Genomic DNA, 55708 nt, shown 5'->3' with positions numbered 1-55708 from the left:
GTCGGCGTGATCCGACACCGCCGGCGGCTCGGGGATGCGCGTCAGCAACCGCAGACGACGGCGCGCGCCGCGGTGTTCCGTGCGGGCGAGGTTGCCCGCGACCGTGTACAGCCACGGCAACGCGCTGTCCCTGATCAGCTTCAGCTCGGCCCGCTTGCGCCAGGCGATCAGGAACGTGTTCGACGTCAGGTCCTCGGCCACCGCCCACGACCCGGTCAACCGGTAGGCGTGGTTCCACACCGCCTGCGCGTGGCGTTCGAACAGCTCGCCGAACGCCCTCTCGTCCCCGCCTGCCGCGCGCCCGAAGAGCTCGGCGTCCACGGTCACCCCTTGGATGGTCACACCGGGAAGTGGCCGGGAACCTCGGAAGTGTTGTGGGTGTCTTTCTGGTGGTTCAGGCCGCTTGGTTCAGTACGGCTTGGTTCAGTACGGCTTGGTTCAGACCGCGCCGTACTGGCGGTCTCCCGCGTCGCCGAGCCCGGGGACGATGAAGCCGGAGTCGTTGAGCCGCTCGTCGATGCTCGCGGTGACCACGCGCACCGGCAGCCCGGTCTTCTCCAGGTGCTCCAGACCTTCGGGCGCGGCCAGCGCGCAGATGGCCGTGACGTCCGTGGCGCCCCGGTCCGTGAGCAGCCGGATGGTGTACTCCATCGAGCCCCCGGTGGCGAGCATCGGGTCGAGCACCATCACGGGCCGGTCGGCCAGCGATTCCGGCAGCGACTCCAGGTACGGGGTCGGCTTGAGGGTTTCCTCGTCGCGCGCGAGCCCGACGAACCCCATCTGCGCGTCGGGGATCATCTTGTGCGCCTCGTCGGCCATGCCCAGGCCGGCGCGCAGCACGGGGACCAGCAGCGGCGGGCTGGCCAGCCGGTAGGCCTCCGTGCGCGCGACGGGCGTGTGGATCCGCTCGGTGCGCACGGGCACGTCACGGGTGGCTTCGTACACGAGCATCACGGTCAACTCGTGCAGCGCGGCCCGGAACGCCGCGCTGTCCGTCCGCGCGTCACGCATCGTGGACAGACGGGCCTTGGCCAACGGGTGATCGACGACGTGCACATCCATGCCGCCTAACTTAGCTGCCGGGTGTCGTCCGCGTCTCGGCTCATCTCGTAGTAGTTCACCGCCTCGAAGAAATGCCCGACGACCGGAGCCAGCTTGTCGAACGGCCACGCCGGCACATCCGCGACGTTCGCATCATCCGGCGGCTCGATGCAGACAATCATCCTCCAGTTGGCGTACGATCCACTGATCTTCCAAGACTGGCGCATGGGTTTCCTCCTCCGCGAGAACACGAGCCAAACGTTCTCCCGATGCCAGAACCGCACGCAACCTTCCTTCAGGTGAGCGATCTTTCGTGCCACCGTGGCAAGAGGACAAAGTGTGCCCATGACGAAGAACAAAGGGGTCTCCGTTCGGCAGCGGAGAGTTTCCGGAGAACTGCGCCGCCTGCGGTTGCTGCGGAAGATGACCTGCAAACAGGTGGCCGAAGGCGTGGACTTCTCGGAGAGCAAGATCTCCCGCATGGAAACGGGCGACCGCGGCCTGTATCCCGACGACGTCGCCGCGATCCTGGGTTTCCTGCAGGCCCCGTCGGATCTGCGGCAAGAGCTCATGGCCCTCGTGAGGGGCGGCGAGGAGCGCAACTGGCATGAAGTGAACGGGAAATTGCCACCGACGTGGAAGGACCTGATCCGGTTCGAGGAGCAGGCTTCGGCCATCAAGAACTATGAGACTCTGCTGATCCCCGGCATCGCGCAGATCCCCGAGTACACCCGAGCGCTGCTTCACGGTGGCGATCACAACCTGACCGACCCTGAACTCGAAGGGCTAGTCGCCGCCCGGATCAAGCGCCAGCTGATTCTGAGCCGAAGAGACGCTCCTGCCTTCCATGTCATGGTCGATGAGATGGCTCTGCACCGACCGATCGGCGATCAGGAAACCATGCGCGCCCAGCTTCGCCACCTCCTGACCCTTGGGCGCAGATCGAACGTCACGTTCCAGATCGTGCCCTTTTCAACTCGTGCACATGCCGGGCTTCGCGGTCCATTCGTTCTCCTCGAGTTCTTCAACGAACCCACGCTGGCACACGTCGAGAGCCGAGGGACAAGCAGCTTCCTCGAAGGGGATGACTTTGTCGACAACGTCAAGGCCGCTTGGCGTGATATTCGCTCCATCGCGCTGTCAACTGGCGACTCGGCCCGGATGATTGCCGATATCATCGGCGAGCCGACACCAGCTGAGGAGTACGAACCATGATCGCCCCAGACTTCGCCCAGGCCGCGTGGCGCAAGAGTTCCTACACCACGAACGACTCCAACTGCGTCGAGTTCGCGGCCTGGCACAAGAGCTCGCACAGCACAGACCAGTCGAACTGCGTCGAGGTCGCCACCTCGCCGGTCGAGATCGGGATCCGCGACACGAAGGACCGCGCGGGCGGCCACCTCACCGTGTCGCCGGCCGCGTGGACTGCGTTCCTCAGCTCCGCGCGCTAGCGAACCAGCGAACCCACCGCCGCTGCCAGGCCGTTTCGACGGCCCGGTGGTGGTGGTTCTCGCGTACCCACTCGATGGCGTCGTCCGGGGACAAGCCGGCAATGCTGGCAAGGCAGGCGAGGACCGTGCCGGTGCGGCCGACGCCTCCGTAGCAGGCCACCTCCACCGATTCCCCCGCCAGCGCGCGGGCGTGCAGCGCGAGGATCTTGCGCCGCGCGTCGGCCCAGTTCAGCGGTAGCAGGAAGTCCGGCCAGCGGATCCAGTCGTGGTCCCAGGTGAGACCGTCGTCGTGTTTGCGGCGCAGGCGGTTCGACCCCAGGTAGAGGCCGTAAGCGGGAGCCGGGCCTTCCGGCGCGGGCCGGCCGAGGCCGCGGCCGCGCAGGACGGCGCCGTCGGGCAGTGCGAGGGTCCCCACCAGTGCAGATGCCATCGCCCCATCTTGGCCCTTATCCGTCGTTCGATGGACCCCGGACCACCCCCGATCGGGCTAGGCTGCCCCGGGTGAGTGACGACGCAGCCCTTCCGAGCCCCGACCAGATGCGGGCCTCCGACGCCGACCGCGAGCAGGTCGCGCAGGTTCTGCACCAAGCGCTGTCCGAGGGCCGCATCACGATGACGGAGCTCGAGGAACGGCTCTCCACCGTCTACGCGGCGAAGACCATCGGCGAGCTGAAGCCCGTGACCCGCGACCTGCCGATCGGCGCCACGCCGTCGACGCCCTCTTCGGCTCTGCAGCCGGCCACCAGCCGCGCCCTCGGCCTCCCCGACAGCCGCATCGGCGGCCACCCGGGCTCGAACGTCTCGATCGGCGTCCTCTCCGGCGCCGTCCGCAAGGGCAGCTGGGTCCTCCCGCCGCAACACACGAGCGTCGCCTTCTGGGGCGGCGCCGAGATCGACCTCCGCAACGCCCGCTTCGCCGACAAACAGTCCACCATCACCGCCGTCGCCATCATGGGCGGCATCGAGATCACGGTCCCCGACGACATCAACGTCGACGTCACCGGCCTCGGCCTCATGGGCGGCTTCATCCTCGAAGACAAGTCCGGCGCCCCACCCGCACCCCCCACGGCCCCCACCCTGACCGTCAACGGCCTCGCCTTCTGGGGCGGCGTGGTCGTCTACCGCAAACCCGCGAAGAAGGACAACCGGCAGCTGGAGTCCTGACCGCGAGAGACCTACAGCGGCGCTACGCGCGACCTGACGAAAGCCGGCACAGGAGCGGGCCGATGTTCGAGCGGTTCAGCACGGCCGCAGCGCAGGCTGTGTCGATTGCGCAGCGAGAAGCGGCTGGTCGCCGTGCGACAAACGTCGACACCGGGTGATGTTTCGCCTCCTCCGTTTTCCGCGACGACAAAGCAGATCCTTCGCGCGGCATGGGAAAACACCCGAACCCGCACCAGCACCTCGGTCGCGGTCCGAAGCACCGACCTCCTGCTGGCGCTGCTGCAGCACAGCGATGCACCCAGCCTGATTTCGTCTCTTCCGACACAGCTCGCAAACCTCCTCGCTTCAGCGGGCGAAGCGAATCCCACACCAGAGGACTCGATCTCGTGGAGTCGTCTCACGTTTCGACCACCCGACGATTCGCCAACAAGGTCCAGCGAAGGTTGCGGTACCGATGACCCGCCTTACCCTTCGCCGCTGCAAGCCCTCGATCGAAATCTGTGGACAACTCACCCAATGAATTACCCGGCACAGCGCAGGGTTCTGGCGAGGAACAAGTGGTCGAGCCAGAGATCTGGTACGACCAGGAACCTGACAACGATTTCGCCGAGGGTGGCCCGGCAATCGTCGTGGCCACTCCTACGGCGCTCGACCAGCTGCTCGACCCCGTGCTCGAAGTCGGCCTCGGCGCAAACCTCGGCTTCATCGCCACCACGACACCCGAGGCGGCAGCATCCGAGGCGACGGCGATCCCGGGGAGCTCGTCGAGTACGTGTACCAGGGCAACGTGCCCGAAGTCCTCGCAGGCGTCGAAGTGCCGGTGGCCACAGTTCGCCGCGGGCTGCACGAGTTCCTCGCGAGCGGGACCAGCCCGGAGTTGTGCACACCACCGACGAGTAATCCACAGATTTCCGTGAGTGACCCGGCACAGGACGTGGCCCACCTACACTCACAGGCATGACCACAACCACCAGCCCGAACGCGGTGCCGGACACCCCGGCGCCGTTGGCGGACGTGACTCGCGACGAGGCGAGCCTGCGCCGGTTCCTGCATGGGCTGCCCGGCGTCGACCAGGTCGGGGTCGAGCAGCGAGCGGCGGCCTTGGGCACACGCAGCATCAAGAAAGACGCCAAGCGCTGGGCGATCGACACCGCCATCTCGATGGTCGACCTGACCACGCTCGAGGGCGCCGACACGCGGGGCAAGGTCCGCGGGCTCGCGGCGAAGGCCCTGCGCCCCGACCCGGAGCGGCAGGACTGCCCGCGCGTGGCCGCCGTGTGCGTGTATCCCGACATGGTCGAGGCCGCGGTCGACGCGCTCAAGGGCAGTGCCGTGCACGTGGCGAGCGTCGCGACCGGGTTCCCGTCCGGGCGCACCAGCCGTGAGGTGAAGCTGGCCGACACGCGCCTGGCCGTGGAGTACGGCGCCGACGAGGTCGACATGGTGATCGACCGCGGCGCGTTCCTCGAGGGCCGCTACATGGACGTCTTCGACGAGATCCGCGCGATCAAGGCGGCGTGCGGCGGAGCGCACCTGAAGGTGATCCTGGAAACCGGCGAGCTGGCGACGTACGACAACGTCCGCCGCGCGTCGTGGCTGGCGCTCCTCGCCGGTGGTGACTTCATCAAGACGTCCACCGGCAAGGTCTCCCCCGCGGCGACGCTGCCGGTCACGCACGTGATGCTGCAGGCGGTGCACGACTGGCACGAGCAGACCGGCGAGCTGCGCGGCGTCAAGCCCGCGGGCGGCATCCGCACGACCAAGGACGCGATCAAGTACCTCGTCGCCGTGCACGAGGTGGCCGGCGAGCAGTGGCTGACCCCGGACCTGTTCCGCTTCGGCGCGTCCAGCCTGCTCAACGACCTGCTGCTGCAGCGGCGCACCCAGGTGGACGGCCACTACAGCGGCCCCGACTACGTGACGGTGGACTGACCATGGGCATCTTCGAATACGCCCCCGCGCCCGAGTCGCGCGACATCGCGAACCTTAAGGACCACTACCGGCCGTTCATCGGCGGTGAGTTCGTCGACGGTTCGGGCGAGTCGCTGAAGACGGTGAACCCGGCCACCGAGGAGATCCTCGCCGAGGTCGGCACGGCGTCGGTGTCCGATGTGGACGCTGCCGTCCGCGCGGCGCGCGCCGCCTATGAAACGGTCTGGTCGCGGATGCCGGGCAGCGAGCGGGCGAAGTACCTGTTCCGCATCGCGCGCCTGATCCAGGAACGCTCGCGCGAGCTGGCGGTGCTGGAGTCGCTCGACAACGGCAAGCCCATCAAGGAATCGCGCGACTCCGACATCCCCACGGCCGCCGCGCACTTCTTCTACCACGCCGGCTGGGCCGACAAGCTGGAGTACGCGGGCTACGGCCCGAACCCGAAGCCGCTGGGCGTCGCCGGTCAGGTGATCCCGTGGAACTTCCCGCTGCTGATGCTGGCGTGGAAGATCGCGCCCGCGCTGGCCACCGGCAACACCGTGGTGCTCAAGCCGGCGGAGACCACGCCGCTCACGGCGCTGGTGTTCGCCGAGATCTGCCAGCAGGCGGAACTCCCGCCGGGTGTCGTGAACATCCTCCCGGGCGCCGGCGACATCGGTGCGGCCGTGGTGGAACACGGTGACGTCGACAAGATCGCGTTCACCGGCTCCACCGAGGTCGGCAAGCTGATCCAGCGCACGGTGGCGGGCACGCGCAAGAAGCTCACGCTGGAGCTGGGCGGCAAGGCGGCCAACGTCGTGTTCGACGACGCGCCGCTCGACCAGGCCGTGGAGGGGATCGTCAACGGGATCTTCTTCAACCAGGGCCACGTCTGCTGCGCGGGTTCGCGGCTGCTGGTGCAGGAATCCGTGGCCGAGGAGGTCATGGAGAAGCTGCGCTACCGCGTCTCGACGCTGCGGATGGGCGACCCGCTCGACAAGAACACCGACATCGGCGCCATCAACTCCGCCGAGCAGCTGGCGAAGATCCGCGGGCTCGTGGAATCCGGCGACGCCGAGGGCGCGCAGCGCTGGACCAGCCCGTGCCCGGTGCCCGACCGCGGGTTCTTCTTCGCTCCCACGGTGTTCTCCGACGTGCACCAGTCGATGCGGATCGCGCGCGAGGAGATCTTCGGGCCGGTGCTGTCGGTGCTCACGTTCCGCACGCCGGACGAGGCCGTGGCGAAGGCCAACAACACGCCGTACGGGCTGTCGGCCGGCATCTGGACCGAGAAGGGCTCTCGCATCCTCTGGATGGCGAACAAGCTCCGGGCCGGCGTCGTCTGGGCCAACACGTTCAACCGCTTCGACCCCGCCGCGCCGTTCGGCGGCTACCAGGAGTCCGGGTTCGGCCGCGAGGGCGGACGCACCGGTCTGGAGGCTTACCTCGATGTCTGAGTCCAGGATTTCCGTGGCCAAGACGTACAAGCTCTACATCGGCGGGGCCTTCCCCCGCTCGGAGTCCGGCCGGGTCTACCCCGTCACCGACCCGCAGGGGAAGTTCCTGGCCAACGCGGCGCACGCGTCGCGCAAAGACGTACGGGACGCCGTGGTGGCGGCGCGCAAAGCCTTCCCCGGCTGGTCGGGCGCCACGGCCTACAACCGCGGCCAGGTGCTCTACCGCGTCGCCGAGATGCTGGAGGGCCGGCGCGAGCAGTTCGTGAGCGAGGTCGCCGCCTCGGAAGGTCTCGCGCCGAGCCAGGCGGAGTCCCTTGTGGACGCCGCCATCGACCGCTGGGTGTGGTACGCGGGCTGGACGGACAAGATCGCGTCGGTGCTCGGCGCGGCGAATCCCGTTGCGGGGCCGTACTTCTCGTTCACCGTGCCCGAGCCGACGGGTGTGGTCGGCGTGCTCGCGCCGCAGGAGTCGTCGCTGCTCGGCCTGGTCAGCGTGCTGGCGCCGGTGCTGGCCGGTGGCTCCACGGCCGTCGTCGTCTCGAGCGCCGAGCGGCCGCTGCCCGCGATCACGCTGTCGGAGGTCCTCGCGACGTCCGACCTGCCGGGCGGTGTCGCCAACGTGCTGACCGGCCGCGCGGCCGAGCTCGGCCCGTGGCTGGCCTCGCACGGTGACGTCAACGCCCTCGACCCGACGGGCGCCACGCCGGAGGACCGCATCACGCTGGCGCGTGAGGCGGCGGGCACGGTCAAGCGCGTGCTCACGGTCCCCGACGCCGAACCCGACTGGACGCCGACGCCGGACCTCTCGCGGCTGCGCCGGTACCTGGAGGCGAAGACCGTCTGGCACCCGCTGGGCGTCTGAGCCAACCCGGGCCAACAGCCGGCCCAGACCAGCAGCCGGCCTGGACCAACAGAAAGGGGCGGGCGGCACCCCCTGGTGTGCCGCCTGCCCCTGGAACAACAACGGTCACGCGGTCGGCGCGAGCCCCTGCGTCACCGCGCCGACGTCGATGGTGTGGCTGACCGAGTCGGCGTCGACCACGCCGAGGGTCCAGTCGACGGTGATGTTCGGGTTGATGTAGTCACCGTGCTGGTTGGAGTCGGACGGCGCCACGACGTTCACCGCGTTGGGCGTCTGCTGCTGGGCGTAGGGCTCGATGCCGGTCCAGTGCAGCGGCACGTAGGCCGAAGAACCGTCGACGAGCGCCACGGCGGGCGCGTCGGCCGGCGCCGTGTTGTTGATCAGCACGTTGTGCGCGCCGACGAGGTCCACCTCGAGGTTGCCGGGCAGGTAGCAGCGCTCGCCCGGGTTGGCGGTGAACTGCAGGGCGCCGTAGCGGTTGCCCGCACCCGCGCCGCCGTAGACGAGCTTCGAGGTGAACTGGTTCGACGTGCACGGCTGCACAGACGACGCAGACGAGCCGGCCGAAGCAGCCGAAGCAGGCGCGGCGCTCGCGGTCCCGGCAGCCAGAGCCGTTGCCCCGGCGGCGATCCCGGCCACGGCGACGGCGGCGACAACGCGGCTGATGGTCTTGCGTGTGGTCATGTCGGACTCTCCCCTTGTTCGAACCCCGGGCAGCCTCTCCGCCCGGCAGAACGACCGGTTTGGTGATTCATTCCCCTCGGTCGCTCTCACCGGGAAAGACGTCCACACCACACGTGGGATGTTCGGCTGTGGGATCAGCCGCAGAAACGCAACCCCAACCGCCCCGAAGCGTCACAAAGAGTGAACACGCGCGCGAGCGCGGTTCAGTTGATGTCGTGCCGTCCCAACGGCCGACCCGGCAGCGGCGTCCCCGGCCGGGCCTGCAGCCCGTCGATCATGATCGCGATACTCCGCGCCGTGGACATCCGGGCGATTTCCGGCGAACGAGACTCCAGCTGACGCAGCAACAGCGCGAACAGCATGGCCACGTCGCCCTCGGCGACGTCCGGGCGCAACGTCCCCTCGTTCTGCGCGCCCTGCACCATCGCTTCGAGCTCCACCAGCAGCTCTTCGCGCAACCTCGCGATCGCCGGGTCTTCCTTCAGGATCTCGTGCGCCTTCTTCGACAACATCGCCAGCTGCACGGAAAGGTGCAGCTCAACGGACTGGTGCAGCAGCCGCACCAGCGCGCGCCAAGCCGTGGGCTCCTGCTCGGCCGCCTCGCGTGCGTCGTCCAGCACCCGCGAGAAGTTGTCGACGGCCACCGCCCGGATCAGCGCGTCGCGGTCGGGGAAGCGCCGGTACAGCGTGCCGACGCCGACGCCGGCCGCGCGGGCGATCTCCTCCATCGGCACCTCGGGCCCGAACTCCGCGAAGATCGCGCGCGCCGCGGCGATGATCTGGTCGCGGTTGCGCCGCGCGTCCGCACGCAAGGGGACCTGGGGATCCGCACTCATGGCCCACCTTCCGCTCGCCGGGAACTCGTTACGCGCGCAAATTCTCGCATGGACACCGCTCCACGCACTGCGACCACAACCCGTCACCCCTTTGCTAGTGGACGGAGATCCTCCGCTTCGGTACCGTGGGCAATGAACCGGAATGTAATCCTCCATATACATTGCGTAAAGGTTCAAAACCACCAAAAGGGGATCCCACCATGACAGAAGTTGCCGAACCCGAGCTCGCCAGCTTCCCGATGGCGCGCACGTGCCCGTTCGCGCCGCCGCCGGAGTACGAGCGTTTCGAGGACGCGCGGGCGAAGCTCGTCGAGCTCGACTCCGGGCAGCGCGCCTGGGTGCTGTCGAAGCACGAGGACGTGCGCGCGATGCTGAACGACCCCAGGTTCAGCTCCAACCGCTTCAACCCCGGCTTCCCGGTCCTGTTCCGCGACGGCGCGCCGCGCCGCGAACGCAAGCTCAACCCGTCGCTGATCAACATGGACGCGCCGGAGCACGGCCCCGCGCGCCGCGAGGTCGTCGGCGAGTTCACCGTGAAGCGGATGAAGGCGCTTCAGCCCCGCATCCAGGAGATCGTCGACGAGCACATCGACGCGATGCTGGCCGGCGACAAGCCCGCCGACCTGGTCTCGGCGCTGTCGCTGCCCGTCCCGTCGCTCGTGATCTGCGAGCAGCTCGGCGTGCCTTACAGCGACCACGACTTCTTCCAGAAGCACAGCTCGCGCATCCTCAGCCGCGACATCACCTCCGACGAGCGGCTCGAGTCCGTGCTCGCCCTGGAGGAGTACCTCGACAAGCTGGTCGCCGCCAAGGAGGAGACGCCCACCGACGACCTCCTCGGCCGTCAGATCGCGAAGAAGCGCGAAGAGGGCGAGTACGACCGCAACGACCTCACGTCACTCGCGTTCCTGCTGCTCATCGCCGGCCACGAGACCACGGCGAACATGATCTCGCTCGGCACCGTCGCCCTCCTGGAGAACCCGGACCAGCTCGAGGCGATCAAGGCCGACCCCGGCAAGACGCTCGACGCCGTCGAAGAACTGCTGCGCTACTTCACCATCGCCGAGTTCGCCACCACGCGCGTCGCGACCGAGGACGTGGAGCTCGCGGGCGTCACGATCCCCGCCGGCGACGGCGTGATCGGCCTCAGCTACGCCGCCAACTTCGACGGCGACGCCTTCCCCGAGCCCGAAAAGCTCGACATCACCCGCGGTGGGCGCAAGCACGTGGCGTTCGGCTTCGGCGCGCACCAGTGCCTCGGCCAGAACCTCGCGCGCATGGAGCTGCAGATCGTGTTCGACACGCTCTTCCGCCGCATCCCGACCCTGAAGCTGGCCGCCCCGGTCGACCAGCTGCCGTTCAAGCACGACTCCGCGATCTTCGGTCTGCACTGTCTGCCCGTCACCTGGTGAGGGAGGAAGCATGAGCACGATGGAGGAACTCCCGGTCGCCCGGAAGTGCCCGTTCGCGCCGCCGGAGGAGTACACGGCCACGCGCGAAGAGGCGCCCGTGCACCGGGTGAAGATCCCGGACGGCAAGGAAGCCTGGACGGTCTCGCGGCACGAGGACGTGCGAGCCGTGCTCAACGACCCGCGGTTCTCCGCCGACCGCCTCCACCCCGACTTCCCGACGCTCGTCCCGGGCGGCAATGTCATCCGCCGCACCGAGGCCGAGCGCACGATGCTGGCCATGGACGCGCCGCAGCACGGCCCGGAACGCAAGGCGGTGCTCGGGGAGTTCACCGTCAAGCGCGTCGCCGAGCTGAAGCCGCGGATCCAGGAGATCGTCGACGGCCTGATCGACGACATCCTCAAGGCCGACGGACCCGTCGACCTCGTGGAGAAGCTCGCGCTGCCGGTCCCCTCGCTCGTGATCTGCGAAATGCTCGGTGTTCCCTACGAAGACCACGACTTCTTCCAGGAGAACACCAAACAGCTGATCAACCGCGCGACCACCGCGCAAGACCGGCGGGCCGCGTTCGAGCGTGTACAGGCCTATATGGGCGAGCTCATCGCGAAGAAGGAAGCCGACCCTGGTGACGACCTCATCAGCCGGCAGATCGCGAAGCGGCGCGAAGAAGGTACCTACGATCGGGCGAAGCTCGTCAGCCTCGCGTTCCTGCTGCTCGCGGCCGGGCACGAGACCACGGCGAACATGATCTCGCTCGGCACCGTCGCGTTCCTGCGGAACCCGGAGCAGCTGGCGCTGATCAAGGCCGACCCGGCCAAGACGCTCACCGCCGTCGAGGAGCTGCTGCGCTACTTCTCCATCGTGGACAACACCACGCGCATGGCGAAGGAGGACGTCGAGATCGGCGGCGTCACCATCCCCGCCGGCGACGGCGTGGTGGTGATGACGTACGCGGCGAACTGGGACCCGGAGGTGTTCGAGGACTCGTCGGCGTTCGACATCGAGCGCGGGGCGCGCCACCACGTGGCGTTCGGGTTCGGGCCGCACCAGTGCCTGGGCCAGAACCTCGCGCGGACGGAGCTGCAGATCGTGTTCGACACGCTGTTCCGCCGCATCCCGACGCTGAAGCTCGCCCAGGACGTCGACGACCTGCCGTTCAAGGACGACGCGCTCATCTACGGCCTCTACGAACTGCCCGTGACCCGGTGAAGGAGGAGCGATGACCACGGCCGAAGAACTCGAACTGCCGGTGGCGCGGAAGTGCCCGTTCGCACCGCCCGAGGAGTACACGCAGATCCGCGAGGAACAGCCGATCACCCGCGTGAAGATCCCCGACGGCAAGGAAGCCTGGGTGGTTTCGCGGCACGAGGACGTGCGGACGGTGCTCAACGACCGCCGTTTCTCCTCCGACCGCTTCAACCCGAACTTCCCCATCCTGGTCAAGGGCGGCAACGTCTTCCGCCAGACCAACGCCGAGCGCACGATGATCACGATGGACGCGCCGGAGCACGGCCCGGCGCGCAAGTCGGTGCTGGGCGAGTTCACGGTGAAACGCGTGAACGCAATGCGGCCGCGGATCCAGGAGATCGTCGACGGGTTGATCGACGACATCCTCAAGTCCGACGAGCCCGTGGACCTGGTCGAGAAACTGTCGCTGCCGGTCCCGTCGCTCGTGATCTGCGAGCTGCTGGGCGTGCCGTACTCCGAGCACGACTTCTTCCGGGAGAACACGGCGAAGATCCTGAAGCGCACAGTGAGCTTCGAGGAGCGGCGCGCGGCGTTCGAGCGCGTCCGGGGTTACCTCGACCAGCTGATCACCAAGAAGGAAGCCGACCCGGGCGACGATCTGCTCGGCCGTCAGATCGTGAAGCTGCGCGAGGAAGGCAACTACGAGCACGGCGCGGTGCTGGGCTTGTCGTTCCTGTTGCTTGTGGCCGGCCACGAAACCACGGCGAACATGATCTCGCTGGGCACCGTCGGCCTGCTGCAGAACCCGTCGCAGCTGGAGACGATCAAGGCTGACCCGGGCAAGACGCTCGACGCGGTGGAGGAGCTGCTGCGCTACTTCACCATCGTCGACACGGCCACCGCGCGCGTCGCGGTGGAGGACGTGGAGCTCGACGGCGTCACCATCAAGGCGGGTGAAGGCGTGCTCGCGCTGGGGTACACCGCCAACTGGGACCCGGCGGTGTTCGACGAGCCCGCGAAGCTGGACATCACTCGCGGCGCCCGGCATCACGTCGCGTTCGGGTTCGGGCCGCACCAGTGCCTGGGCCAGAACCTCGCGCGCGCCGAGCTGCAGATCGTGTTCGACACGCTGTTCCGGCGCATTCCTTCACTGCGGCTGGCGGTCGACGTGGCCGACCTGCCGTTCAAGGAGGACGCGTCGATCTACGGGCTCTACCGGCTGCCGGTGACCTGGTAGATGACCATTCCGGAGCTGCCGGTGGCGCGGACGTGCCCGTTCGCGCCACCGGAGCTGCACCCGCGCTTGCGTGAGCACGAACCGGTCGCCCGGGTCCGCACCCCGAGCGGCCGGTCCGCGTGGTTCGTGACCCGTTACGACGACGTGCGCACGGTGCTGAGCGATCCGCGGTTCTCCTCGGACCGCTCGAAACCGGGCTTCCCGAGCCTGTCGGCCGGTGGCGGCGGCGAGTCCATGCGCACGATGCTCGGCATGGACGCGGAGGAGCACCGGGCCGCCCGCGGCGCCGTGCTCGGCGAGTTCACCCTGCGACGGGTCGCCGCGCTGCGGCCGCGGATCCAGGAGATCGTCGACGGCCTGGTCGACGACATGCTGGCGGCCGGCGGGCCCGTGGACCTGGTGGAAATGCTGGCGCTGCCGGTGCCGTCGCTGATGATCTGCGAGCTGCTCGGCGTGCCGTACGCGGACCACAGCTTCTTCCAGGAGAGCACCGCGACGCTGTTCGCGCGCGAGATGCCGCCCGAGGTCGCGGCGGCCGCGTTCGAACGGCTCTACGGCTACCTCGGCGAGCTGGTCAAGGCCAAGGAAACCGAGCCCGGCGACGACCTGCTCAGCCGCCAGATCGCCGCGGGCGCCCACGACCACCCCTACCTGGTGGGGCTCGCGTTCCTGCTGCTCGCGGCGGGCCACGAGACCACGGCGAACATGATCTCGCTGGGCGTTCTCGGGCTGTTGGAGCACCTGCCGGCCTCCCTGACTGCCGCCGCGGTGCCCGACGCCGTCGAGGAGCTGCTGCGGTACTTCTCGATCACGGACACGGTGCCGTTGCGCATCGCAGTGGAGGACGTCGAGGTCGCGGGGGTGATCGTGAAGGCGGGTGACGGGGTGCTCCCGTCGCTTTACGCCGCGAACTGGGACCCGGCGGCGTTTTCTTCGCCTTCGGAGCTGGACTTCACTCGCGGCGCCCGGCACCACGTGGCCTTCGGGTTCGGGCCACACCAGTGCCTGGGCCAGAACCTCGCGCGCGCCGAGCTGCAGATCGTGTTCGAAACACTGTTCCGCCGCATCCCGACGCTGAAGTTGGCCGCTGCGGTGGACGACCTGCCCGGCAAGGAGAAGGCCTCGGTCTACGGGCTGCGCCGGCTGCCCGTGAGCTGGTAAACATCACAACGCTCCCACCACGAGCAAGGAAGAGGGAACCATGAAGATCATCGCGGACACCGGCAAGTGCGTCGGCGCCGGCCAGTGCGTGCTCACCGAGCCCGCCCTGTTCGACCAGAGCGAGGACGACGGCACGGTGATCGTGCTGAACGAGACGCCCGAGGGCGAGCTCGTGGACAAGGCCCGCGAGGCCGTGAACGTCTGCCCGAGCCAGGCGCTTTCGCTGCAGGAGTGAGCTAAGCCGTGTCTGACAATGCCTTGATCCAGGCGATCACGGCGTGCGAGAGCGTAGCGGAGCGGTAGACGACGGCGAGCTTGTCGTAGCGGGTGGCCAAGCTGCGCCATTGCGTGAGCAGGTTGAAGCCGTGTTCGACGACGTTGCGCCCACGGTAATCGCGGGCGTCGAACGGATCGCCCGCGACGGATAGGCCTTGTCGCCCCGAACCACGTCGGGCCGGGTGCGTGCGCGCCCGGCCCGACCTGGTTCGGTCGACGCGCAGATGTCGCATCAGGTGCGGGAACATCGGCGCGTCTCCGGCTTGGCCGGGACCGACCAGACTTTCCAGCGGCCGGCCGTTGCCGTCGACGAGATGGTGGACCTTGGTGCTCCAGCCGCCGCGGGAGCGGGCGATCGCAGGATCAAGCGGCTCGGCGAGCAGATCCGTGTAGTTCGACCCAGCCCCGTGACACGCCTGACGTTGGTGGCGTGCTGCTGCACCCGCGCGATCGTCGAATCCACCGACGCCGACCACTCCACCATCCGGCCGCGTCCGCAGCGGTGAACAGCCGCCGCAACACGATGTGCCACGTGCCGTCCCAGGCCATCCGGCAACACCACGCAGCATTTGTCGTACACGCCCTTGGGCTGGAGGTGTCAGGCTCGCCGGCATCACCGAACCGGGAGAGCGCCCAGTAGTGGCCCTGTACCTGGCCGTGGTGGAACGGGACCCGAGATCGGCCCCGGCGGGCTTGAGTAGATCTACGCGTCCGTGACCTGCGGCGTTGAACCCGGCGTGATCACTGTCGTACGGTGACCATGCGGTGACACGACGCCACTGGCGACAGGGCTTGGTGGCAGGGGAGGCGGGGCGATGGCGTCGGGAGGCTTCACGGCGGTGCCCGACGCGCTCAGTGCGGCGGGCCGGGCAGCCGGGGAGAAGGTGGACGGCCTGCGTGGTGCTGACTGCGCTGAGCCGGCCGGACGAGTGGCTGCGGCGGTGCCCGGGGGCAAGGCTGCGGCCGCGGCGGGGCGGTGCCGGGAGGCGTTGGCGGCCACGTTCACGGAGTGGTGCGACGAAGCGCAGCGGCTGGCCGAGCACCTGGGCACGGCGGCTGACCGCTACCGTCAGGGCGATCATGCACTGGCTGGGGTGTTCCCGCGGGCGGCGCCGGGGATGAGAGGGCCGCGCTGATGGTGTCGCTCGCCGATGTCCGGGCCTGGAGCCCCGCCGCGTTGGAGGACATTTTCTCGCTGCTGCAGGCTCGTACCCAGATCCTGATCAATGACGGGGACGACTTCGCCAAGACCCTCCCCGTCGTGGGATGGAGCGGCGATGCCGCTGACAACGCCGCCGCCCAGCACCGCGCCCTGACACGCGGGCTGGATACCGTCGCCGCGGGAGCCGCAGCCCTCGGCAAAACGATCGCGCAAGCCGCCGACGCCATCACGGGTGTCCAGAGCGCCCTCACCAATGCGGAGGAGTTGGCCCACAAGTACGGCTACCAGATCACCGACGCCGGTGCTGTCGCCGACACCTTCGCCGGACAGCAAGTGCCCCCGGACCTGAGCCCCGAGGACCGGGCACGCGCCCACACCCAGCTGGTGGACGACGTCGCGCAGATCCTGCGCACCGCCGATGACATCGACACGGACCTGGCCTCGGTGCTGGACCGGGCAGCGGCAGGCCAGTTCGGTACCGGCGACGAATCCACGGTCGCCGCCGCTGCCGCAAACGGAGCCAAAGATCCCGGGCTCACCCTGCCCGAATCCCCACCCCATGCGACCCCGGCCGAGAACGCGGCCTGGTGGGCCACCCTCTCGACCGCGAGGCGGGCGATCCTGCTTCGTGATCACCCTGACTGGCTCGGCAACCGCGACGGGTTGCCCGCCGCCGTACGCTCCCAGGCCAACATGGCCCGATTGCCGGCCGAACGCGCTGCCCTGGAGCAACAACGCACCGCCGCGCAGGCCATGATCGAACAAGCGAAAGCGGTCTATGACCCGTCGGGTGGAATCATGAAGGCAGCCCTGGGCCAACTGCAGCAAGCCAACGACAAACTCGCGTCACTGGATGCGATCGCGACAACAACGGGCCAGGGGGGTCGCCAACTTCTCCTGCTGGACACCAGCCATCCCCGCGTCGAAGCCGCGATCGCGGTCGGCGACGTAGACAAGGCCAGCAACGTCGCGGTCTTCACCCCGGGCTTCACCACGACAGTCGACGGCTCCCTGGGCAAGTACGACCAGAACATGAACGACCTCAAGGGAATGGCCAACGACATCACCGACCGCCACGGAGGCGGCCCCACCGCGACAGTCACCTGGATCGGATATCAAGCTCCGCAGTGGGACGGTGTCGCGGATCCCAGCCAGTCGGTGGCCAGCCCCGAACTCGCCAAGGCCGGGGGAGACAGCCTCGCGAAGTTCTACAACGGAATCGGCGCCGGTCACGACGCATCGAATACGCCACTGCACCTCACCGCTCTCGGACACAGCTACGGCTCGACCACCACCGGGTTCGCTCTCGGACACGACACCCCTGTCGACGACGCCGTGCTGTTCGGCTCCCCCGGACAGGGTTCCGACCATCTCAACGTTCCGCAGGGCCACTTGTTCAACGAACACGACGCAGGTGACGACCTGGTGCCGAACATTTACGGGACACTCGGACCGAGCCCCTATTACAGCCCGGACGCGATGTCGCAGTACCACCAGATGTCCACCGACGCCAGCGCTACAGAGCTCGGCCGGCTCAACGCCACGAGCGGCCTCAGTGGATACCTCGACGGCAAATCCACCAGTCTCTACAACATGGCTGCTATCACCACCGGACACCCCGACCTTGCGCAATACAAGGGCACTGTCATCGCTGGAGCTCCCCGATGAGGCGTCACAGCGGCGCGCGGTGGACGACGAACTTGCTGGTCGTCCTTGCCGTAGGCAGCGCTGCCGCATGCGGCGCGACCGACGACTCTTCAGGAGGAAACGTGAACGCGGATACCGCGAAGACGTTCGCGGCGCTGATGCAACGACCGAACATCGAAGATGCGACGCAGCAATACCTCGCCATCGATACCGAGCTTCGCCAATCGCTGTCGCGCGAGATCGCATCCTTGAAAACCTGGACCAACGGCAGCGAAGGTTCACGGGCCTCCTGCGCCGCTGACTACCCCGGAATCGACGCCGACGGCGTCACCGCCAGTCTGGCAAGTCACATCGTCGCGGGAAACCTGCCCGACAGCGACTACGAGAAGGCGTTGACCGTGATTGGAACCGTGGCGCAGAAGTACGGGTTCACACCGCAACCTCAGCGCTTGCACGACAGTCCCGGATCTCACGACGCCATCTTCCACAACACACACGACGACGGCGAGATCTCGTTCGGCACCGCACAGAACACCAGCCTCCGCATCAACCTCGGCTGCCACCTCACCGCTGCGGCCAAGAAGCGCGGAACCGCTGCGCCAGCGCCAACCGACTAACAGCCGCGGGCGCCTGCCGGGGGAACGTGTCCGGGCTTGTTGCGGGCTCGGAGCGGAAGACCGGCTGGAAGCAAGCCGGTGAAGTGTCGCCGCACGGGATGCGGCGCCAGGCCTCGGGAACGGCGGCCTGGATCGAGTGCTGCCAGATCGGCACATTTTTGGCCTATGCGTCGTCTCGCAGGCATGCACTGACCGACCAGGCGTCGTACGTGCCCGAGCCGTGGATCGCCGATCGGGACCGCTGCCGGCGGGGGTCCCAGAACGAGGTCGGGTTTGAAACGAAGCCGCAGCAGGCGATGTCGATGCAGGCTCGGGCGTTCGCAGTGGGTGTGCCGTTCTGTCAAGTGTCTGCGATTGTGGCTGGAAGCCCATGATGCCGCCTATGTGCTTCCCGCCAAGGTCAACGACACGCTGGTCACCACCGACGGTCGCGAAGTCCCCGCCGATGAGCTCATTTCAGCGTTGCCTGGCCGGCCGTGGCAGCGTTTGTCGATCGGCGCGGGCGCGCACGGGCCGCGTGAGTACGAGTGGGCGCGGACGCCGATCCGGATCGACTGGCAGCCCGGGGCGGGCACTGGCTACTCACCCGCCGCAAGGTCACCGATCCGAGCGAGATCGCCTACTACGTCTGCCATGGACCCCGCCGGTCCACGCTGCTGGACCTGGCTTGGATCGCAAGGGTCCGCCAGCGGATCGAGGAATGCTCCCAGCAGGCCAAAACCGAGGCCGGTCTGGGTCACTACCAGGTCCGATCCTGGCGGGCGTGGTACGCCCACATCGCCTCGGCCGCGCTCGCTCACGCGTGGCTCGCCATGGCCAGATCTCTTGCCACAAAAGGGGAATCTGCGCCGCCGAGCCGCACATGATCGGCTTCACGCTACCGGAGATCCGACGCCTGCTCGCCAAGCTGATCCTGCGTGTCGCCGACGCCATCGAGCACGCTTGGTCCTGATCTCGCTGGGCCCGACGACGACAACACCAAGCACGCCTCAGCCACTACGAACAACGCGGCTGTCCACTCACCTGACTGCCGTTGCAGTACTAGCGGGTCGCGGTGAAGAGCACCGTGGTGTAGTCGCAGGCGAACTGACCGCCGCGAGCGTCGATGGCGGCACCCACGGCAGTCAGCACTACCTCCTGCTGTGCCTGCGGGACGCGAGTGAGGCCGCCCTGGGTGGGCAGCAGGTCGAGGTACTCGGCGCGGGTGTAGTTCTGTTGCCAGGTGTAGAGGTGCCTCTTCGGGTTGTGGAAGCCGATTTTGTCCAGGGCTTCTTCGGTTTTGTCGATGATGGGTTTGTATGGTTCCCTGTTCGGTGTTCTGCCGACCTTGATGGGGAAGTTCGAGGCCACCTTGTGGAACGCTTCCCCGAAGACTTCCGCGATGTCGTCCGGTGGCAGGAAGAGATGCCAGAAGACCGCGAAGGTGCCTCCCGGCTTGAGCACTCGGGCAGCTTTCTCGGCGCCGCTCTGCGGATCCACCCAGTGCCAGGCTTGGCCGGCGGCGAGGATGTCGAACGTGCGGTTCTTCGAGTCCCACTCTTCGAACGTGGCCACTTCGACGTCGATCCCGGTGGTTCGGGCGAAGTCGGCCATGCGCCCGTCGGGTTCCACTCCGAGTACTCGGCAACCTCGGCCTTCGAACTGCCGCGCAGCAATGCCCGTGCCGGTGCCGACGTCAAGAATGCTCGCGCCGGAGGCGTTTCCGATGATCTCGGTGATCAGCCCTTCGGGATACGCCGGACGCGCACGGTCGTAGCGCGCGGCGTCGACCCCGAACGACTCAGCCGTCTGCCTCAACTCGTGCGGCTCAGGCCGCGACTCGCCTTGCTGTTCCGGTAAGGTGGGCATGCGCCCACTCTAATGGGCACTCGCCCACTTAGCTACCGGAGTTTGCTTTGCCGACAGGTGTCCACCTCCGCGACGTGCGTGCCCAGCTCTTCGACGCCGCCGAACGCGTCTTGCTTCGAGGCGGCCCCAGCGCCCTGACGAGCCGCGCTGTCACCGACGAGGCCGGCTGCGCGAAAGGCGTGCTGCACAAACACTTCACCGACTTCGACGGCTTCCTCACCGAGCTGGTCCTCGACCGCATCGCCCAGGTCCACGCCCTCTCCGACACCCTGGCCGCCTCCGCCGGCACCGGCTCAGTGGTGGACAACGTCTGCTCCGCTCTGCACGACGTCTTCACCTCGGTCGCCATCTCTGTCGTCGCCCTCATCACTTTCCGCGACGAACTCCGCACCCGCCTCCGCACCGCACGCCCGGGCACCGGCGTCCCCCTCGCCTCCGACGCCGCCCGCATGCTCGCCCGCTACCTCACCGCCGAACGCACCCTCGGCCGCCTCACCCCGAACGCCGACGTCGACACCCTCGCCCCGACTTTGGTGGGCGCCGGGCATCTTCATTTTGCCGACCGCTCCACCGAGGCGTCGCCGTTGCGCCCCATGGTCGCGGCGGTGCTGTCGGGTGTTCTCGCGTAAAAAAGGTGGCCACCCTCGAACCAACAAGGACGGCCACCCGAAAACAGAACCTACTTGACCGCCCCCATCGACAACCCTCGCACCAGGTGGTTCTGCGCGAACCACCCCACGATCATCACCGGCAGCGAAGCCAGCAACGCCGCCGCCGACAGCTGTGCCCAGTACAACCCCTCACTGGTGATGAACCCGACCAGGAACACCGGCACAGTCCCAGCCCGAGCCGCCGTCAGGTTCACCGCGTAGAAGAACTCCGTCCACGAGAAGATCACGCAGATCAAAGCCGTCGCGGCAACACCAGGAGCGACCACCGGCATGATGATCTTTCGCAGCAACGTCGGCAGATTCGCGCCGTCGATGTGGGCCGCCTCGATCATCTCGCCGGGGACCTCGAGGAAGAACGAGCGCATCATCCAGATGGCGAGCGGCAGGTTCATCGACGTGTACAGGATGATGAGCGCCCACACCGTGTCGAGCAGGTTGGTGTTCTGGGAGATCACGTACAGCGGGATGATGGCCGCGACGATCGGCAGCATCTTGGTGGACAGGAAGAAGCTCAGGGCGTTCTTCGTCTTCTTCACCGGCGCCAGCGAAAGCGCGTACGCCGCCGGGATGCCGAGCAGCAGCACCAGCAGCGTGGACACCACCGTGACGAACGCCGAGTTCGCCAGGTACGGCAGGAAACCGCCCTTCAGCACACCCGAGATCTGGTCGAACGTCGGGCTGAAGAAGAGCTTCGGCGGGTCCGTGTAGGCGTCGGATTCCTGCTTGAACGCCGTGAGGATCATCCACAGCAGCGGGAACACGAAAAGAATGGCGACGATCCACGTGGCGACGGTGAGCGAACCCGCCCCGTAGCGGCGCTTGCGCCCGGAAATCCCGGAAACAGCCGTGGTCATTTCGTCCCTCCGTCCACGGAGAACGCGCGGAACATGAGGCGCAGGGCGAACGTCGCGACGATCATCGTGATGATCACGACCACCACGCCCATCGCCGACGACTGGCCGATGTCGAAGCCCTCGAACGCGCGCTGGTAGATGTAGAACGGCAGGTTGGTGCTGGCCGTGCCGGGACCGCCCTGCGTCATGAGGAAGATGGCGTCGAAGCTGTTCACGATGTAGATCGCGCCCAGCAGCGTGGCGAGTTGCAGGAACCGCGACAGGTGCGGCAGCGTGATCGACACGAACGTGCGCCAGCGGCCGGCGCCGTCGACCGAGGCGGCCTCCAGCACGTCCTTCGGCTGGCTCTGCAGGCCGGCGAGCGTCAGCAGCATCATGAACGGCGTCCACTGCCAGATGATCTGCGCCATCACCGCGGCGAGCGGGAACTGCGAAAGCCAGTCGACGTCGGTGCCGAACACGAAGTGCAGCAAGCCGTACGTCGGGTCGAACATCGTGGTCTTCCACAGCAGCGCGCCGGCCGCCGGCAGGATGAGGAACGGCGTGATCAGCAACGTCCGCACGAAACCGCGGCCGACGAACTTGCGGTCCAGCAGGATCGCCAGGCCGAGCCCGAGCAGCAGCGACACGAACACGCACACCACGGTGAGCACCACGGTGTTGAGCAGCGCGCCGAGGAACGTGGTGTCGGTGAAGACGTCGGCGTAGTTCTGCAAGCCGACGAAGTGGAACGAGCCCGGCCGCACCAGGTTCCACGACTGGAACGAGTAGTAGATGGTGAGCAGGAACGGAATCTGCGTCACCGCGATCACGAAGATCAACGCGGGCAGCAACGGCAGGCGCCGCTTGCCGGCCGTCCCGGTGGCCTTCTTGGTGGTGCTCGTACGAGTGCGGGCCGGCGCGGTGCCGGCGGGGACCGAGATCGTACTCATCCCTGCACCTCCTGGTAGGACTTGCCGACCGTTGCGGCGTACTTCTGCGACTGCGCGAGCGCATCAGCCACCGACGTCTGGCCCGCGATCGCCGCGGACAACTGCTGGCTGACGCGCGTGCCGAGGTCCTGGAACTCCGGGATCCCGACGAACTGGATCCCCGGGTACGGCACCGGGCTCACCATGGCTTTCTGCTGGTTGGCGTCGGCGATCCCGTCGAGCGTCGGCTGGGCGTACGCCTTGGCCGCGTCGCGGTACTGCGGGATCTCGTACGTCGACTGGCGGGTGCCCGGCGGTACGCGGTTCCAGCCGTAGGTTTCGCCGACCTTCTTCGCGTACGCCTTGTCGGTCATCCACGCCATGAACTTCCAGGCATCGTCCTTGTCCTTGGCGACCTTCGGGATACCCAACGCCCACGTGTAGAGCCAGCCGCTGGCCTGCGTCTTCTCGACCGGGGCCGGCGCGTAGCCGTTCTTGCCGACGACCTTGCTGCTGGTGGGGTCTTCGGTGGTGCCGGTCATCGACGTGGCGTCGTACCACATCGCGGCCTGGCCCTGGGCGTAGCGCGTGCCGCACTCGGAGAACCCCGCACTGGAGGCGCCGACCTCACCGTGGTCGCGCACGAGGTTCACGTAGAAGTTCGCCGCCTGCGTGAACTCCGGGCTGGTGAGCTTGGCGTTCCAATCCTTGTCGAACCACTGCGCACCGAAGGTGTTGGCGACGGTGGTGAACGGCGCGAGGCTCTCACCCCAGCCCGGCTTGCCGCGCAGGCAGATGCCCGCGATGCCGGCGTTCTTGTCGTCGAGCTTCGCCGCGTAGTCCGCGATCTGCTGCCACGTCGGGTGCGCCGGCATGGTGATGCCGGCCTTCTGGAAGAGGTCCTTGCGGTAGACCACAAAGGACGATTCCCCGTAGAACGGCACCGCGTACATCTGGTTCTCGTACGAGAGCGACTGCCGGATGCTGGGGATGAAGTCGTTCTCGTCGTAGCCCGGGGTGGCCTTCATGTGCGGTTCGAGGTTCTCGAGCCAGCCGTTGGCCGCCCACTGCGGGGCCTCGTAGTTGCTGATCATCACCACGTCGAACTCGCCGCCCTGGGTGGCGGTGGAGGCGGTGATCTTCGCGCGCGCCTCGTTCTCCGGCAGGGAGACGAACTTGAGGTGCACGCCCGGGTTCGCCTTCTCGAACTCACTCGAGAGCGAGATGGCGTCCTTCATCTGGGGGTTCGAGACGATCGCGATGACGAGCGTCCGCCCACCGTTGCCGAACGACCCGGCTCCGGCGCATCCCGTGACGAACAACGCTGTTGCGGCAAGGAGGCACAGGAGTTTACGCAAGGCCGCCTCCGGGGAGCACCTGGATCTTGAGGCCGGAGCCGCTGCGCATCTTGGCCAGCGCGTCGGGGTACTGCTCCAGCGGAAGGGTGTCGGTGATCAGCGCTTCGGTGTCGATGTAGCCCTTGCTGACGAGGCCGAGGGCGTTGCCGTAGCTGTTGAGCACGGCCATGGAGCCAACGATGGTGATCTCGTCGTTGTAGATGCGGAACGGCGACAGCGCCACGCGGGCCTCGGCAGGCGCGACGCCGAACACCAGCAGACGGCCGCCGCGGCGCAGCGCGTCGAAGGCCGACTCGATGGCGGGGGCGGCGCCGGTGCAGTCGACGGCGGCGTCGTAGAGCTCACCGTCCAAAGCGGACACGTCCTCGGCCACGGCGGTCGCGCCGAGGTCGGTGGCACGCGGCAGGCGGCTCGCGTTGCGGTCGACGACGGTGACTTCGGCACCCGCTCGTTGGAGCAGCTGCTGCATGATCAGGCCCATCGTGCCGGCGCCGACCACGAGGAAGCGTTCGCCCGCCTCGACGCCGATGCGGCGCACGCCGTGCACGGCGCACGAGACGGGTTCGACGAGCGCGCCCTGTTCCCACGTCATCGAGTCGGGCATCTTGTGGCAGGTGTCGGCCGGGACGGCGACGTACTCGGCGAACGCGCCGTTGACGGTGTCGCCGGTGGCGTTCCAGTTTGCGCAGAGGTTGCCGTGGCCGGAGCGGCACGACGTGCAGTAGCCGCAGTACAGCGACGGGTCGACGGCCACGCGGTCGCCGATCTTCCACTCGCCCGGCACGTCGGCGCCGAGCTCGACGATCTCGCCGGCGAACTCGTGGCCGGGAACGATGGGGTACGGCGTCGGCGGGAAGTGCCCGTCGGCGATGTGCAGGTCGGTCCCGCAGATCCCGCAGGCGCCGACCTTCACGACGACCTGGCGCTCTCCGGGCTTCGGATCGGGAACGTCGCCGACCCGGATTTCCCCGGGCCGGTCCACGATCGCGGCACGCATGCCTCATCCCCTCCCTAGGCGCTCATATGAGCAGTATCGGCGTATCACGCAGCTAATTGGTGGAAGCATTACAGGTGTTTTCTAGGGGTTTCGTCAACCTTTTGGTTGGGATTCTGCGGTATGGTGCTCATATGAGCAGGAAGAAGGCTCGGCCGCTGCTGACCGAGAGCTTGGAGCTGGCCACCATGGCCCGCCGCTTCTACGTGCAGGGCCGGTCGAAACTGGAGATCGCCGAGGAGTTCGGCGTCAGCCGGTTCAAGGTCGCGCGCCTGCTCGACACCGCCCGCGAAACGGGCCTGGTCAGGGTGGAGTTCGACCTGCCGGCACCGCTCGACGTGGAGCTGTCCGACGAGGTCAGGCGCGCCTACGGGCTGCGGCGCGCTTTGGTGCTCGAACGAGCGGCGGCGAAGGAGCCGCGCGAGGTCGTGCGCAAGAAGGTCGGGACGCTCGCCGCTCACCTCCTCGAGGAGATCGCCCGCCCGACGGACGTCATCGGGCTGTCGTGGGCCCGGTCGGTCAACGCGATGACCGAGGCCATCAGAACACTTCCGCGCTGCCCGATCGTGCAGTTGTGCGGCGTGCAGGCCGGCATGGACATGCGCGGGCGCTCCGTCGAAACCGTGAGCCGCGTGACCTCGGTCTCCGGCGGCGACGCTTATCCGATCTTCGGCCCCCTCGTCCTCCCCGACCGCCGGACCACGGAGATCCTGCGCCACCAGCCCGGCATCGCGGAGACTTTCGGGCAGTTCGGCAAGCTGACCAAGGCCGTCGTGAGCATCGGCGCCTGGCTACCCGGCGAGTCCACCGTCTACGACGCCCTGGACGAAGCCGAGCGCGCCGCCATCGCCGCCCGCGGCGCGACGGCCGAGGTCGCCGCCCGCCTGTTCGACGCCTCGGGCAACGCCCTGTCGACCGGCCTGGCGCACCACGTCCTGGCCATCAGCACGGAAGAACTGCTCGCCGTACCGGAGGTGATCGCCATCGGCTACAGCGCCCCGAAGGCGGCCGCTGTGGACGCCGTGCTGCGGTCCGGCATGGTGTCCACGCTCATCACAGACGCGGCGGCTGCGGTGCCGCTGTTGGAGTTGGCGGAGAAGCGGCCGCTGTCAGAGTGAACTGTCGACCGCGAGCACACCGGCGAGGATGACGAAACAGATGCCGGAGCCGGCGTCGACCTTGCGCTGGGTCCTGGCCTTCACGCCGGCGACGCCGATGGCGCGGCCGACCAGCACGTAGGCGAGGCCGACGACGAGCTCGACCCCGAGGTAGGCGGCGCCGAGCTCGGCTAGCGCGGTCGGGCTGCCGGTGGTGGTGAACTGCGGCAGGAGGGCGGCGAAGAGCAGCAACGCCTTGGGGTTGCTGATCGCGACGGCGAACTCGTTGACCACGACGGCCCGCAGGTTCTTGCTCTTCGGCGGTTCCGGCGCCTGGCTCATCTCGCGGCGGGCGCGCAGGATGCTGCTGATGCCGAGCCACAGCAGGTAGGCGACGCCGATCCACTTGAGGATCGTGAGCAGCTCGGCGGACGCGGCCAGCAGCGTCCCCAGACCGGCCGCGACGAGGCCGATCAGAACCACGAACGCCGCGAACCGGCCGCCGATGCCGGCCATGGCGTAGCCGATGCCGTAGCGGGCGGCGTTGCGCAGGCCGAGCAGCTGGTTGGCGCCCGGGATGAGCGACACCAGGACCGCGGCGGGGACAAAACCGGCCCAGTCGACCATGGCTCGCCTCCTCGGATTTCGTTCCGGGGGACGGTAACCCGCGTTTGTCCGGCAGGGGCTGGGTTTGTGACGAAGCCTTCAGGCGTTCTGGGCCTTGACCACTTCATCCCCGTGCTCGTCAGCCCATCGACCGAACGCCTCGATCGGCCCGAGGAAGCTCTCGCCCAGCGCGGTGAGGGTGTAGCGGCCGTCTACGCGGCGGACGAGCCCGTCGCGCTCGAGGCGGCGGACGGCTTCGGTCAGCACCTTCGCGCTGATCCCGCCGATGCGCGCGAGCAGCTCACCGTGGCGGCGCGGGCCGTGGCGTAGTGCGCTCGCAGCCGGCCGCGACTCAGAACACGTCGCGGGAAGAGCCCACCGGGTTCACAGCTCGCCGATACGCGGACTTGTAACACCAGCGAATCCGCGGACTTCCCGGACCGCCGCGAGCACAAGCAGCCTGCGACAACGCCCGACGTCGGATGCACTCCCCTGGCCGCCGGCGGCCTGGAGCGTGCCACGTTGCTGGAAGCGACCGCCGCGTTCGCGATCGGTCTGTGGCGCGCCGGCTTCGACACGCGGGCGGCGTTCGTCTCGGGGTGATCTCAGGGTGTTCACCGGATGTGCCCGCGGTGGTGTCCAGGCGATTGTTACTGGTGTGACAAGGGTTTCGCCGCGGTGGCGGCAGGCGGTGGTGTGGCTGCACGCGGTGTCGTCGATCGCGTGGATGAGCCAGGCGTTCGGGCTCATGACGCTGACCCTCGTGGCGCTGCGGGGCGACGGGACCACCCGCGCCGCCGCGATGAACATGGCGCGGCACCTCGACACGGCGCTGCTGGCGCCCATGGCCAACGCCGCCGCGTTCACCGGCCTCGTCCTGGCAGGCGCGACCGCCTGGGGTTTCTTCCGGCACTGGTGGGTGCTCGTGAAGTTCGGGCTCACGCTCGTGCAGCTGTACGCCGGGATCTTCCTGGTGTCCCCCGCTTTGGAGAACGCCGCCGCAACGGCCACCCCGACGTGGCAACAGGCCGCCGGCGCCGGGCTCATGGCGGGCGGACTGGCCGTGCAGGCGTGGATTTCCGTGGCGAAGCCCTGGTCCCGCACGCCCTGGTCCCCCACCACCAAACCCGCGACGGCGCCCACGTGGGTGTTCGTGGCGGCGATCGTCGCGCCGGTTCTCGACACCACCGCGGGTCTGGTGCTGGGCTACCCGTTGCCCGCGCTGTCGCTGGTGATGCTCGTCGTCCTGCTCAGCGGACGGCGGCAGCGCTTGGCCGTGGCCTGACGCTCGTCTACTCGACGTCCCCACCGCTGGCGGGCTTGGCCTCCACGTCCCCACCGCTCGCCGGCTTCGCTTCCACATCTCCGCCGCTCGCCGGCTTGGCCTCGACGTCACCACCGCTGTTGTTCTTGTCCTCCACCATGGCCCCCTCCTCCTTCTCGGCTCGCCCAAACGTTAGGGCGCACCGGAGGACCCCACGGCCACTCAGACAAACCTCACTCAAACGGACGCGGCCGTCAGAGTTGGTTCACGTCCACGATCCGCACCACGGCCGAACCCACCTCGTCCGACGCGCGCAGATCCACCTCCGCGCTGATGCCCCAGTCGTGGTCACCGGCGGGGTCGTCGAAGATCTGGCGGACGCGCCACAAGTCGGCTTCCTGTTCGATGAGCAGCAGCGCCGGGCCGCGGGCGTCGGGACCGGTGCCGAGGGTGTCGTGTTCGTCGAAGTAGTCCTCGATGGCGTCTTCCCAGGCGTCGGCGTCCCAGCCGGTGGCGGCGTCGAGCTCGCCGAGGGCGTAGTAGTTCCGGCGGGCGGCGAGTTCGACGCGGCGGAAGAGCTCGTTGCGCACCAGGACGCGGAAGGCGCGTTCGTTGCGGGTGACCGCGGGTGGTTCGGAAGGCGTGCGCTCCAGAGGAGAACCGTCGGCCGACGGGTGCCGCAAGGCCTCCCACTCGTCCAGCAGGCTGGAGTCGACCTGGCGGACCAGCTCGCCCAGCCACTCGATGAGGTCCTGCAGCGCCTCGGTCTTCGCCTCGTCCGGGACGGTGTGGCGCAGCGCGTCGTAGGTGTCCGCCAGGTAGCGCAGCACCAGGCCCTCGGAGCGGGCCAGCTGGTAGAAGCCGATGTACTCCACGAAGTTCATCGCGCGCTCGTACATGTCGCGCACCACGGACTTCGGGGACAGCTGGTAGTCCGCGACCCACGGGTGCCCCTGCCGATAACTGGCGTACGCCGCGGAAAGCAGCTCCTCCAACGGCTTCGGGTACGTCACCGCCTCGAGCAGCTCCATGCGCTCGTCGTACTCGATGCCCTCGGCCTTCATCGCCTGCACGGCCTCGCCGCGGGCCTTGAACTGCTGCTGCGACAGCACCGGCCGCGGGTCGTCCACGGTGGATTCCACAATGGACACGACGTCCAACGCGTACGACGGCGATTCCACGTCCAGCAGCTCCACCGCCGCCAACGCGAACGGCGACAACGGCTGGTTCAGCGCGAAGTCGAACTGCAGGTCCACCGTCAGCCGCACGATCCGGCCGTCGGCGTCCGGAGTGGACAGCCGCTCCACGACGCCCGCGGCCAGCAGCGCCCGGTAAATGGCGATGGCCCGCAGGATCAGCTTCCGTTGCGTCGGCCGGTCGGAGTGGTTGTCCTCCAGCAGGTGCCGCATGTGGTCGAACGCGTTGCCCGGCCGGGAGATCACGTTCAGCAGCATCGAATGCGACACCTGGAAGCTCGACGTGAGCGGCTCGGGCTCGGCCGCGATGAGGCGGTCGAACGTGCTCTCCGTCCAGTTGACGAACCCCTCCGGCGCCTTCTTCCGGACGATCTTCTTCCTCTTCTTGGGGTCGTCGCCCGCCTTCTCCAGGGCCTTCGCGTTCTCCACGACGTGGTCGGGCGCCTCGACGACCACGTACCCGTCGGTGTCGTACCCGGCGCGCCCCGCGCGGCCGGCGATCTGGTGGAACTCGCGCGCCTTGAGGTGGCGCTGGCGCACGCCGTCGTACTTGGTCAGGGCGGAGAACACGACCGTGCGGATGGGCACGTTGATGCCGACGCCGAGCGTGTCCGTCCCGCAGATCACCTTGAGCAGCCCGGACTGCGCGAGCGTCTCGACCAGGCGCCGGTACTTCGGCAGCATGCCGGCGTGGTGCACGCCGATGCCGTGGCGCACGAGCCGCGAGAGCGTCTTGCCGAAGCCCGCGGAGAAGCGAAAATCACCGATCAGGTCGGCGATCGCGTCTTTTTCGGCCTTCGTCGTGACGTTGATGCTCATCAACGTCTGCGCCCGCTCGATGGCGGCGGCCTGCGAGAAGTGCACCACGTACACGGGCGCCTGGCCGCCGTGGAGCAGCTCGGACATGGTCTCGTGGATGGGCGTGAGCGCGTACCGGAAGGTCAGCGGAACCGGCCGCTGCGCCGACGTCACGACGGCCGTCGAGCGGCCCGTGCGCCGCGTGAGGTCCTTCTGGAAGAACGAGACATCGCCCAACGTGGCCGACATGAGCACGAACTGCGCGCCCGTCAGCTCGATGATCGGGACCTGCCACGCCCAGCCGCGGTCGGGCTCGGAGTAGAAGTGGAACTCGTCGGCGACCACCTGGCCCACGGGCGCGTCGGCACCGAAGCGCAACGCGATGTTCGCCAAGATTTCGGCCGTGCAGCAGATGATCGGGGCATCCGCGTTGACGCTGGAGTCGCCGGTCATCATGCCGACCTTGTCGGCGCCGAAGATCTCGATGAGCTGGAAGAACTTCTCCGAGACCAGCGCCTTGATCGGGGCGGTGTAGTAGCTGCGGCGGCCGTGGGCGAGCGCCGTGAAGTGGGCGCCGACGGCCACGAGGCTCTTCCCGGAACCGGTGGGCGTCGAGAGGATCACGTTGGCGCCGGAGACGACCTCGATCAGCGCCTCCTCCTGGGCCGGGTACAGCTGGATGCCCCGCTCGGCCGTCCACGTGGAGAAGGCTTCGAACAGGGAGTCGGCGTCGGGATCCGCTGGCAGGAGGTCTGTGAGTGTCATCGCGGTGCCCATCGTGCCATCCCCGGGCCGCCAGTTCCCCAGGGGCGATCGCGGCTGCTTGCCCCAACCCGTAGGCTTCGCGGTACCGCGCACCGACCGGGGGATACTTCCGGGCGGGCGCGCGTACACGGGCGGTACTCCGGAGGGTTCGCAGAATGGCACAGGACATCATCCCGATCGAGCTCGGGCTGCCGCAGGGCGACGTCGTCACCCTGTGGGCTCCGCGGTGGCGGGAGGACGGCGAGGAGTGGGAAGCGTTCCTCGGCGACGAGGACGACCTGTACGCCTTCCCCGACGCCGCTCACCTGGCCGCTTTCGTGCGCACGTCCGACCAGCACGACCTGCTCGACCACCCGGCGTGGGACGCGGTGCCGGCGCTGAACGTGCCCGAGCTGATCCCGGACGACGACCACTCCTACGACCTCGTCGGCGTGCCCGAGCTGGTCGCCGAGGAGCCCGACTCGTGGACGATCGCGGAGCTCGCGGAGATCGTCGGCATCGTCCGGTCGCTCGCCGACGTCTGCGAGCTCGACGAGGTGCACGAGGTCCTCGACGCGTACGAGGGCTTCTCGCTCCTGGAGCAGGGCCGGCTGCCGTTCACCGGCCGCGAGGGCGAGGCCCTGTGGAACGACCTGTCGAAGGCCGTGTCCGAGAAGTGGGACATCGTGCTCGACGCGATCGACAACCTCGTGACCGTGCCCGAGGTCGACGCCGCCGTGCTGGAGCAGACGGCCGAGGAGCTGGCTGCGTTCCACGAGGAGTCGGCCGAGGCCGAGGCCGCGCAGCCGGAGGACCTCGAAGCCGTGGACGCGCCCGACTCCGATGAGGACGAGGACGACGAGCCGGTCGGCTTCTGGGGCGAGGTCGGCATCGACCCGATCAAGATCGTCACGGCCGGCGCCGAGTACTACACGCTGCGCTGCTACCTCGACGACAAGCCGATCTTCCTCGGCAGCGAGGGCGAGATCGACGTCTTCCCCTCCGAGAAGGCCCTGCTCGCCGCTCTCAAGGACGGCAAGGACGTGGCCGACACCGACCTCGCCGACGTGTCCACTTGGGACGACGTGCTGACCAAGGCCGCGGCGGACGACCTCGAGATCGACATCGATGCCGAGAACACCTACGTCCTCACCGGCCTCGACGACGACATCGCCGCGGGCGTCGAGTCCATCGACCCCAACCAGCTGGAGCTGGCGGTCGAGCTCATCACCGACGCCGCCGACTGGGCCGAGGACGACTCGGTCGAGACCGCCCTGTCCCAGAACGAAAGCCTCGGCTGGCTGGTCTCGTTCGTCCTGCGCCCCGACCCGACCCGCCTCGAGCCGAGCGCGCCGTTCGACACCGAGCAGAGCGCGTGGCGCAAGCTGGTGGAGTCGTTCGAGAACCGCCTGACGGTGGTCTGAACCTCTTGACGCACCGCCGGCGGCCGCACTCGAATCCAGAGTGCGGCCGCCGGCGTCTTTCCAGGCCCGCGTGAGCCCGGCCCACCGCACAACGGTTCGGAATCCGTCCCGCTCAGTGGTGTGCTTCGGCCTCCGCGCGCACCGGCACCACGGCGATCGCCAGCGCCGGGAACACCGCCACCACGCAGAACGCCAGCGCGTAGCGGCTGTCGCCGATCAGGAGGCCGAGCAGGGGTGGCGTGAGGGCCCCCGCGATGTTCTGCGCGGTGTTCTGGGTGGCCATCGCGCGGCCGGACCAGGCGACGCCGGCGAGTTCGGCGGAGGCGGTGAAGCCGAGGCCGTTGTCAGCGACCGTGATGATCGCGGCGAGGACCAGGGCGAGCAGCACGAGCCACAACCAGGTCGCGTCGCCGAGGGCGACGAGCAGCATCACGACCACGCCGGCCATCGCGAGCTGGCGCATCGGGCGCAGGCGGCTGCCGACGCGGTCGGACCAGTAGCCCGATGCCAGCCGGCCCGCCGCGCCGAGCACCTGGGCCACCGCGAGGAACACGCCGGCGCCCGACGGGCTCCAGTGCTGCTGCGACACGAGGTAGACGGGCGCGAACGCCGACACCGTGAACTGCGGCACGACCAGCAGCGCGCTCGCGCCGTGCACGCGCCACAACCACGGCTTGCGATACGGCGAAGGCGGCTTCGAAGCGCCGGCGGCGGGGCGCGGCGGCCGCGGCGGGTCCATCACGAACACCGCGACCAGCAACGCGACCAGGATCGCCAGCACGGCCGGCAGCAGCATCGCGGCCTGGAACCCCCAGCGCGCGGCCAGCGGCGGCAGGCCCAGCGCGGCGACGCCGACGCCCAGCGGCTGGGCCGTCTGCCGGATGCCCATCGCCATGCCGCGCTCGGACTTCGAGAACCAGCCCATCACGACCCGGCCGCTCGCCGCGTTGACCGACGCCGTGCACGCTCCGGCAACAAGGAACACGCCGAAGAGAAGCCCGACCGGGTGATGCCACAGCGCGGCGTACACCAGGAGTAACCCCGAAACGCCCAGTCCGAGGGCCATGATCAGACGCTCTCCGTAACGGTCCGCAGCCGCGCCCCACACGATCAGGGTGAGCAGCAGGCCGATGCTCGGCGCGGCGACGACAGTGCCGGCCTCGGCGAGCGTCAGGTCGTCGGCGGCGCGCATCGCGGGGACCAGGAAGGGCAGCCCGTAGAGGAAGGAACAGCTCGCGGTCTGCGCGGCGAGGCCGAGCGCGAGGATGAGCCACCGTCGAGAACTGGGCTTTTCGCGTATCGACTCCCCGGCCGCGACCTGCGACATCTTCCTCACCGTCTCACATATTGAGAATTAGTTCCTACATTCTGAACTTTAGTTGGGCATGCTAACGAACGCAACCACCAGGCGGGCGGTCGCGTTCGGCAGCAAGCGGCGTCAGGCCAGAGCGGCGTACCCGGGCTTGATCACGTCGTTGATCAGCGACAACCGGGCGTCGAAATCGAGGAACGCGGATTTCATGGCATTGATCGTGAACCAGCGAAGATCATCAAGACCGAACCCGAACGTGGTCGCCAGAGCGGTGAATTCACTGGTCATCGTGCATCCGCTCATCAGCCGGTTGTCGGTGTTCACCGTGACCCGGAAGTGCAGGCGGGCGAGCTGCGCGATCGGGTGGTCGGCCAACGAGGAGACGGTGCCGGTCTGGACGTTCGACGTCGGGCAGATCTCCAGGGGTATGCGGCGGTCCCGAACGTAGCTCGCCAACCGTCCAAGGTGGACCGTTCCGTCCGAATCGGTCTTGATGTCCTCGACGATCCGGACACCGTGGCCGAGCCGTTCGGCGCCGCAATACTGGAGGGCCTCCCAAATGGACGGCAAACCGAATGCCTCGCCGGCGTGAATCGTGAAATGCGCGTTGTTCTGACGCAGATATTCGAATGCGTCGAGATTTCGGGTGGGCGGAAAGCCGTCCTCGGGGCCGGCGATGTCGAAGCCCGCCACGCCGGCGTCGCGGTGGCGCACGGCCAGCTCGGCGATCTCGAGCGCGCGGGCGTGCTGACGCATCGCGCAGAGCAACGTGCCGACCTTGATCGCACCGCCCGCGGCGGCCACGCGCTGTGTTCCCTCGTCGAGACCGGTCTGGACCGCTTCGACCACCGCATCGAGTGACAGGCCGCGTTCGACGAACAGCTCCGGTGCGTAGCGCAGCTCGGCGTAGACCACCCCGTCGGCCGCGAGGTCTTCCACAGCCTCGGCCGCGACCCTGACCAGCGCTTCCTCGGTCTGCATCACGCCGCAGGTGTGGGCGAACGTCTCCAGGTAGGACACGAGCGAGCCGGAGTCGGCGGCCTCGCGGAACCAGCGGCCGAGGGCCTCGACGTCGGTGGTCGGCAGGGCGTCGTAGCCCGTCGCTTCGGCGAGCTCGACGACGGTGGCCGGGCGAAGGCCGCCGTCCAGGTGGTCGTGCAGCAGGACCTTGGGGGCTCGGAGCAGGGTCGCTGCGTCGAGCGGGGTTACGTCTGACATGCACCAACGGTAGTCTTGTTGTCATTCCCCTACATGGCGGTAACTCTGAGCGTCGAGGCAACCCTGAGCTTTGACGATCAAGGAAGGAATCGGCCATCCGGGTAACGCCGCCGTTATCCCGTCTTAGCGGGGCCCACACGCACAGCAATTTTTCACTAGATAAGCTTCGGGCCACGTCCCTTCCATTTCCCCGCCGACGAAGGACACAGCAGTGACCACTGACAACCACATTGCCGCTCCGTCCTTCGACCGGATGCGCAACATGCTGGTGCGCGCGGCCGAAGTGCGCGAGAGCGAACAGCAGCAGATCTTCGACGCGCTGGACGACATCTACGCGCGCCTCGCCCCGGTCGACTCGCTGGGCGCCGTGCGCAAGCGGCTGTCCGAGATGCCCGACCGCACCGAGGTCGGCGTGATCGCGGAGCGCCTCGACGAGGCCATGACGCGCCTGGAGGCCCAGGACAACGCGATCGCCGCCCTGACCCACGCGGTCGAGAGCATCGTCGACAAGCTGGCCAAGCCGTTCGCGCAGCTCGACGGCCGGCTCGACGGCGTCGCCGCGCGCTTCGAGGGCGTCGCCGGCCGGATGGACGGGCTCGAGGACAAGCTGCAGAACATCCACCGCCGGCTCGACGAGCTGGGCGGCCACCTGGACAAGCAGGACGCCAAGCTCGACTCGATCCCGCAGACCACGCAGGGCCCGGTGCGCGAGCGCATCGAGCTGGCGGAGGCCACCCTGCGCGAGCGCATCGAGATCGCGGACGCCAGCCTGCGCGAACGCATCGAGACGGCCGACCACGAGCTGCGCACCCGTGTCGACGAGCTCGACCGCGCCACCCGCGAGCGCTTCGGCAGCACCACGGACGCGTTGCGCACCGCCATCACCGAGACCGGCGAGATGGTCGACGCCTCCGAGCGCCTCGAAGGTCTGGTCAACCGCCTCGACACGGTCACCCAGCGCCTCGACGACCTGGGCAACCGCCTCGACAAGGTCGAAGACGGCTTCGTCTCCCAGCTGGGCGACCTGGACGGCTCCATCAAGACCGGCCTCTCCAAGGTCGAGGGCACGCTCGCCAAGCAGCCCGACACCGACTCCGTCGACTCCCTGGTGCGCCGCTCGAACGACGAGTCCGTGCGCCGGATCGGCGGCCAGCTGGACGAGGCCATGGCCACCTTCGCCGAACTGATGCTGGGCGGCGGCCCGGCCGTGCAGCAGATCGCCCCGCCCGCCCCGGCGCCGCGCCAGCCGCGCCGCAGCTCGCGCAACGGCCGGTCCCCGAAGGCGGTGGACCCGAAGGCGAAGAACGGGTCTGAGCCGGAAGACGCTGCTGGTGAGTGAGGTTTAGTCCTCTTGGAGAAAGCCCCTGCCTCGGCGGGGGCTTTCTTCGTCTGGACCACCTGGCGAAGGTGTCCCGCAGGCTTCCTGCGGGACACTCTTGTGTTCAGGGCTGGTCCATTCGATCGGCCCCCACCGACAAAAGCGGTGGCCAAGGCGATCGGGGGCCGAGTTGTCCACAACTCAGGGATGGTGTGAACAACTCGGCCGCGAGTCAGGAGCGGATGGTCTCCAGGACGATCGGCCCCACAGCCGGAGCCGTGTCCGACACCGAGAAAGCCCCGTCCAAAGCCGCCAGAGCGCCGGCCACTGCATCAGGTGTGTCGGTGTGCAGCTCCAGCAAAGGCTGGCCGCCGACAACCGGATCCCCCGGCTTCGCGAGGCACAGCACGCCGGCCGCCGACTGCACCGGGTCTTCCTTGCGGGCGCGGCCCGCGCCGAGGCGCCAGGCCGCCACGCCGACCGCGTAGGCGTCCAGCGAGGCCAGCACCCCCGACGAAGGCGCCGGAATCACGTGGACGTGCGCAGGTGTAGGAAGCGGAGCCGAAGGATCCCCACCCTGAGCGGTGATCATGCGGGCCCACGTTTCGTAAGCCTCGCCCGAAGCCAGTACGGCCGCAGGGTCCACTGAGGACAAACCGGCCAGAGCGAGCATCTCGCGGGCCAGGGCGATCGTCAGGGAGACCACGTCGGCCGGACCGCCGCCCTGGAGGACCGAGACTGCCTCCGCGACCTCCACGGCGTTGCCGACTGCACGGCCCAAGGGCACGTTCATGTCCGTGATCAGAGCCGTCGTCGCGACGCCGTGAGCCGCGCCGATCGAGACCAGAGTCGAGGCCAGCGAACGAGCGTCCGCCACCGTCTTCATGAAAGCGCCCGAGCCCGCCTTCACGTCCAGGACCAGGCCCGACGCGCCCTCGGCGATCTTCTTCGACATGATCGACGAGGCGATCAGCGGGATCGACTCCACGGTGGAAGTGACATCCCGCAGGGCATACAGCTTCTTGTCCGCCGGGGCCAAACCCTCCGTGGCCGCACAGACAACAGCACCGACCGAAGAGAGCTGCGCGGTGATCTCGGCCAACGACAGCGAAGCCCGCCAGCCCGGGATGGACTCCAGTTTGTCCAGGGTGCCGCCCGTGTGGCCGAGGCCGCGGCCGGACAGCTGAGGCACGGCCGCGCCGCAAGCAGCGACCAACGGCGCCAGCGGCAAAGTGATCTTGTCGCCGACGCCGCCCGTCGAGTGCTTGTCCACCGTCGGGCGCCCGACGGACAGCGAGAGCCGCGAGCCCGACGCGATCATGGCGCCCGTCCAGCGGGAGGTCTCGCCGGGAGTCATCCCGCGCAAGTAGATGGCCATGGCCAGCGCGGCCATCTGTTCCTCGGCCACAACCCCGTGGGTGTAGGCGTCCACCACCCAGTCGATCTGCGCGTCCGACAGAACACCGCCGTCGCGTTTGGTTCGGATGATGTCGACGGCGGCGAAGGTCACGGGAGGTCCTCGGGCCCGAAGGCGTCGGGCAGGACGTCGGACATCGGCAGGATTCCGCGTGGCGTGTCGACCAGACAGGCAGATCCGCCCAGCTCGAACAGGATCTGCCGGCACCGCCCGCACGGCATGAGCAGCTCGCCCGCGCCGCTGCGGCAGGCGACGGCCACCAAGCGGCCGCCGCCGGACAGCCGCAGCTGGCCCGCCATCGTGCACTCGGCGCACAGACCCAGGCCGTACGAAGCGTTCTCGACGTTGCAGCCCGTCACCATGCGGCCGTCGTCCACGATGCCCGCGACGCCGACGTGCAGGCCGGAGTAAGGCGCATACGCCGAAGAAGCGGCCGTGACCGCGGCGGCCCGCAGCGCGTCCCAGTCGAAAGACATCAGTCGCCCTCCCCTCGTCGATACGGTGCGCCGTCGGCCTTCGGTGGACGCAGCCGTTGAGACGCCACCGCCAGCACGATCAGCGTCACGAAGTGCGCCGTGTACGGGATCAGGTCGCTCGGCAACGTGTCATTGGTCCAGTAGATCGCGTACAGCGCGCCGGCGGCGATCACGCCGAGCGCGGCCGACAGCCAGCGCTTCCGGAACAGCTGCACGATCACGATGATCGCCACGAGGATCACCGCGCCGTACAACAGCGCCAGCACCGCGGTGCCACCGCCGGCGAGCTGCAGGCCGTCCGCGTACCCGAACAGCGCCGCACCGCCGAGCAGGCCGCCCGGGCGCCAGTTGCCGAAGATCATGGCGGCCAGACCGATGTACCCGCGGCCGTTGGTCTGGTTCTCCAAGTAGTCGGCGCCGCCCTTGAGCAGCACCAGCGAAGCGCCACCCATGCCGGCGAAGCCGCCGGAGATCAGCACGCCGAGGTACTTGTAGCGGTACACGTTGACACCCAGCGACTCCGCGGCCACCGGGTTCTCACCGCACGAACGCAGGCGCAGGCCGAACCGCGTGCGCCAGAGGATCCAGTAGCTGACCGGCACCAGGATGATCGCGATCATCGTCAGCGGCGCGATGCCGGTGACCAGGCCACGCAGAATGCCGGCGACGTCGGAGATCCCCACGCGCTGCTCGTTCTCCAGCGTGCCGAGCCAGTCGGACAGGCCCGACGCGGAGTACGTGTCGAACTTCGGCACCGGCGGCGACTGCCGCGGGTTGCCCGAGATCGGCTCGAAGATCAGGTTCGCCAGGTATTTCGCGACGCCCAAGCCCAGCAAGTTGATCGCCACACCGGAGACGATGTGGTTGACGTTGAAGGTCACCGTCGCCACCGCGTGCAGCAGGCCACCGATGGCGCCGAACGCGATCGCCGAGATCAGGCCGACCCACACGCCGCCGTAGTAAGCGCCCCAGGCTGCGCCGAACGTGCCGAGGATCATCATGCCCTCGAGGCCGATGTTGACCACGCCCGCGCGCTCCGACCACAGGCCGCCGAGCGCACACAGCAGGATCGGCAGCGCGAGCCGCAGCGCGGTCGACGCCGTGTTGCTCGACGTCAGCGCCGAAACACCGGTCGAGTACGACGCCGTGGACATCACCGCGATCGCCACGACGGCCCAGATCACGCCGCGCAGCCAGCCGGGCATCCGCCGCCGGGGCATCACCGGCTCGGTGATCCCGGAGGCGGGATCCGGCATCGGGAACTCCGTCACCTGGCTCACACCGCACCGCCTTCCGCGACGGACGAACCCTTGCGCCCGTTGCCGGCGAGCGCCCGGCCCACCCTGCGTTGTTCCGCCGCGAGGTCGGCGCGGCGCACGATCTCGTACGCGACGACGACCGACAGCACGATGATGCCCTGCATGATCGTCGCGATCTCCTTGGACACGTTGATCTGCTCCAGCGACACCGCCGAGGTGTCGAGGAACGCCCACAGCAGCGCGCCGAACGCGATGCCGCCGGGGTGGTTGCGGCCCAGCAGCGCCACGGCGATACCGGTGAAGCCGTACATCTGCGTGGCCGTGATGCCGTAGCTGTAGTCGCGGCCGAGCAGCTCCGGCATGGCGACGAGACCCGCCACCGCGCCGGAGAGCAGCATCGCGATCAGCGTCATCCGCTTCGCGCTCACGCCACCGGCCGCCGCGGCCGTCGACGACTCACCGCTCGCCTTGAGCTCGAAGCCGAACCGCGTGCGGTTGAGCATGAACCAGTAGGCGATGCCGATCACGATGGCGATGAAGAAGAACCCGAACAGCACGCCCGAGCCGAGCGGGATGCCGGGAATCCGGCCCGACGGCGCGATCGTGCGCGTGCCGATGTTGTTGCCCGTCTGCACGCCGAACTGGTCGGCGTTGACGAGGAACGCGATGATGCCGGCGACGATCGAGTTCAGCATGATCGTCGAGATGACCTCGCTGACGCCGCGGGTCACCTTCAGCACGGCGGGGACCAGCGCGTACAGCGCACCCGACGCGACCGCGACGATCAGGATCACGAGGGTGTGGAGGACCGGCGGCAGCTGCAGCGCGCCACCGATGATCGCGGCGACCACGGCCGCGAACCGGTACTGGCCCTCGACACCGATGTTGAACAGGTTCATCTGGAAGCCGATGGCCACCGCGAGCCCGGACAGGTAGTACACCGTCGCGAGGTTCACCGTGTCCACGGCGGTGGAGCCCTTGAAGAGCTGGCCCACCATGGTCCCGTACGCCTCCAGCGGGTTGGCGCCGGAGATGACGAGCGCGATCGCCGAGAGCAGCACGGCGAACACGATCGCGAGCAGGGGCGGCAGCAGCCGCGTGCGCCACGAAGTCATTACGCTTCTTCACCTTCTTCGGCACCGGTCATGGCGGAACCGAGTTCCTGCGGGGTCACCGTGGCGGGGTTCGCCTCGCTCACCAGGCGCCCGCGCAGCATCACGCGGATCGTGTCGGAGAGCCCGATCAGCTCGTCGAGGTCGGCGGAGATCAGCAGCACCGCGAGCCCGTCGGCGCGCGCCTGCCGGATCTGCTCCCAGATCATGGCCTGCGCACCGACGTCGACGCCGCGCGTCGGGTGCGAAGCGATGAGCAGCACGGGATTGCCCGACAGCTCGCGCCCGACGATCAGCTTCTGCTGGTTGCCGCCCGAGAGCGCGGCGGCCGGCACGTCGATGCCCGGCGTGCGCACGTCGTACTCGCGGACGATGCGCTCGGTGTCGCGACGCGCGCCGGCGATGTCGAGCAACTGTCCACTCGAGACGGGTTTGCGCGTCTGGTAGCCGAGGATCCGGTTGGCCCACAACGGCTGAGTGAGCAGGAGGCTGTGGCGCGTGCGGTCTTCGGCGATGTAGCCGATGCCGGCCTCGCGCCGCGCGAGCGTGCCCAGCTTCACCAGGTCGTGGGTCTTGCCGTCGGCCTCGGCGAGCTCGATGTGCCCGCCGCTGGCCTTGCGCATGCCCATGATCGTCTCGACGAGCTCGGTCTGGCCGTTGCCCTCGACGCCCGCGATGCCGAGCACCTCGCCCGCGTGCACGGTGAAGTCGATGTCGTCGAGCAGCCGGAGCGACGAGTTCTCGGCCGTGAGGCTGATGCCGGTCAGGCGCAGCACGCCGCGGTCGGTCACCGTCGACTCGCGCGTCTGTGGGCTCGGCAGCTCCGAGCCCACCATCATCTCCGCCAGCTGACGGCTGGTGATGGACTTCGGGTCGACCGTGCCGACGGTGGTGCCGCGCCGGATCACCGTGACGGTGTCGGCGATCGAGCGCACCTCGTCGAGCTTGTGGGAGATGAAGAGGAAGGTGTAGCCGTCGGCCTGCATCTCGCGGACCGTGGCGAACAGCGCGTCGACCTCCTGCGGCACGAGCACCGCGGTGGGCTCGTCGAGGATGATGATCTTCGCGCCGCGGTAGAGGACCTTCACGATCTCCACGCGCTGGCGGTCGGCCACGCCGAGCTCCTCCAGCAACGCGTCGGGCTTGGCGCGCAGGCCCGTCTGCTCGGAGAGCTTCTTGAGCCGGGCGCGCGCCGCGCCGCCGATGCCGTGGAGGGCCTCGGCGCCGAGGAACACGTTCTCGGAGACGGTGAAGTTGTCGGCGAGCATGAAGTGCTGGTGCACCATGCCGATCCCGGCCTGGATGGCGTCCTGCGGGTTGCGCAGCTTCACCTCGGTGCCGTTGATCGCGATGGTTCCCTCGTCGGGCTGCTGCATCCCGTAGAGGATCTTCATCAGGGTCGACTTGCCCGCGCCGTTCTCGCCGCAGAGGGCGTGCACCTCGCCCGCGGCCACGGTGAGGTTGACGTCGGAGTTGGCGACCACACCCGGGAAGCGCTTGGTGATCCCGGTCAGCTGGACGGCCGTCGTGCCCCGGTCGGGGACGGCATCGGCCTCGGCAGTGCTCATTGCTGGGGCATCCAGTTCTGTCGAAACGCGTGAGGGCTCGGAAGGAAGATCCTTCCGAGCCCTGGCACGTGGCGGGTACTACTTGGCCGGCTTGTCCGAAACCTGGATGGCGCCCGAGATGATCTGGGCCTTGTAACCGTCCAGCACGTCCTTGATGTCGTCGACCTTGCCGCCGGAGGTGGCGTAGCCGACGCCGTCGACCTTCAGGTCGAAGCGCTTCGGCAGCACGCTCAGGTCGCCCTTCGCGTCGGCCTGCAGGAAGTCGAACACCGCGACGTCCACGCGCTTCATCATCGAGGTGAGGATGATGTCCTTGTCCGCGGCGACCGTGGCCTGGTTGTACTGGTCGGAGTCGACCCCGATGGCCAACGCCTTGCCCGACGTCTTGGCGGCGTCGAACACGCCCTTACCGGAGGCACCGGCGGCGTGGTAGATCACGTCCGCGCCGTTGTTGATCTCGGCGGCGGCCTTGACGTTGCCCTTGGCCGGGTCCTGGAAACCGGAGAAGTCACCGGCCGGCGTGAGGTACTCGTCCTCGATCTTGACCTTGTTCGACACGGCCTTGGCGCCCTGCAGGTAGCCGGCCTCGAACTTCTGGATCAGCGGCGTGTCCACGCCACCGACGAAGCCGATGTGACAGTTCTTGCTCTTGTAGACCGCGGCGACGCCGGCCAGGAACGAGCCCTGTTCCTCGGCGAACACCAGCGGCGTCACGTTGGGGAGCTTGATCGTGTCGTCGTCGACGATCGCGAAGCGGGTGTTCGGGTGCTTCGGCGCGACGGCGGCCACCGACGGCGCGTAGGCGAAGCCGACCGCGATGATCGGGTTCAGGCCCTGCGACGCCATCTGCTCGAGCCGCTGCTGCTTGGCCGACTCGCTCTCGCTCGGGCTGGCCGTGCTCTCGCTGACGGTCGTGATGCCGAGCTCGGACTTCGCCTTGTCGACGCCGGCCGCGGCCGCGTCGTTGAACGAGGCGTCACCCCGGCCGCCGATGTCGAACGCCAGGCCGACCTTGAGCTTGCTGCCGTCCACCTTCTCGCCGGACGAGCTGCTGGTCGTGGCTGCCGCCGGAGCCGCGGGCGGCTTCGGCGCGGTGACGCAGCTCGAGTCCGAGCTGCCGGCCGCGGCCGTGTTGTTGCTGCTGCCCCCGCCGGTGTCCTTCGCGCACCCTGCCAAGGTGAGGACCCCGGCCATGGTCGCGGCGGCCAGCGCGGTTCCACGCATGCGACGCAACGTGTGTCTCCCTCCCCGCTGATCCAGCGGACTAAGTGGAAGCGACCCGGCAGTTCTTCGTCAGTGCCGAGTTCAACCGCCAGACCGTACCCAACCGCCAGACAACCGCCATAGGAAAGGCACGCTACGTAACACAAACGTTTACTCAGCGGTCTGATTCGCGACCGATCGTGTACTTACGGTGATCAACTGAATCAGGCAAGTGCTCACCAGCTGTCACAGTCCGGGGCACCGCGGCCCGTCGTCGCCGCGCGACGGAACCCGTCCGGACGATCTTCGTCCACCGCCCGGCGAAGGCCCCGCGGGACGGGCGTTGCGGACATCACGAAACCCGTTCGGGCCCGGCTGGTTTTTCACTCGCGACCGGATCCGGTTCCGGTCTGCTGAATCGAATCGACCGGGCCGGGAGCCCCAGGTCGGATTCGCCCTGGACCGCCCGTGGAGCGTGGCCGGCGCCACACGTCCGAGTGGTGCGGGACGCTCCGGGTGTCTGGTCCATCACAGAGACGAACCCGGAGGTGAGCCGGGTCCAGATGGCGGGTCTAGCATCCTTTCATCCACGCTCGATGGCCTTAGATCTCGGCACCGCTGCCGGCGTTGTCCCCAGTGGACCGACGCTGAAGCGGGTGCGGACCTCACCGGTCAGCCGGGCACAACAGATGACGTTGGAGGCCGTTCACCGATGTCCACCACGGCGAGCACTGCCACCGAGGCAGGAGCGAGCGATCGGGCGGGTGCCTCACGCCGGCAGGGGACCTTCTACCGGGGCGACCCCGGCATGTGGTCCTGGGTGCTGCACCGCATCACCGGCGTGCTGACATTCTTCTTCCTGTTCGTGCACGTGCTCGACACCGCGCTCGTCCGCGTGTCGCCGAACACCTACGACCAGGTGATCGAGACGTACAAGACGCCGCTCGTGAACCTGCTCGAGGTCGGTCTGGTCGGGGCGGTCCTCTTCCACGCCCTCAACGGCGTCCGCGTCATGCTGGTCGACTTCTGGTCCAAGGGCCCGAAGTTCCAGAAGACGATGCTGTGGGTGATCGGTGTCGTGTGGGTCGTCGTGATGATTCCGGGTGCGTTCTTCATGCTGAAGCGCACGGTCGAGACGCTCTTCGGGGGTAACTGACCATGGCCGACTCGCTCGTCATCGAATCGCCGCGCACCCCCAAGCGCCCGGCGGCCCGCCGCAGCAACTTCGAGCTCTACAGCTGGCTGTTCATGCGCATCTCGGGCCTCGCGCTGATCATCCTGGTGCTGGGCCACCTGCTGATCATGAACATCCTCGACGGCGGTGTGCACCGCATCAACTGGGGCTTCGTCGCCGGTCGCTGGGCTTCGCCGTTCTGGCAGTTCTGGGACCTCGCGATGCTGTGGCTCGCCGAGATCCACGGCGGCAACGGGCTGCGCACGATCATCGACGACTACGCCCGCAAGGACTCCACGCGGTTCTGGCTGAAGATCCTGCTGTACGTCTCGATGGTCCTGATCCTGGCCGTCGGCACGCTGGTGATCTTCACGTTCGACCCCGAGATGCCCGCCAGCTAGGCGCACCCACCACACACAGTGCTCGATTCCTGATAAGCGGAGCAATCCCTATGCAGTTCCACAAGTACGACGTGGTGATCGTCGGCGCCGGCGGCGCCGGCATGCGCGCGGCCATCGAGGCCGGCCAGCGCGCCCGCACCGCGGTCCTCACGAAGCTGTACCCGACGCGGTCCCACACCGGCGCCGCCCAGGGCGGCATGTGCGCCGCGCTGGCGAACGTCGAAGAGGACAACTGGGAGTGGCACACCTTCGACACCGTCAAGGGCGGCGACTACCTCGTCGACCAGGACGCCGCGGAGATCATGGCCAAGGAGGCCATCGACGCGGTCCTCGACCTCGAGAAGATGGGCCTGCCGTTCAACCGCACGCCCGAGGGCAAGATCGACCAGCGCCGCTTCGGTGGCCACACCCGTGACCACGGCAAGGCGGCCGTGCGCCGCGCCTGCTACGCCGCGGACCGCACCGGCCACATGATCCTGCAGACGCTGTACCAAAACTGCGTCAAGTACGGCACGGAGTTCTTCAACGAGTTCTACGTGCTCGACCTCGTGACCAGCGAGGACGAGAACGGCAACCCGATCGCGTCGGGCGTCGTGGCCTACGAGCTGGCCACCGGCGAGCTGCACGTGTTCCAGGCCAAGTCCATCGTGTTCGCCACCGGCGGCGCGGGCAAGATCTTCAAGACGACGTCGAACGCGCACACCCTCACCGGTGACGGCCTCGGCATCATCTTCCGCAAGGGCCTGCCGCTGGAGGACATGGAGTTCTTCCAGTTCCACCCGACCGGCCTCGCGGGCCTGGGCATCCTGATCTCCGAAGCCGTCCGCGGCGAGGGCGGGATCCTGCGCAACGCCGACGGCGAGCGGTTCATGGAGCGCTACGCCCCCACCATCAAGGACCTCGCGCCGCGCGACATCGTCGCCCGCTCGATGGTCCAGGAGGTGCTGCAGGGCCGCGGCATGGGCCCGAACAAGGACTACGTGGTCCTCGACGTGACGCACCTGCCGGTGGAGGTCCTCGAGACCAAGCTGCCGGACATCACCGAGTTCTCGCGCACCTACCTCGGCGTCGACCCGGTGAAGGAACCCGTGCCGGTGTTCCCGACCTGCCACTACGTGATGGGCGGCATCCCGACCAACATCCACGGCGAAGCGCTGCGGGACAACGAGAACGTGATCCCGGGCCTGTACGCGGCCGGCGAGGTCGCGTGCGTGTCGGTGCACGGCTCGAACCGCCTGGGCACCAACTCGCTGCTCGACATCAACGTGTTCGGCCGCCGCGCCGGCATCGCGGCCGCGGAGTACGCGCTGGCACACGAGCACGTCGAGCTGCCGGAGCTTCCGACCAAGCTCGTCGAGGACCAGATCGCCGGCCTGCTGTCGGAGCACGGTGACGAGCGCGTCGCCGACATCCGCAAGGAAATGCAGCAGACGATGGACTCGCACGCCTCGGTGTACCGCACCGAGGACACGCTCAAGCAGGCGCTGACCGACATCCAGGCGCTGAAGGAGCGGTACACGCGGATCACCGTGTCGGACAAGGGCAAGCGGTACAACACCGACCTGCTCGAAGCCGTCGAGCTGGGCTTCCTGCTGGAGCTGGCCGAGGTCCTGATCGTGGGCGCCCTGGCGCGCAAGGAGTCGCGCGGCGGCCACGCCCGCGAGGACTACCCGAACCGCGACGACACGAACTTCATGCGCCACACCATGGCGTACAAGCAGGGTGAGGGCCTCTCGGCCGACATCCGCCTCGACTACAAGCCGGTGACCTTCACGCGTTACGAGCCGATGGAGCGGAAGTACTGATGACTGCGGCAACCACCGAAGAAGCACCCGCGGCCTCGCAGGACCACACGCCGATCACGGTCACGCTGAAGATCCTGCGCTTCAACCCCGAGGTCGACACCGAGCCGCACTGGGAGTCCTACGACGTCCCGGCGCAGCGCACCGACCGGCTGCTGAACCTGCTGTTCTACGTCAAGGACTACATCGACGGCACGTTCTCGTTCCGCCGGTCGTGCGCCCACGGCGTGTGCGGCTCGGACGCCATGCAGATCAACGGCATCAACCGGCTGGCCTGCAAGGTGCTCATGAAGGACCTGCTGGAGACCGGCGGCAAGAAGACCACCATCACCATCGCCCCGATCAAGGGCCTGACGACGTTGAAGGACCTCTACGTCGACATGGACCCGTTCTTCGAGGCCTACCGGTCGGTCAAGCCGTACCTGATCAACTACGGCCACGAGCCCTCCCGCGAGCGCATCCAGTCGCAGGCCGACCGCGACCGCTTCGACGACACCACCAAGTGCATCCTCTGCGCCTGCTGCACGTCGTCCTGCCCGGTCTACTGGAACGACGGCTCGTACTTCGGCCCCGCCGCCATCGTCAACGCGCACCGCTTCATCTTCGACTCCCGCGACGACGCGGCCGAGGAGCGCCTCGACATCCTGAACGACTCCGAGGGCGTCTGGCGCTGCCGCACGACCTTCAACTGCACGGACGCTTGTCCGCGCGGGATTCAGGTGACCAAGGCGATTCAGGAAGTGAAGAGGGCGCTGCTGTTCAAGCGCGTCTGAGAATTTCGTTGCGGGGAGGCCCTCGCCCGGTTCGCCGGGTGGGGGCCTTTTCGTTGCCGATTCGCAGCCAAGACAGACAAAACTCCCCTGTTCGGCGCTAACGCGACCCTGCGTGACTGAGCTATTCTTACCCGTTACCGATGACTCGGACGGTCGTGCGACGGGGAACGAACAGATGAGTGCTGGTACGGAACTGCGGAAGGTGCTTTCCCAACACCTGACACCGTTCATCGCAGATCTCGAAGAACTCGTGTTCCGACATGGCTACTTGCGGGTGTTCGCGGCGACGGTCGCCATGCTCGGCAGCGTGGGCCTGATCGGCGAGGTGGTCGGCATGGAGTGGCTGCGCACGACGTTCGCCAGCATCGCCGGCGGGTTGTTCGTGATCGCCAGCGCGATCTCCTTCGCCGGCACCCACAAGCTCCGCAACCAGGTGCAGCACAGCGAGGAGCTGCTGCACAGGTACGCCGACGCGCTCGCCATGCGCACGCGCAAGCCCATCGCCGTGCAGGAGTGGATGCAGGAAGTGACCATTGAGGACAATGGCGACGCGTTCTGCCGCCGGGTGCTCGTGCTCCACGAGGCGAACGACAACATCCCGCGTTATCTGTCCGTGAACCTCGTCTACTACGGCACCACGCCGATGACCGAGCGCGACCGCCGGTTGGTGCAGTGCAAGGCTTTCCACGCCGGCACCGAAGACATCGACCAGAAGACCCGCGCCAACGCGACTTCGATCTGGTCCACGTCCGCGAACGGGAAACCGAAACTGGACATCTACATCCATCTCGGCACGATCGTTCAGGAAGGCGACGTGGTCACCGTGGAATGGACGTGGCCGAAGTACTCGGTGGACCTGATGTCGGGCACCGAGCCCGAATCGTTCGACGTGATGTTCCGCAAGGAAATCAGCAAGTTCGAGCACCGGGTGATCTTCCGCAACGTCAAACGCGACTCCGCCTTCGTCGTGCGAAACCAGGGCGCGCAAGGGCTACGGCGGCTCCGGCAGGGCAAGGACGTGATCGTGGAGTTCTCCGCGGCGAACCCGAAAATGTCTCAGTACATGGGATTCATCGCCGACTATTCACCGGATTCGTGACGGTCATAAAAAAACCCGGAGTGCGGACTCCGGGTTTTTCGGGTGCGCGATCGGAACACCGATCAGTTGCCACCCGTTTCGGAACCGCCGGACATACGAATTCCATTCGGATAGTGCGAGCCTACGCTGGAGTGGCTCGCGAGAGCGCTGACCCTACTCCATTTGCGCCCCGCTGTCATACCGGCGGACGGCCGTATCCGGCGACCGCCGAGCCACCCTGCCCCTTGATCAGGAGTCGGCCGGGGAACGTTCCTTCGATCGGGTGGACCGCAGCGCTCGCCAGCCCAGGATCCCGATGATCGTCCCCAGCACGAACGACACCACCGTCAGCACCGCGTGCACGATGAAGTACGCCGTGGGGGACCCATCGGCTGACCAGGACTGGGAGCTGGCCCAGAGGTTCTTGGCGAAGGTGATCCAGATGATCCAGGACCACACGCCGAACAACAGCAGGAAGACCGCAGTACCTCGTGAAATGCGCATGCCCCTGAGTATGCAACCGGGCTCTCGACGCTAGATTGCGTGGGTGCACAGCGTTTTCTCCCGGTCGCTCCCGGTCCTCGTCGCGGTGGTGGCCCTTGGGCTGTTCGGCGCAGGAAGTCCCACCGCGGCGGTAGCCCAGGCTCAACCCTGTCAGGACCAGGCCGCACCGCCGGCGCCGGTGGACACCTCCGAGAAGCCGGCGCCCGGGCAGACGGTGCCGCCACCGTTGCCGGTGCCCGCGGAGCCCGTCGGCGGGCTGCGCATGGGCGGCTGCGGGATGATCCTGCCCGACGGCGCGCTCAACCCGCCGGACGGCAACACCGCCGCTTCGTGGGTGGTGCAGGACCTCGACACCGGCGACGTCATCGCGGCGAAGAACCCGCACGCGCGGGAGCGGCCGGCGTCGCTGATCAAGACGTTGCTCGCGCTGGTCGTGACCAGTGAGATGAAGCCCGACCAGATCGTGGTGCCCACGAAGGAGGACGCCGAGCAGGAGTGCACCTGCGTCGGCATCGTCGCCGGGGCGTCCTACACGGTCGACCAGTTGCTGCACGGCCTGCTGATGCACTCGGGCAACGACGTCGCCCACGCGTTCGCGACCGCGCTCGGCGGGGTCGACGTCACGACCACGAAGATGAACCTGCTGGCCAAGCGCATCGGCGCCATGGACACGCGCGCGGCGACGCCGTCGGGGCTCGACGGGCCCGGGATGTCCACCTCGGCCTACGACCTGAGCCTGATCTTCCACTACGCGATGAAGCAGCAGGAGATCGCGCAGGCCGTGGCCACGCAGTCGTACACGATTCCGCCGGCGGGCGGCAAACCCGCCATTCCGGTCTACAACGACAACAAGCTCCTCGGCGTCTACCCCGGCTTCCTCGGCGGCAAAACGGGCTTCACCGACGACGCCCGCCACACCTACGTCGGTGCCGCGGAGAAGGACGGCCGCCGCCTCGCCGTGGTGATGATGCGTGCGGAGCAACGGCCCACGAAGGTCGTCGACCAGGCGGGCAAGCTGCTCGACTACGGCTTCGCCCTCGAAGCCGACCACGCCGAGCCCGTCGGGCGCATCGCGTACGAAGCCCTGGTGGCCACGGCGCCGCCCGCTCCCCCGGCCAACGTCGCGGCCGGCGCCGCTTCGTCGGCCGCCCAGGCGAAGGAAGACCCGTTCGGCACCACGGGCTGGATCCTCACGCTGGTGGTCGCCCTGATCATCGTCGGCGGGTTCGTGATCGGCCACCAGCGCAAGAAGCAGGCCCGGCAGTAGCGCGAGCCTAGTCCCGCCTTCGACCCATCCAGCCGAGCAGCGCGCCCACGCTGAACACGCCCGCGGCCGTGCCCAGTCCGAACCCGCGGTGGACGGTCACGCTCGGCTCCAGCAGCACGGGCGCCGGCGGCCGCACGACCTTGCGCTGGTTCTCCTTCGCGGTCGCCGTCCACGCGGTGACCATGAGAAGGAACCGCGACACGAGGTTCGCGAACACGAGCAGACCGATGATCGGCCCGAAGATCGCCGCCGCCGGGGACTTCGTCACGCTCTCCAGGTAGATCGACGCCACCTGCTGCAGGATGACGAACCCGATCGCGGCGACGATCGCGCCCTTCACCGCGCTGCGCATCGCCACGTGCTCACGCGGCAGCCGCGCGATGACCCACATGAACACGAGCGTGTTGGCCGCCAGGCCGAGGATGATCGTGGCCACGCGCAGCACCCACACCGCCCACGTCTGGTGTTCCAAGCCGACGAGCTCGAGCAGGTACTGCCCCACCCCGCCGCCCGCCGCCGTCACCGCGAACGACACGATCAGCGCCACGCCGAGCCCGACGAGCGAAAGCAGGTCCTTGATCGTCGTCGACACGATCGGCTGTGGTTTCTTCTCCTGCCCCCACTGCGCCGTGAGCGCGTCGCGCAGGTTCGACATCCAGCCGATGCCGGAATAGAGCGCCAGCAGCAGACCGAAGATCCCGATGCCGCTGCCGGACTTGATCGCCGCGTCGACGATCGTGTTCACGAGGTCCTGCAATGCCGGGGGCACGGAATTCTTGATGCCGTTGGTGATCTGGTCGATCACCGCCTGGTCGCCGCCCACGACGATGCCCACGATCGCGAACGCGACCATGAAGATCGGGAATACCGCCAGCACGCTGAAATAGGTGATGGCGGCGGCGTAGTGGTTGCCGTAGTGCTCGCCGAAGGATTCGTTGGCTCGGATCAGGTGATCCAGCCACGGGTACTTCCGCCGCAGCCGAGGCAGCAGCTTTTCCTGGTCACCAGTCTTTGTCGCCACCGTAAAACGCTAACCACGGTGAGTGAGAGCCGCAACGCGAGCGGGTACCCGAGGGTCAGTCCAGAGCGGCGAGCACCGCTCGGTAGGCGGCGTCGACGTGACCGGCTGACGTCGTGATGACCCGCGCCCGCGGCCGGTCGGCGAGGAGGGATTCGAGGCGGTCGTGGAACGCGGCGACGTCGGCCGCGGTGGTGTCGTGGTGGTGCGGCCCGGGCGCGCGGGCGGAGAAGCGGTCGAGGACGTTTTCGCGGGTGTCCGTGAGCATCAGCTCGTGGAACTCGGCGCCGACGTCGTGAGCCAGTTCTTCCAGCTGCACAAGGAACTCCGGGCGTGCGAGCAGCTGCGGAACGACCACGTCGTGGCCCGCGGTCAGGTGCGCGCGGGCGGCCGCGAGGGCCAACGCGCGCGCCGCCGAGCCGGACTCTGCCGGCTGCGCGCGCCAGCCACCGACGAGCGAACGCACGCGGTCGACGTCGAGGTTCAGCGTCGGCGGATGGTCCTCGGCGAACCGCCCGCCAGCGTCGACTTGCCGATGGCGGGCGGTCCGTTGAGGACGATCAGCCGCACCTAGACCCCTTGAAAAGCCTGGGCGATCTTCTGCCCGGCCGGCACCAGCAGGGTGTTGGCTTCGGCCAGGCTGATGCCGTTGGGGTGCGCGTCGTGGTCGTCGAGGTACAGCTCGAAGGCGAAGCGGCCCTTGCGGAAGATCAGCACGCCCTCGGTTTTCACCGACATCGTGTCGGTCATGATCCGCGACTCGTCGCCGATCGCGGCCGACGGGGCCTGGCCACCGTGCGCGCCCGCGGTGTTGTCGACGTATTCCTTGGCGGCGTCGTCGGACAGGAAGCTCGTGGCCGTCAGGGACAGCGCCTTGCGGGAGAGCGGGTCGTCCTCGCCGGTGCCGCGTTCGCACTCGAGCTGCACGTAGTTGCGCTGCAGCGGGTCCTTCGGGAACACGATGTCGCCGACGGCCGTACCCGGCATCTCGGAGACCAACGGCGACACGTCGGCGCCGATGGCGGGGCTCACCACACCGGCGGTGAGCAGCGGGCACGGCTGCGCGACCGGTTTCGGGAACACCGGGCTCGAGTAGTCGACGGTGCTCGGGCCGGCCGGCGCGTTCGTCTGCTTCTCGAGGTTCTGCATCACGCGCTTGGCGATGTCCTGCAGCTTGCCGGCGCTGCCGTTGCCCTTGAGGTCGAAGTCGAAGCTGGCGATGGTGTCGCCGAGGATCACGGTCGCCTGGCCCGACGCGTCGGGCCCGGGAACCGGACGGCGCTTCGAATAGAGGTGCACCGGGCCGAGCGTGATGCCGGCCGGAGCGCCGTCGAACGCGGCGGCCGCCTCGGCCGTGTCGGGCACGTAGGCGGGCTGAGACACCGCGACCGCCAGGGTTTCCTGCAGCGTGCCGTCCTTCGATTCGAGGGCGTAGGTGCACTTGTTGAGCGCCTCGCCGTCGGCCTTCGAGTAGGACGGGAACGAGTTCTTGAGCGGACCGGTGCCGTCGCCCACCAGGTAGACGCGCTCGAAGTTGACGATGTTCGGGTCCGGCCGCGAGCCGACCCGGATGCCGAAGTCCTTCAGGTCGTTCAGCGACAACAGGTTGCAGGCCTCGATCACCGGTTTCCCGCCGACCTGCGCGACCCGTGGGTCCGCCGTTTCCTTCAGCGGCGCGGCGTCCGGGTAGCCGGAACCTTCGTAGCCGGGCCGCTGGATGGTCTGGCCGTCCGAGACCGCCATCGCCTTCTGGCTGTCCGGAGTGGACTCACCGCACCCGGCGAGCAGCACGACGGCAGCCAAAATGGACAGGTGTTTCTTCACTTTTGCCCCCCGGCAAGTGATTTTCAGCGAGCAGCGGGCAAGAAGCCCAACCGCTCGTATACGGTGGCGAGCGTCGGCGCTGCCACCTCCCGGGCGCGTTGCGCCCCTCGCGCGAGCACCTTGTCGAGCTCGGCGACGTCGTCCAAATAGGACTGGACCTTGGTCTGCAGCGGCGTGACCCACTCGACGAGCACCTCGGCGAGGTCCTTCTTGAGGTCGCCGTAGCCCTTGCCCTCGTACGCCGCTTCGAGGTCGGCGATCGAGCGCTCGGTGAGCGCCGAGTAGATGCTCAGCAGGTTGGAGACGCCGGCCTTGTTCTCCGCGTCGAACTTGACCTCGCGGCCGGTGTCGGTCACGGCGGAGCGGATCTTCTTGGCCGAACGCTTGGGGTCTTCGAGCAGTTCGACGAGACCGTTGGCCGCGGACGCCGACTTGCTCATCTTCGCCGTCGGGTCCTGCAGGTCGTAGATCTTCGCGGTGTCCTTGACGATGTAGGGCTCGGGCACCGTGAACGTCTTGCCGAGGCGGTTGTTGAAGCGCTGCGCGAGGTTGCGCGTGAGCTCCAGGTGCTGGCGCTGGTCCTCGCCCACCGGCACGGCGTTGGCCTGGTAGAGCAGGATGTCGGCGGCCTGCAGGATCGGGTACGTGAAGAGGCCCACACTGGCGCGGTCGGCGCCCTGTTTGGCCGACTTGTCCTTGAACTGCGTCATCCGGCTGGCCTCGCCGAAGCCGGTCTGGCACTCCAGCACCCAGCCGAGCTGCGCGTGCTCGGGCACGTGGCTCTGGACGAACAGGGCACTTCGGTCAGGGTCGACGCCGATCGCGAGCAGCTGCGCGGCCGAACGGCGCGTGCGCTCCAGCAGCACCTTCGGGTCCTGCTCCACCGTGATGGCGTGCAGGTCGACGACGCAGTAGAAGGTCTCGTGCGTGTCCTGCAGCTTCACCCACTGCCGCAGGGCGCCGAGGTAGTTGCCGAGGTGGAACGAGTCGGCCGTCGGCTGGATCCCGGAAAGCACCCGCAGGCGCCCGTTCTGTTCGTCGGACACGTCGGCGATTCTTTCAGGAGCCGGAGAGGCGGGTCACAGGGAGGTCTCCCTGAGGCGCTTCGGCGGGGGTTCCGGCGGGTTTCTAGGGGTGCTGGATCGGCGCGAGGGGCCGGGTGGGCTCCTCGGCGTCGGCGGGCTCAGGGGCGGGCAGAGCCGTGGCTGTCGCCGCGCGCGCCTTGCGCCGCTGGCGCAGCACGCCGAGGGCCATGCCGACGATGCCCAGGGCCACGGCGACCAGCCCGACCGGGCCGAGGAAGCCGAAGCCCGCCGCCGAAGGGGTCTCCGCACGGACCACGCCGTCGTCGGCGAACGCCGTGCCGCTGCCCGCGAGCAGCAGGACGGCCGGCAGCACGACGAGCGTCGCCGACCGGGCCGAGTGCAGCGTGGACCGCAACAGGAGATGACCTGGGTTGCGCACCGGAGTGCCTCCCGCGAAGTGATGTTCCTGGCGAGATCTCTCACCCGTAAGGATGAGTCATACAGTGAAAAACTACCGAGCGTGTCAAGACCTGTCGGTTCTGATCAACTCGGGCGCCGAGACTAGCGCCCGTCCGGGGAGGGCGGGTGACCACCCCCGGGCTGACGGTGTCACTGGTGGTCAGCGCTCTGCTGCCGGTTTTCCGGGCCGTCCGGGTCGCTCGAACGGCTGTCTCGAGTGTCGGCTTGGTCCGGTTCCGGTCGCACGGCGCGAGCAAAACGTGAAAAACGTTCACCCGTTTGGCGGCGCCGAACTACGGACAGCAAGTTATTCACCAACCTTGTTGGTCTGATCGCGTCTTTTTGACCTTCGGGGCCTGTTGTCGCTCTTGTGATTGGTCTATACCTCTGTGGTGTAGACCACTTCAGGGGCGAACAAAGGAGTGAGCCCATGTCTCTCCGAAGGATCCTCACCGCCGTCGGGCTGGCCGCCGCGGCCGCGATCACGGTGCTCGTGCCGGCAACCACGGCCGCGAACGCCGAACCGGCCGCGAGCTTCGTAGTCAGCGAGTCGCAGTTCAACCAGATGTTCCCGGGGCGGAACTCGTTCTACAGCTACAGTGGACTGACCGACGCCCTCGGCGCATACCCGGGCTTCGCGAACTCGGGCAGTGACACGGTGAAGAAGCAGGAAGCCGCGGCTTTCCTGGCCAACGTGAGCCACGAAACCGGTGGCCTCGTGTACATCGTGGAGCAGAACACCGCGAACTACCCGCACTACTGCGACACCAGCCAGTCGTACGGCTGCCCGGCGGGCACCGCCGCGTACTACGGGCGCGGCCCCATCCAGCTCAGCTGGAACTTCAACTACAAGGCCGCGGGCGACGCGCTCGGGATCGACCTGCTCAACAACCCGAACCTCGTGCAGAACGACTCGGCCGTCGCCTGGAAAACCGGCCTCTGGTACTGGAACACCCAGTCCGGCCCCGGCACCATGACCCCGCACGACGCCATGGTCAACGGCCGCGGCTTCGGCGAGACGATCCGCAGCATCAACGGCTCCATCGAATGCAACGGCGGCAACCCCGCCCAGGTCCAGAGCCGCATCGACGCGTACCAGAAGATCACCGGCATCCTGGGCGTCGACCCGGGTGGCAACCTCAGCTGCTGAGGCTGTTGCAGGTTGCTCGACAGAAGGGCTCCTCAGTGGCGGCTGAGGAGCCCTTCTGCTTGGCCGGTAAGGAAATCAGCCCCGGCGTCGGGGCTGATCCTCGACCGCGGGTCAGCGGGGGAAAGACACGTCGTAAGTCGCCGTGACGGGGGCGTGGTCGGACCAGCGTTCGGCGTAGGTGGCGGCGCGTTCGACGACCACGGACTGCACCGAGGCGGCCAAGGTGGGGGTGGCGAGCTGGCAGTCGATGCGCCAGCCGGAGTCGTTGTCGAAGGCCTGGCCGCGGTAGGACCACCAGGTGTAGGGGCCCGGGCCTTCGTGCAGGCGGCGCTGGACGTCGACGTAGCCGGCTTCGTCGTAGACGCGGCCGAGCCAGGCGCGTTCTTCGGGCAGGAAGCCGGAGTTCTTGTGGTTGCCCTTCCAGTTCTTCAGGTCGACGGTGTCGTAGGCGATGTTCCAGTCGCCCACCACCACGACCTCG

56 protein-coding genes and 2 pseudogenes (2 of these 58 only partly in view) are annotated in these 55708 nt (G+C 68.1%); 27 read left to right on the top strand and 31 right to left on the bottom strand.

Going from position 1 to position 55708, the window contains the following annotated elements:
- From ACQPXB_RS05040 to ACQPXB_RS05030, 3 genes are all read right to left on the bottom strand, one after another.
- Window positions 1-327, bottom strand: partial view of an RNA polymerase sigma factor gene (locus tag ACQPXB_RS05040; protein ID WP_366575512.1) — the 5' portion only. 234 nt of this gene lie to the left of the window's left edge; the window shows 327 of its 561 coding nt (coding positions 1-327); the start codon lies at window positions 325-327; its stop codon lies beyond the left edge, outside the window.
- Between the two features lie 111 nt (window positions 328-438).
- Entirely contained in the window at window positions 439-1062 is a 624-nt protein-coding gene (upp, locus tag ACQPXB_RS05035; RefSeq protein ID WP_360597295.1) for a uracil phosphoribosyltransferase, read from the bottom strand.
- A gap of 5 nt (window positions 1063-1067) precedes the next feature.
- Window positions 1068-1361 carry a hypothetical protein gene (locus ACQPXB_RS05030; protein ID WP_432849750.1) on the bottom strand — a complete coding sequence of 98 codons (294 nt, stop codon included), beginning with the start codon at window positions 1359-1361 and terminating at the stop codon, window positions 1068-1070.
- 25 nt (window positions 1362-1386) lie between these two features.
- Here ACQPXB_RS05030 and ACQPXB_RS05025 point away from each other — a divergent pair, with 25 nt between their 5' ends.
- Complete coding sequence (locus ACQPXB_RS05025; RefSeq protein ID WP_432849748.1) at window positions 1387-2256, top strand: helix-turn-helix domain-containing protein; 870 nt, start codon at window positions 1387-1389, stop codon at window positions 2254-2256.
- Entirely contained in the window at window positions 2253-2492 is a 240-nt protein-coding gene (locus ACQPXB_RS05020) for a DUF397 domain-containing protein (protein ID WP_386946530.1), read from the top strand. The genes ACQPXB_RS05025 and ACQPXB_RS05020 overlap by 4 nt, the downstream gene beginning before the upstream one ends.
- Here ACQPXB_RS05020 and ACQPXB_RS05015 read toward each other — a convergent pair.
- Window positions 2476-2922: a protein-tyrosine phosphatase family protein gene (locus ACQPXB_RS05015; RefSeq protein WP_432849746.1), complete on the bottom strand. Its 447-nt coding sequence runs from the start codon at window positions 2920-2922 to the stop codon at window positions 2476-2478. The two genes, ACQPXB_RS05020 and ACQPXB_RS05015, sit on opposite strands and share 17 nt — an antisense overlap.
- A 107-nt stretch (window positions 2923-3029) precedes the next feature.
- On the opposite strand from ACQPXB_RS05015, the gene ACQPXB_RS05010 reads away from it, so the two are divergent.
- The 5 genes from ACQPXB_RS05010 to ACQPXB_RS04990 all read left to right on the top strand — a co-directional run bounded on the left by ACQPXB_RS05010 (window position 3030) and on the right by ACQPXB_RS04990 (window position 7886).
- Window positions 3030-3656 carry a DUF1707 SHOCT-like domain-containing protein gene (locus ACQPXB_RS05010; protein WP_366575949.1) on the top strand — a complete coding sequence of 209 codons (627 nt, stop codon included), beginning with the start codon at window positions 3030-3032 and terminating at the stop codon, window positions 3654-3656.
- A 733-nt stretch (window positions 3657-4389) separates the two neighbouring features.
- Window positions 4390-4617: an Imm1 family immunity protein gene (locus ACQPXB_RS05005; protein ID WP_432857301.1), complete on the top strand. Its 228-nt coding sequence runs from the start codon at window positions 4390-4392 to the stop codon at window positions 4615-4617.
- On the top strand, window positions 4614-5588 hold the full coding sequence (gene deoC / locus ACQPXB_RS05000; RefSeq protein ID WP_366575520.1) for a deoxyribose-phosphate aldolase: 975 nt from the start codon (window positions 4614-4616) through the stop codon (window positions 5586-5588). Before ACQPXB_RS05005 ends, deoC begins: the two co-directional genes overlap by 4 nt.
- Before the next feature lie 2 nt (window positions 5589-5590).
- Window positions 5591-7024 (top strand): aldehyde dehydrogenase family protein, encoded by a 1434-nt coding sequence (locus tag ACQPXB_RS04995; RefSeq protein WP_432849743.1) that lies wholly within the window; start codon window positions 5591-5593, stop codon window positions 7022-7024.
- Window positions 7017-7886, top strand: coding sequence for an aldehyde dehydrogenase family protein (locus tag ACQPXB_RS04990; RefSeq protein ID WP_366575524.1), 870 nt, complete (start codon window positions 7017-7019; stop codon window positions 7884-7886). The genes ACQPXB_RS04995 and ACQPXB_RS04990 overlap by 8 nt, the downstream gene beginning before the upstream one ends.
- A 105-nt stretch (window positions 7887-7991) precedes the next feature.
- Here ACQPXB_RS04990 and ACQPXB_RS04985 read toward each other — a convergent pair whose 3' ends face one another.
- Window positions 7992-8570, bottom strand: a complete 579-nt coding sequence (locus ACQPXB_RS04985; protein WP_432849741.1) for a DUF4232 domain-containing protein — start codon at window positions 8568-8570, stop codon at window positions 7992-7994.
- A 203-nt stretch (window positions 8571-8773) separates the two neighbouring features.
- On the bottom strand, window positions 8774-9406 hold the full coding sequence (locus tag ACQPXB_RS04980; RefSeq protein ID WP_366575527.1) for a TetR/AcrR family transcriptional regulator: 633 nt from the start codon (window positions 9404-9406) through the stop codon (window positions 8774-8776).
- A gap of 200 nt (window positions 9407-9606) precedes the next feature.
- Here ACQPXB_RS04980 and ACQPXB_RS04975 point away from each other — a divergent pair, with 200 nt between their 5' ends.
- The 5 genes from ACQPXB_RS04975 to ACQPXB_RS04955 are packed head-to-tail and all read left to right on the top strand — an operon-like array spanning window position 9607 to window position 14637.
- Entirely contained in the window at window positions 9607-10818 is a 1212-nt protein-coding gene (locus tag ACQPXB_RS04975; protein WP_366575528.1) for a cytochrome P450, read from the top strand.
- 10 nt (window positions 10819-10828) lie between these two features.
- Window positions 10829-12025 carry a cytochrome P450 gene (locus tag ACQPXB_RS04970; RefSeq protein ID WP_366575529.1) on the top strand — a complete coding sequence of 399 codons (1197 nt, stop codon included), beginning with the start codon at window positions 10829-10831 and terminating at the stop codon, window positions 12023-12025.
- Between the two features lie 10 nt (window positions 12026-12035).
- Complete coding sequence (locus ACQPXB_RS04965) at window positions 12036-13241, top strand: cytochrome P450 (protein WP_432849737.1); 1206 nt, start codon at window positions 12036-12038, stop codon at window positions 13239-13241.
- Window positions 13242-14402, top strand: coding sequence for a cytochrome P450 (locus ACQPXB_RS04960; protein WP_432849735.1), 1161 nt, complete (start codon window positions 13242-13244; stop codon window positions 14400-14402).
- 40 nt (window positions 14403-14442) lie between these two features.
- Complete coding sequence (locus tag ACQPXB_RS04955) at window positions 14443-14637, top strand: ferredoxin (RefSeq protein ID WP_204091560.1); 195 nt, start codon at window positions 14443-14445, stop codon at window positions 14635-14637.
- Window position 14638: 1 nt separating this feature from the next.
- Here ACQPXB_RS04955 and ACQPXB_RS04950 read toward each other — a convergent pair whose 3' ends face one another.
- Complete coding sequence (locus ACQPXB_RS04950) at window positions 14639-15154, bottom strand: transposase (RefSeq protein WP_366575535.1); 516 nt, start codon at window positions 15152-15154, stop codon at window positions 14639-14641.
- A 659-nt stretch (window positions 15155-15813) separates the two neighbouring features.
- Here ACQPXB_RS04950 and ACQPXB_RS04945 point away from each other — a divergent pair.
- From ACQPXB_RS04945 to ACQPXB_RS04935, 3 genes and pseudogenes are all read left to right on the top strand, one after another.
- On the top strand, window positions 15814-17508 hold the full coding sequence (locus ACQPXB_RS04945; RefSeq protein ID WP_432849732.1) for an alpha/beta hydrolase: 1695 nt from the start codon (window positions 15814-15816) through the stop codon (window positions 17506-17508).
- Window positions 17509-17609: 101 nt separating this feature from the next.
- Window positions 17610-18104 (top strand): LppA family lipoprotein, encoded by a 495-nt coding sequence (locus ACQPXB_RS04940; RefSeq protein WP_432849730.1) that lies wholly within the window; start codon window positions 17610-17612, stop codon window positions 18102-18104.
- A 17-nt stretch (window positions 18105-18121) separates the two neighbouring features.
- A pseudogene (locus ACQPXB_RS04935) lies at window positions 18122-18970 on the top strand (IS701 family transposase); the annotation flags it as partial.
- A gap of 175 nt (window positions 18971-19145) precedes the next feature.
- On the opposite strand, the gene ACQPXB_RS04930 reads toward ACQPXB_RS04935, so the two are convergent.
- A complete protein-coding gene (locus ACQPXB_RS04930; RefSeq protein WP_432849728.1) occupies window positions 19146-19952 on the bottom strand; it encodes a class I SAM-dependent methyltransferase in 807 nt (268 codons plus the stop codon).
- A gap of 47 nt (window positions 19953-19999) precedes the next feature.
- Between ACQPXB_RS04930 and ACQPXB_RS04925 the strand changes: the two genes are divergently transcribed.
- The gene (locus tag ACQPXB_RS04925) at window positions 20000-20581 is read left to right on the top strand and encodes a TetR/AcrR family transcriptional regulator (protein ID WP_432849726.1); all 582 of its coding nucleotides are present in this window, start codon (window positions 20000-20002) and stop codon (window positions 20579-20581) included.
- 50 nt (window positions 20582-20631) lie between these two features.
- Here the strand turns inward: ACQPXB_RS04925 and ACQPXB_RS04920 are convergent, their stop codons facing one another.
- Genes ACQPXB_RS04920 through ACQPXB_RS04905 form a run of 4 tightly spaced genes read right to left on the bottom strand, consistent with a single transcriptional unit; the run spans window position 20632 to window position 24743 of the window.
- The gene (locus ACQPXB_RS04920; RefSeq protein WP_366575545.1) at window positions 20632-21477 is read right to left on the bottom strand and encodes a carbohydrate ABC transporter permease; all 846 of its coding nucleotides are present in this window, start codon (window positions 21475-21477) and stop codon (window positions 20632-20634) included.
- Window positions 21474-22409 carry a carbohydrate ABC transporter permease gene (locus tag ACQPXB_RS04915; protein WP_366575547.1) on the bottom strand — a complete coding sequence of 312 codons (936 nt, stop codon included), beginning with the start codon at window positions 22407-22409 and terminating at the stop codon, window positions 21474-21476. The genes ACQPXB_RS04920 and ACQPXB_RS04915 overlap by 4 nt, the downstream gene beginning before the upstream one ends.
- A complete protein-coding gene (locus ACQPXB_RS04910; protein WP_366575548.1) occupies window positions 22406-23746 on the bottom strand; it encodes an ABC transporter substrate-binding protein in 1341 nt (446 codons plus the stop codon). Before ACQPXB_RS04910 ends, ACQPXB_RS04915 begins: the two co-directional genes overlap by 4 nt.
- Window positions 23739-24743, bottom strand: coding sequence for a zinc-dependent alcohol dehydrogenase family protein (locus ACQPXB_RS04905; protein ID WP_432849722.1), 1005 nt, complete (start codon window positions 24741-24743; stop codon window positions 23739-23741). The genes ACQPXB_RS04910 and ACQPXB_RS04905 overlap by 8 nt, the downstream gene beginning before the upstream one ends.
- A gap of 131 nt (window positions 24744-24874) precedes the next feature.
- On the opposite strand from ACQPXB_RS04905, the gene ACQPXB_RS04900 reads away from it, so the two are divergent.
- Window positions 24875-25858 (top strand): sugar-binding transcriptional regulator, encoded by a 984-nt coding sequence (locus ACQPXB_RS04900; RefSeq protein WP_366575552.1) that lies wholly within the window; start codon window positions 24875-24877, stop codon window positions 25856-25858.
- On the opposite strand, the gene ACQPXB_RS04895 is transcribed toward ACQPXB_RS04900, so the two are convergent.
- Both ACQPXB_RS04895 and ACQPXB_RS04890 read right to left on the bottom strand, forming a co-directional pair.
- Window positions 25850-26464 (bottom strand): LysE family translocator, encoded by a 615-nt coding sequence (locus tag ACQPXB_RS04895; protein ID WP_366575554.1) that lies wholly within the window; start codon window positions 26462-26464, stop codon window positions 25850-25852. The genes ACQPXB_RS04900 and ACQPXB_RS04895 overlap by 9 nt on opposite strands.
- Window positions 26465-26542: 78 nt before the next feature.
- Window positions 26543-26764 (bottom strand): annotated as a pseudogene (locus tag ACQPXB_RS04890) (winged helix-turn-helix transcriptional regulator); the annotation flags it as partial.
- A gap of 337 nt (window positions 26765-27101) precedes the next feature.
- On the opposite strand from ACQPXB_RS04890, the gene ACQPXB_RS04885 reads away from it, so the two are divergent.
- Window positions 27102-27728 (top strand): hypothetical protein, encoded by a 627-nt coding sequence (locus ACQPXB_RS04885; protein WP_386946501.1) that lies wholly within the window; start codon window positions 27102-27104, stop codon window positions 27726-27728.
- A gap of 7 nt (window positions 27729-27735) precedes the next feature.
- On the opposite strand, the gene ACQPXB_RS04880 is transcribed toward ACQPXB_RS04885, so the two are convergent.
- A complete protein-coding gene (locus ACQPXB_RS04880) occupies window positions 27736-27867 on the bottom strand; it encodes a hypothetical protein (RefSeq protein ID WP_255638653.1) in 132 nt (43 codons plus the stop codon).
- 94 nt (window positions 27868-27961) lie between these two features.
- Window positions 27962-30466, bottom strand: coding sequence for a DEAD/DEAH box helicase (locus ACQPXB_RS04875; protein ID WP_432849718.1), 2505 nt, complete (start codon window positions 30464-30466; stop codon window positions 27962-27964).
- 155 nt (window positions 30467-30621) lie between these two features.
- Between ACQPXB_RS04875 and ACQPXB_RS04870 the strand changes: the two genes are divergently transcribed.
- The gene (locus ACQPXB_RS04870; RefSeq protein WP_366575562.1) at window positions 30622-31869 is read left to right on the top strand and encodes a primosomal protein; all 1248 of its coding nucleotides are present in this window, start codon (window positions 30622-30624) and stop codon (window positions 31867-31869) included.
- Window positions 31870-31981: 112 nt separating this feature from the next.
- On the opposite strand, the gene ACQPXB_RS04865 is transcribed toward ACQPXB_RS04870, so the two are convergent.
- Both ACQPXB_RS04865 and ACQPXB_RS04860 read right to left on the bottom strand, forming a co-directional pair.
- Complete coding sequence (locus ACQPXB_RS04865; protein ID WP_432849716.1) at window positions 31982-33196, bottom strand: MFS transporter; 1215 nt, start codon at window positions 33194-33196, stop codon at window positions 31982-31984.
- A gap of 111 nt (window positions 33197-33307) precedes the next feature.
- On the bottom strand, window positions 33308-34399 hold the full coding sequence (locus ACQPXB_RS04860; protein ID WP_366575566.1) for an adenosine deaminase: 1092 nt from the start codon (window positions 34397-34399) through the stop codon (window positions 33308-33310).
- Between the two features lie 211 nt (window positions 34400-34610).
- Here ACQPXB_RS04860 and ACQPXB_RS04855 point away from each other — a divergent pair, with 211 nt between their 5' ends.
- Window positions 34611-35738 (top strand): PA containing protein, encoded by a 1128-nt coding sequence (locus tag ACQPXB_RS04855; protein WP_432849713.1) that lies wholly within the window; start codon window positions 34611-34613, stop codon window positions 35736-35738.
- Between the two features lie 211 nt (window positions 35739-35949).
- Here the strand turns inward: ACQPXB_RS04855 and ACQPXB_RS04850 are convergent, their stop codons facing one another.
- The 6 genes from ACQPXB_RS04850 to ACQPXB_RS04825 all read right to left on the bottom strand — a co-directional run bounded on the left by ACQPXB_RS04850 (window position 35950) and on the right by ACQPXB_RS04825 (window position 42773).
- Window positions 35950-37227, bottom strand: a complete 1278-nt coding sequence (locus ACQPXB_RS04850) for a thymidine phosphorylase (RefSeq protein ID WP_432849711.1) — start codon at window positions 37225-37227, stop codon at window positions 35950-35952.
- Window positions 37224-37610 (bottom strand): cytidine deaminase, encoded by a 387-nt coding sequence (locus ACQPXB_RS04845; RefSeq protein WP_432849709.1) that lies wholly within the window; start codon window positions 37608-37610, stop codon window positions 37224-37226. Before ACQPXB_RS04845 ends, ACQPXB_RS04850 begins: the two co-directional genes overlap by 4 nt.
- Window positions 37610-38866: an ABC transporter permease gene (locus tag ACQPXB_RS04840; RefSeq protein ID WP_386946879.1), complete on the bottom strand. Its 1257-nt coding sequence runs from the start codon at window positions 38864-38866 to the stop codon at window positions 37610-37612. The genes ACQPXB_RS04845 and ACQPXB_RS04840 overlap by 1 nt, the downstream gene beginning before the upstream one ends.
- A gap of 20 nt (window positions 38867-38886) precedes the next feature.
- Complete coding sequence (locus tag ACQPXB_RS04835) at window positions 38887-39984, bottom strand: ABC transporter permease (RefSeq protein WP_366575571.1); 1098 nt, start codon at window positions 39982-39984, stop codon at window positions 38887-38889.
- A complete protein-coding gene (locus tag ACQPXB_RS04830) occupies window positions 39984-41549 on the bottom strand; it encodes an ABC transporter ATP-binding protein (protein ID WP_386946492.1) in 1566 nt (521 codons plus the stop codon). The genes ACQPXB_RS04835 and ACQPXB_RS04830 overlap by 1 nt, the downstream gene beginning before the upstream one ends.
- A 78-nt stretch (window positions 41550-41627) precedes the next feature.
- Complete coding sequence (locus ACQPXB_RS04825) at window positions 41628-42773, bottom strand: BMP family lipoprotein (RefSeq protein WP_366575574.1); 1146 nt, start codon at window positions 42771-42773, stop codon at window positions 41628-41630.
- Between the two features lie 691 nt (window positions 42774-43464).
- Here ACQPXB_RS04825 and sdhC point away from each other — a divergent pair.
- The 5 genes from sdhC (at window position 43465) to ACQPXB_RS04800 (ending at window position 48001) form a co-directional block, all read left to right on the top strand.
- Window positions 43465-43908, top strand: a complete 444-nt coding sequence (gene sdhC, locus ACQPXB_RS04820) for a succinate dehydrogenase, cytochrome b556 subunit (protein WP_364181685.1) — start codon at window positions 43465-43467, stop codon at window positions 43906-43908.
- Window positions 43909-43910: 2 nt separating this feature from the next.
- Window positions 43911-44327, top strand: a complete 417-nt coding sequence (locus ACQPXB_RS04815) for a succinate dehydrogenase hydrophobic membrane anchor subunit (RefSeq protein WP_220246220.1) — start codon at window positions 43911-43913, stop codon at window positions 44325-44327.
- 50 nt (window positions 44328-44377) lie between these two features.
- On the top strand, window positions 44378-46132 hold the full coding sequence (gene sdhA / locus ACQPXB_RS04810; RefSeq protein WP_366575576.1) for a succinate dehydrogenase flavoprotein subunit: 1755 nt from the start codon (window positions 44378-44380) through the stop codon (window positions 46130-46132).
- Window positions 46132-46902, top strand: coding sequence for a succinate dehydrogenase iron-sulfur subunit (locus tag ACQPXB_RS04805; protein ID WP_366575578.1), 771 nt, complete (start codon window positions 46132-46134; stop codon window positions 46900-46902). The genes sdhA and ACQPXB_RS04805 overlap by 1 nt, the downstream gene beginning before the upstream one ends.
- Window positions 46903-47014: 112 nt before the next feature.
- Window positions 47015-48001: a hypothetical protein gene (locus ACQPXB_RS04800; RefSeq protein WP_366575580.1), complete on the top strand. Its 987-nt coding sequence runs from the start codon at window positions 47015-47017 to the stop codon at window positions 47999-48001.
- Window positions 48002-48229: 228 nt separating this feature from the next.
- Here ACQPXB_RS04800 and ACQPXB_RS04795 read toward each other — a convergent pair whose 3' ends face one another.
- On the bottom strand, window positions 48230-48484 hold the full coding sequence (locus ACQPXB_RS04795) for an SCO4848 family membrane protein (RefSeq protein ID WP_366575582.1): 255 nt from the start codon (window positions 48482-48484) through the stop codon (window positions 48230-48232).
- Between the two features lie 43 nt (window positions 48485-48527).
- Between ACQPXB_RS04795 and ACQPXB_RS04790 the strand changes: the two genes are divergently transcribed.
- The gene (locus ACQPXB_RS04790; RefSeq protein ID WP_366575583.1) at window positions 48528-49751 is read left to right on the top strand and encodes a D-alanyl-D-alanine carboxypeptidase family protein; all 1224 of its coding nucleotides are present in this window, start codon (window positions 48528-48530) and stop codon (window positions 49749-49751) included.
- Between the two features lie 7 nt (window positions 49752-49758).
- On the opposite strand, the gene yhjD is transcribed toward ACQPXB_RS04790, so the two are convergent.
- From yhjD to ACQPXB_RS04765, 5 genes are all read right to left on the bottom strand, one after another.
- Window positions 49759-50772: an inner membrane protein YhjD gene (gene yhjD, locus ACQPXB_RS04785; RefSeq protein ID WP_432849702.1), complete on the bottom strand. Its 1014-nt coding sequence runs from the start codon at window positions 50770-50772 to the stop codon at window positions 49759-49761.
- Window positions 50773-50827: 55 nt separating this feature from the next.
- Window positions 50828-51235, bottom strand: a complete 408-nt coding sequence (locus tag ACQPXB_RS04780) for a hypothetical protein (RefSeq protein WP_432849700.1) — start codon at window positions 51233-51235, stop codon at window positions 50828-50830.
- Between the two features lie 104 nt (window positions 51236-51339).
- The gene (locus tag ACQPXB_RS04775) at window positions 51340-52593 is read right to left on the bottom strand and encodes a hypothetical protein (RefSeq protein ID WP_432849698.1); all 1254 of its coding nucleotides are present in this window, start codon (window positions 52591-52593) and stop codon (window positions 51340-51342) included.
- 23 nt (window positions 52594-52616) lie between these two features.
- Window positions 52617-53639: a tryptophan--tRNA ligase gene (trpS, locus tag ACQPXB_RS04770; protein WP_366575589.1), complete on the bottom strand. Its 1023-nt coding sequence runs from the start codon at window positions 53637-53639 to the stop codon at window positions 52617-52619.
- An 82-nt stretch (window positions 53640-53721) separates the two neighbouring features.
- Complete coding sequence (locus ACQPXB_RS04765; RefSeq protein WP_432849695.1) at window positions 53722-54057, bottom strand: hypothetical protein; 336 nt, start codon at window positions 54055-54057, stop codon at window positions 53722-53724.
- A 450-nt stretch (window positions 54058-54507) separates the two neighbouring features.
- Here ACQPXB_RS04765 and ACQPXB_RS04760 point away from each other — a divergent pair, with 450 nt between their 5' ends.
- Window positions 54508-55227, top strand: a complete 720-nt coding sequence (locus tag ACQPXB_RS04760) for a chitinase (RefSeq protein WP_432849693.1) — start codon at window positions 54508-54510, stop codon at window positions 55225-55227.
- A gap of 111 nt (window positions 55228-55338) precedes the next feature.
- On the opposite strand, the gene ACQPXB_RS04755 is transcribed toward ACQPXB_RS04760, so the two are convergent.
- On the bottom strand, window positions 55339-55708 hold the end of the coding sequence (locus tag ACQPXB_RS04755; RefSeq protein ID WP_432849691.1) for an exodeoxyribonuclease III. The gene runs 446 nt beyond the window's last position; 370 of the gene's 816 nt are visible here — the last part of the coding sequence; the start codon falls outside the window, past its right edge; it ends in the stop codon at window positions 55339-55341.

The sequence above is a fragment of the Amycolatopsis sp. CA-161197 genome (assembly GCF_050942255.1).
Taxonomy (GTDB): Bacteria; Actinomycetota; Actinomycetes; order Mycobacteriales; family Pseudonocardiaceae; genus Amycolatopsis.
Note: the sequence above shows the minus strand (reverse complement) of the source record. Positions and strands in the feature narration are given on the sequence as shown.

Coding starts and splice junctions, on each gene's coding strand:
- upp (WP_360597295.1), bottom strand. CDS start 1,062: ATGGATGTGCACGTCGTCGATCACCCGTTGGCCAAGGCCCGTCTGTCC.
- ACQPXB_RS05025 (WP_432849748.1), top strand. CDS start 1,387: ATGACGAAGAACAAAGGGGTCTCCGTTCGGCAGCGGAGAGTTTCCGGA.
- ACQPXB_RS05020 (WP_386946530.1), top strand. CDS start 2,253: ATGATCGCCCCAGACTTCGCCCAGGCCGCGTGGCGCAAGAGTTCCTAC.
- ACQPXB_RS05015 (WP_432849746.1), bottom strand. CDS start 2,922: ATGGCATCTGCACTGGTGGGGACCCTCGCACTGCCCGACGGCGCCGTC.
- ACQPXB_RS05010 (WP_366575949.1), top strand. CDS start 3,030: ATGCGGGCCTCCGACGCCGACCGCGAGCAGGTCGCGCAGGTTCTGCAC.
- deoC (WP_366575520.1), top strand. CDS start 4,614: ATGACCACAACCACCAGCCCGAACGCGGTGCCGGACACCCCGGCGCCG.
- ACQPXB_RS04995 (WP_432849743.1), top strand. CDS start 5,591: ATGGGCATCTTCGAATACGCCCCCGCGCCCGAGTCGCGCGACATCGCG.
- ACQPXB_RS04990 (WP_366575524.1), top strand. CDS start 7,017: ATGTCTGAGTCCAGGATTTCCGTGGCCAAGACGTACAAGCTCTACATC.
- ACQPXB_RS04985 (WP_432849741.1), bottom strand. CDS start 8,570: ATGACCACACGCAAGACCATCAGCCGCGTTGTCGCCGCCGTCGCCGTG.
- ACQPXB_RS04980 (WP_366575527.1), bottom strand. CDS start 9,406: ATGAGTGCGGATCCCCAGGTCCCCTTGCGTGCGGACGCGCGGCGCAAC.
- ACQPXB_RS04975 (WP_366575528.1), top strand. CDS start 9,607: ATGACAGAAGTTGCCGAACCCGAGCTCGCCAGCTTCCCGATGGCGCGC.
- ACQPXB_RS04970 (WP_366575529.1), top strand. CDS start 10,829: ATGAGCACGATGGAGGAACTCCCGGTCGCCCGGAAGTGCCCGTTCGCG.
- ACQPXB_RS04965 (WP_432849737.1), top strand. CDS start 12,036: ATGACCACGGCCGAAGAACTCGAACTGCCGGTGGCGCGGAAGTGCCCG.
- ACQPXB_RS04960 (WP_432849735.1), top strand. CDS start 13,242: ATGACCATTCCGGAGCTGCCGGTGGCGCGGACGTGCCCGTTCGCGCCA.
- ACQPXB_RS04955 (WP_204091560.1), top strand. CDS start 14,443: ATGAAGATCATCGCGGACACCGGCAAGTGCGTCGGCGCCGGCCAGTGC.
- ACQPXB_RS04945 (WP_432849732.1), top strand. CDS start 15,814: ATGGTGTCGCTCGCCGATGTCCGGGCCTGGAGCCCCGCCGCGTTGGAG.
- ACQPXB_RS04930 (WP_432849728.1), bottom strand. CDS start 19,952: ATGCCCACCTTACCGGAACAGCAAGGCGAGTCGCGGCCTGAGCCGCAC.
- ACQPXB_RS04920 (WP_366575545.1), bottom strand. CDS start 21,477: ATGACCACGGCTGTTTCCGGGATTTCCGGGCGCAAGCGCCGCTACGGG.
- ACQPXB_RS04915 (WP_366575547.1), bottom strand. CDS start 22,409: ATGAGTACGATCTCGGTCCCCGCCGGCACCGCGCCGGCCCGCACTCGT.
- ACQPXB_RS04905 (WP_432849722.1), bottom strand. CDS start 24,743: ATGCGTGCCGCGATCGTGGACCGGCCCGGGGAAATCCGGGTCGGCGAC.
- ACQPXB_RS04900 (WP_366575552.1), top strand. CDS start 24,875: ATGAGCAGGAAGAAGGCTCGGCCGCTGCTGACCGAGAGCTTGGAGCTG.
- ACQPXB_RS04895 (WP_366575554.1), bottom strand. CDS start 26,464: ATGGTCGACTGGGCCGGTTTTGTCCCCGCCGCGGTCCTGGTGTCGCTC.
- ACQPXB_RS04880 (WP_255638653.1), bottom strand. CDS start 27,867: ATGGTGGAGGACAAGAACAACAGCGGTGGTGACGTCGAGGCCAAGCCG.
- ACQPXB_RS04875 (WP_432849718.1), bottom strand. CDS start 30,466: ATGACACTCACAGACCTCCTGCCAGCGGATCCCGACGCCGACTCCCTG.
- ACQPXB_RS04870 (WP_366575562.1), top strand. CDS start 30,622: ATGGCACAGGACATCATCCCGATCGAGCTCGGGCTGCCGCAGGGCGAC.
- ACQPXB_RS04865 (WP_432849716.1), bottom strand. CDS start 33,196: ATGTCGCAGGTCGCGGCCGGGGAGTCGATACGCGAAAAGCCCAGTTCT.
- ACQPXB_RS04860 (WP_366575566.1), bottom strand. CDS start 34,399: ATGTCAGACGTAACCCCGCTCGACGCAGCGACCCTGCTCCGAGCCCCC.
- ACQPXB_RS04845 (WP_432849709.1), bottom strand. CDS start 37,610: ATGTCTTTCGACTGGGACGCGCTGCGGGCCGCCGCGGTCACGGCCGCT.
- ACQPXB_RS04840 (WP_386946879.1), bottom strand. CDS start 38,866: ATGCCGGATCCCGCCTCCGGGATCACCGAGCCGGTGATGCCCCGGCGG.
- ACQPXB_RS04835 (WP_366575571.1), bottom strand. CDS start 39,984: ATGACTTCGTGGCGCACGCGGCTGCTGCCGCCCCTGCTCGCGATCGTG.
- ACQPXB_RS04830 (WP_386946492.1), bottom strand. CDS start 41,549: ATGAGCACTGCCGAGGCCGATGCCGTCCCCGACCGGGGCACGACGGCC.
- ACQPXB_RS04825 (WP_366575574.1), bottom strand. CDS start 42,773: ATGCGTGGAACCGCGCTGGCCGCCGCGACCATGGCCGGGGTCCTCACC.
- sdhC (WP_364181685.1), top strand. CDS start 43,465: ATGTCCACCACGGCGAGCACTGCCACCGAGGCAGGAGCGAGCGATCGG.
- ACQPXB_RS04815 (WP_220246220.1), top strand. CDS start 43,911: ATGGCCGACTCGCTCGTCATCGAATCGCCGCGCACCCCCAAGCGCCCG.
- sdhA (WP_366575576.1), top strand. CDS start 44,378: ATGCAGTTCCACAAGTACGACGTGGTGATCGTCGGCGCCGGCGGCGCC.
- ACQPXB_RS04805 (WP_366575578.1), top strand. CDS start 46,132: ATGACTGCGGCAACCACCGAAGAAGCACCCGCGGCCTCGCAGGACCAC.
- ACQPXB_RS04795 (WP_366575582.1), bottom strand. CDS start 48,484: ATGCGCATTTCACGAGGTACTGCGGTCTTCCTGCTGTTGTTCGGCGTG.
- ACQPXB_RS04760 (WP_432849693.1), top strand. CDS start 54,508: ATGTCTCTCCGAAGGATCCTCACCGCCGTCGGGCTGGCCGCCGCGGCC.